This is a genomic window from Streptomyces sp. NPDC020742 (genome assembly GCF_040641675.1).
GTDB lineage: Bacteria > Actinomycetota > Actinomycetes > Streptomycetales > Streptomycetaceae > Streptomyces.
This window is the reverse complement of the sequence record NZ_JBFAEA010000003.1, coordinates 282,746-339,581: the sequence shown is the minus strand read 5'-3', so window position 1 is coordinate 339,581 and position 56,836 is coordinate 282,746. Positions and strand designations below refer to the sequence as shown.

Annotated in this window: 49 protein-coding genes and 1 pseudogene (2 of these 50 cut by a window edge); 21 read left to right on the top strand and 29 right to left on the bottom strand. The window is 71.5% G+C overall.

Translation table 11 applies throughout. The annotated features are described in order from the left end of the window. Both AB0G84_RS08955 and AB0G84_RS08950 read right to left on the bottom strand, forming a co-directional pair. On the bottom strand, positions 1 to 1,296 hold the 5' end (the start) of the coding sequence (locus tag AB0G84_RS08955) for an ATP-dependent RecD-like DNA helicase (protein ID WP_361317581.1). 1,452 nt of this gene lie to the left of the window's left edge; 1,296 of the gene's 2,748 nt are visible here — the first part of the coding sequence; its start codon is at positions 1,294 to 1,296; the stop codon falls past the left edge of the window. 722 nt (positions 1,297 to 2,018) lie between these two features. Continuing rightward, entirely contained in the window at positions 2,019 to 2,411 is a 393-nt protein-coding gene (locus AB0G84_RS08950; protein WP_361317579.1) for a hypothetical protein, read from the bottom strand. Positions 2,412 to 2,671: 260 nt separating this feature from the next. Here AB0G84_RS08950 and AB0G84_RS08945 point away from each other — a divergent pair, with 260 nt between their 5' ends. The 3 genes from AB0G84_RS08945 (at position 2,672) to AB0G84_RS08935 (ending at position 5,693) form a co-directional block, all read left to right on the top strand. Continuing rightward, on the top strand, positions 2,672 to 4,210 hold the full coding sequence (locus AB0G84_RS08945) for a UvrD-helicase domain-containing protein (RefSeq protein WP_361317576.1): 1,539 nt from the start codon (positions 2,672 to 2,674) through the stop codon (positions 4,208 to 4,210). A 49-nt stretch (positions 4,211 to 4,259) separates the two neighbouring features. Beyond that, on the top strand, positions 4,260 to 4,394 hold the full coding sequence (locus tag AB0G84_RS08940) for a hypothetical protein (RefSeq protein WP_361317574.1): 135 nt from the start codon (positions 4,260 to 4,262) through the stop codon (positions 4,392 to 4,394). Between the two features lie 1,062 nt (positions 4,395 to 5,456). Further along, on the top strand, positions 5,457 to 5,693 hold the full coding sequence (locus AB0G84_RS08935; protein ID WP_361317572.1) for a hypothetical protein: 237 nt from the start codon (positions 5,457 to 5,459) through the stop codon (positions 5,691 to 5,693). Positions 5,694 to 6,081: 388 nt separating this feature from the next. Here AB0G84_RS08935 and AB0G84_RS08930 read toward each other — a convergent pair whose 3' ends face one another. After that, entirely contained in the window at positions 6,082 to 6,882 is an 801-nt protein-coding gene (locus AB0G84_RS08930; RefSeq protein WP_361317570.1) for a maleylpyruvate isomerase family mycothiol-dependent enzyme, read from the bottom strand. 245 nt (positions 6,883 to 7,127) lie between these two features. Continuing rightward, on the bottom strand, positions 7,128 to 8,495 hold the full coding sequence (locus AB0G84_RS08925; RefSeq protein WP_361317568.1) for an NAD(P)/FAD-dependent oxidoreductase: 1,368 nt from the start codon (positions 8,493 to 8,495) through the stop codon (positions 7,128 to 7,130). A gap of 233 nt (positions 8,496 to 8,728) precedes the next feature. On the opposite strand from AB0G84_RS08925, the gene AB0G84_RS08920 reads away from it, so the two are divergent. The 7 genes from AB0G84_RS08920 (at position 8,729) to AB0G84_RS08890 (ending at position 16,064) form a co-directional block, all read left to right on the top strand. Continuing rightward, complete coding sequence (locus AB0G84_RS08920) at positions 8,729 to 9,490, top strand: SDR family oxidoreductase (RefSeq protein ID WP_361317566.1); 762 nt, start codon at positions 8,729 to 8,731, stop codon at positions 9,488 to 9,490. A gap of 196 nt (positions 9,491 to 9,686) precedes the next feature. Next, positions 9,687 to 10,766, top strand: coding sequence for an alpha/beta hydrolase (locus AB0G84_RS08915; RefSeq protein ID WP_361317857.1), 1,080 nt, complete (start codon positions 9,687 to 9,689; stop codon positions 10,764 to 10,766). 164 nt (positions 10,767 to 10,930) lie between these two features. Continuing rightward, positions 10,931 to 12,607 carry an FAD-dependent oxidoreductase gene (locus AB0G84_RS08910; RefSeq protein WP_361317855.1) on the top strand — a complete coding sequence of 559 codons (1,677 nt, stop codon included), beginning with the start codon at positions 10,931 to 10,933 and terminating at the stop codon, positions 12,605 to 12,607. Then, on the top strand, positions 12,604 to 14,061 hold the full coding sequence (locus AB0G84_RS08905) for an ATP-binding protein (protein ID WP_361317563.1): 1,458 nt from the start codon (positions 12,604 to 12,606) through the stop codon (positions 14,059 to 14,061). The genes AB0G84_RS08910 and AB0G84_RS08905 overlap by 4 nt, the downstream gene beginning before the upstream one ends. Next, the gene (locus AB0G84_RS08900) at positions 14,058 to 14,408 is read left to right on the top strand and encodes a UBP-type zinc finger domain-containing protein (RefSeq protein ID WP_361317560.1); all 351 of its coding nucleotides are present in this window, start codon (positions 14,058 to 14,060) and stop codon (positions 14,406 to 14,408) included. The genes AB0G84_RS08905 and AB0G84_RS08900 overlap by 4 nt, the downstream gene beginning before the upstream one ends. A 199-nt stretch (positions 14,409 to 14,607) precedes the next feature. Beyond that, the gene (locus AB0G84_RS08895; RefSeq protein WP_361317558.1) at positions 14,608 to 15,747 is read left to right on the top strand and encodes an inorganic phosphate transporter; all 1,140 of its coding nucleotides are present in this window, start codon (positions 14,608 to 14,610) and stop codon (positions 15,745 to 15,747) included. A gap of 77 nt (positions 15,748 to 15,824) precedes the next feature. Beyond that, positions 15,825 to 16,064: a hypothetical protein gene (locus tag AB0G84_RS08890; protein WP_361317556.1), complete on the top strand. Its 240-nt coding sequence runs from the start codon at positions 15,825 to 15,827 to the stop codon at positions 16,062 to 16,064. Between the two features lie 161 nt (positions 16,065 to 16,225). On the opposite strand, the gene AB0G84_RS08885 is transcribed toward AB0G84_RS08890, so the two are convergent. Next, a complete protein-coding gene (locus AB0G84_RS08885; RefSeq protein WP_361317553.1) occupies positions 16,226 to 16,687 on the bottom strand; it encodes a MarR family transcriptional regulator in 462 nt (153 codons plus the stop codon). A gap of 80 nt (positions 16,688 to 16,767) precedes the next feature. Between AB0G84_RS08885 and AB0G84_RS08880 the strand changes: the two genes are divergently transcribed. After that, the gene (locus AB0G84_RS08880) at positions 16,768 to 17,139 is read left to right on the top strand and encodes a VOC family protein (protein WP_361317550.1); all 372 of its coding nucleotides are present in this window, start codon (positions 16,768 to 16,770) and stop codon (positions 17,137 to 17,139) included. 1,127 nt (positions 17,140 to 18,266) lie between these two features. Here the strand turns inward: AB0G84_RS08880 and AB0G84_RS08875 are convergent. After that, the gene (locus AB0G84_RS08875) at positions 18,267 to 18,764 is read right to left on the bottom strand and encodes a DUF1003 domain-containing protein (protein ID WP_361317548.1); all 498 of its coding nucleotides are present in this window, start codon (positions 18,762 to 18,764) and stop codon (positions 18,267 to 18,269) included. Between the two features lie 136 nt (positions 18,765 to 18,900). After that, complete coding sequence (locus AB0G84_RS08870) at positions 18,901 to 19,572, bottom strand: TetR family transcriptional regulator (protein ID WP_361317546.1); 672 nt, start codon at positions 19,570 to 19,572, stop codon at positions 18,901 to 18,903. Between the two features lie 92 nt (positions 19,573 to 19,664). Here AB0G84_RS08870 and AB0G84_RS08865 point away from each other — a divergent pair, with 92 nt between their 5' ends. From AB0G84_RS08865 to AB0G84_RS08845, 5 genes are all read left to right on the top strand, one after another. After that, the gene (locus tag AB0G84_RS08865; RefSeq protein WP_361317543.1) at positions 19,665 to 21,101 is read left to right on the top strand and encodes an amidase; all 1,437 of its coding nucleotides are present in this window, start codon (positions 19,665 to 19,667) and stop codon (positions 21,099 to 21,101) included. Positions 21,102 to 21,328: 227 nt separating this feature from the next. Next, on the top strand, positions 21,329 to 22,123 hold the full coding sequence (locus AB0G84_RS08860) for an oxidoreductase (RefSeq protein WP_361317853.1): 795 nt from the start codon (positions 21,329 to 21,331) through the stop codon (positions 22,121 to 22,123). A gap of 235 nt (positions 22,124 to 22,358) precedes the next feature. Next, positions 22,359 to 22,520 carry a hypothetical protein gene (locus tag AB0G84_RS08855; RefSeq protein ID WP_361317541.1) on the top strand — a complete coding sequence of 54 codons (162 nt, stop codon included), beginning with the start codon at positions 22,359 to 22,361 and terminating at the stop codon, positions 22,518 to 22,520. 124 nt (positions 22,521 to 22,644) lie between these two features. Further along, positions 22,645 to 23,847 (top strand): cytochrome P450, encoded by a 1,203-nt coding sequence (locus tag AB0G84_RS08850; RefSeq protein ID WP_361317539.1) that lies wholly within the window; start codon positions 22,645 to 22,647, stop codon positions 23,845 to 23,847. A 234-nt stretch (positions 23,848 to 24,081) separates the two neighbouring features. Beyond that, the gene (locus AB0G84_RS08845; RefSeq protein WP_361317536.1) at positions 24,082 to 25,287 is read left to right on the top strand and encodes an aromatic ring-hydroxylating dioxygenase subunit alpha; all 1,206 of its coding nucleotides are present in this window, start codon (positions 24,082 to 24,084) and stop codon (positions 25,285 to 25,287) included. Positions 25,288 to 25,404: 117 nt separating this feature from the next. Here AB0G84_RS08845 and AB0G84_RS08840 read toward each other — a convergent pair. Continuing rightward, a pseudogene (locus AB0G84_RS08840) lies at positions 25,405 to 26,696 on the bottom strand (MFS transporter). A 68-nt stretch (positions 26,697 to 26,764) separates the two neighbouring features. Between AB0G84_RS08840 and AB0G84_RS08835 the strand changes: the two are divergent. Continuing rightward, positions 26,765 to 27,772, top strand: a complete 1,008-nt coding sequence (locus AB0G84_RS08835) for a helix-turn-helix domain-containing protein (protein ID WP_361317534.1) — start codon at positions 26,765 to 26,767, stop codon at positions 27,770 to 27,772. A 176-nt stretch (positions 27,773 to 27,948) separates the two neighbouring features. Here the strand turns inward: AB0G84_RS08835 and AB0G84_RS08830 are convergent, their stop codons facing one another. From AB0G84_RS08830 to AB0G84_RS08795, 8 genes are read right to left on the bottom strand one after another with little or no spacing between them, the layout of a single operon-like run. Continuing rightward, positions 27,949 to 29,277, bottom strand: coding sequence for a hypothetical protein (locus tag AB0G84_RS08830; protein ID WP_361317531.1), 1,329 nt, complete (start codon positions 29,275 to 29,277; stop codon positions 27,949 to 27,951). Between the two features lie 3 nt (positions 29,278 to 29,280). Next, entirely contained in the window at positions 29,281 to 29,838 is a 558-nt protein-coding gene (locus AB0G84_RS08825; RefSeq protein WP_361317529.1) for a phage tail protein, read from the bottom strand. Continuing rightward, positions 29,835 to 31,862 (bottom strand): putative baseplate assembly protein, encoded by a 2,028-nt coding sequence (locus tag AB0G84_RS08820; RefSeq protein ID WP_361317527.1) that lies wholly within the window; start codon positions 31,860 to 31,862, stop codon positions 29,835 to 29,837. Before AB0G84_RS08820 ends, AB0G84_RS08825 begins: the two co-directional genes overlap by 4 nt. After that, positions 31,862 to 32,293: a GPW/gp25 family protein gene (locus tag AB0G84_RS08815; protein ID WP_361317525.1), complete on the bottom strand. Its 432-nt coding sequence runs from the start codon at positions 32,291 to 32,293 to the stop codon at positions 31,862 to 31,864. Before AB0G84_RS08815 ends, AB0G84_RS08820 begins: the two co-directional genes overlap by 1 nt. A 47-nt stretch (positions 32,294 to 32,340) precedes the next feature. Next, positions 32,341 to 34,260, bottom strand: a complete 1,920-nt coding sequence (locus AB0G84_RS08810; protein WP_361317522.1) for a VgrG-related protein — start codon at positions 34,258 to 34,260, stop codon at positions 32,341 to 32,343. 28 nt (positions 34,261 to 34,288) lie between these two features. Next, the gene (locus AB0G84_RS08805) at positions 34,289 to 35,101 is read right to left on the bottom strand and encodes a LysM peptidoglycan-binding domain-containing protein (protein ID WP_361317520.1); all 813 of its coding nucleotides are present in this window, start codon (positions 35,099 to 35,101) and stop codon (positions 34,289 to 34,291) included. Continuing rightward, a complete protein-coding gene (locus AB0G84_RS08800) occupies positions 35,085 to 35,522 on the bottom strand; it encodes a phage tail protein (protein WP_085926543.1) in 438 nt (145 codons plus the stop codon). Before AB0G84_RS08800 ends, AB0G84_RS08805 begins: the two co-directional genes overlap by 17 nt. A gap of 57 nt (positions 35,523 to 35,579) precedes the next feature. Continuing rightward, the gene (locus tag AB0G84_RS08795; RefSeq protein WP_361317518.1) at positions 35,580 to 35,987 is read right to left on the bottom strand and encodes a hypothetical protein; all 408 of its coding nucleotides are present in this window, start codon (positions 35,985 to 35,987) and stop codon (positions 35,580 to 35,582) included. A 2,152-nt stretch (positions 35,988 to 38,139) separates the two neighbouring features. Here AB0G84_RS08795 and AB0G84_RS08790 point away from each other — a divergent pair. Then, positions 38,140 to 38,358, top strand: coding sequence for a hypothetical protein (locus AB0G84_RS08790; RefSeq protein ID WP_361317515.1), 219 nt, complete (start codon positions 38,140 to 38,142; stop codon positions 38,356 to 38,358). A gap of 806 nt (positions 38,359 to 39,164) precedes the next feature. Here AB0G84_RS08790 and AB0G84_RS08785 read toward each other — a convergent pair. The 6 genes from AB0G84_RS08785 to AB0G84_RS08760 all read right to left on the bottom strand — a co-directional run bounded on the left by AB0G84_RS08785 (position 39,165) and on the right by AB0G84_RS08760 (position 43,599). Beyond that, on the bottom strand, positions 39,165 to 39,323 hold the full coding sequence (locus AB0G84_RS08785; RefSeq protein WP_085927347.1) for a DUF6760 family protein: 159 nt from the start codon (positions 39,321 to 39,323) through the stop codon (positions 39,165 to 39,167). Continuing rightward, entirely contained in the window at positions 39,320 to 39,736 is a 417-nt protein-coding gene (locus AB0G84_RS08780; RefSeq protein ID WP_361317512.1) for a hypothetical protein, read from the bottom strand. The genes AB0G84_RS08785 and AB0G84_RS08780 overlap by 4 nt, the downstream gene beginning before the upstream one ends. Beyond that, positions 39,736 to 40,179: a phage tail protein gene (locus AB0G84_RS08775; RefSeq protein ID WP_361317510.1), complete on the bottom strand. Its 444-nt coding sequence runs from the start codon at positions 40,177 to 40,179 to the stop codon at positions 39,736 to 39,738. Before AB0G84_RS08775 ends, AB0G84_RS08780 begins: the two co-directional genes overlap by 1 nt. A gap of 191 nt (positions 40,180 to 40,370) precedes the next feature. Next, the gene (locus AB0G84_RS08770; RefSeq protein WP_361317508.1) at positions 40,371 to 41,951 is read right to left on the bottom strand and encodes a phage tail sheath subtilisin-like domain-containing protein; all 1,581 of its coding nucleotides are present in this window, start codon (positions 41,949 to 41,951) and stop codon (positions 40,371 to 40,373) included. A gap of 117 nt (positions 41,952 to 42,068) precedes the next feature. Continuing rightward, positions 42,069 to 42,278: a DUF4157 domain-containing protein gene (locus AB0G84_RS08765; protein WP_361317505.1), complete on the bottom strand. Its 210-nt coding sequence runs from the start codon at positions 42,276 to 42,278 to the stop codon at positions 42,069 to 42,071. A gap of 130 nt (positions 42,279 to 42,408) precedes the next feature. Then, a complete protein-coding gene (locus AB0G84_RS08760; protein WP_361317502.1) occupies positions 42,409 to 43,599 on the bottom strand; it encodes a hypothetical protein in 1,191 nt (396 codons plus the stop codon). Positions 43,600 to 43,962: 363 nt separating this feature from the next. Here AB0G84_RS08760 and AB0G84_RS08755 point away from each other — a divergent pair, with 363 nt between their 5' ends. Next, entirely contained in the window at positions 43,963 to 46,449 is a 2,487-nt protein-coding gene (locus AB0G84_RS08755) for a BTAD domain-containing putative transcriptional regulator (protein ID WP_361317500.1), read from the top strand. Between the two features lie 113 nt (positions 46,450 to 46,562). Then, positions 46,563 to 47,921, top strand: a complete 1,359-nt coding sequence (locus tag AB0G84_RS08750; protein WP_361317497.1) for a hydrogenase expression protein — start codon at positions 46,563 to 46,565, stop codon at positions 47,919 to 47,921. Between the two features lie 52 nt (positions 47,922 to 47,973). Here the strand turns inward: AB0G84_RS08750 and AB0G84_RS08745 are convergent, their stop codons facing one another. From AB0G84_RS08745 to AB0G84_RS08715, 7 genes are all read right to left on the bottom strand, one after another. Then, on the bottom strand, positions 47,974 to 50,184 hold the full coding sequence (locus AB0G84_RS08745) for an ATP-binding protein (protein WP_361317494.1): 2,211 nt from the start codon (positions 50,182 to 50,184) through the stop codon (positions 47,974 to 47,976). Continuing rightward, positions 50,181 to 50,840, bottom strand: coding sequence for a DUF4255 domain-containing protein (locus tag AB0G84_RS08740; protein WP_361317491.1), 660 nt, complete (start codon positions 50,838 to 50,840; stop codon positions 50,181 to 50,183). Before AB0G84_RS08740 ends, AB0G84_RS08745 begins: the two co-directional genes overlap by 4 nt. Before the next feature lie 210 nt (positions 50,841 to 51,050). After that, positions 51,051 to 51,752 (bottom strand): response regulator transcription factor, encoded by a 702-nt coding sequence (locus tag AB0G84_RS08735; RefSeq protein ID WP_361317489.1) that lies wholly within the window; start codon positions 51,750 to 51,752, stop codon positions 51,051 to 51,053. Positions 51,753 to 52,047: 295 nt separating this feature from the next. Then, entirely contained in the window at positions 52,048 to 52,662 is a 615-nt protein-coding gene (locus AB0G84_RS08730; protein ID WP_361317486.1) for an ATP/GTP-binding protein, read from the bottom strand. After that, positions 52,610 to 53,053: a DUF742 domain-containing protein gene (locus tag AB0G84_RS08725; RefSeq protein ID WP_361317851.1), complete on the bottom strand. Its 444-nt coding sequence runs from the start codon at positions 53,051 to 53,053 to the stop codon at positions 52,610 to 52,612. Before AB0G84_RS08725 ends, AB0G84_RS08730 begins: the two co-directional genes overlap by 53 nt. A gap of 51 nt (positions 53,054 to 53,104) precedes the next feature. Further along, entirely contained in the window at positions 53,105 to 53,581 is a 477-nt protein-coding gene (locus AB0G84_RS08720) for a roadblock/LC7 domain-containing protein (protein ID WP_361317483.1), read from the bottom strand. After that, entirely contained in the window at positions 53,562 to 56,111 is a 2,550-nt protein-coding gene (locus AB0G84_RS08715; RefSeq protein ID WP_361317481.1) for an ATP-binding protein, read from the bottom strand. The genes AB0G84_RS08720 and AB0G84_RS08715 overlap by 20 nt, the downstream gene beginning before the upstream one ends. A 438-nt stretch (positions 56,112 to 56,549) precedes the next feature. Between AB0G84_RS08715 and AB0G84_RS08710 the strand changes: the two genes are divergently transcribed. Continuing rightward, a protein-coding gene (locus AB0G84_RS08710; protein ID WP_361317478.1) for a substrate-binding domain-containing protein crosses the window boundary here: on the top strand, positions 56,550 to 56,836 show its start. 850 nt of this gene lie beyond the right edge of the window; the window shows 287 of its 1,137 coding nt (coding positions 1-287); its start codon is at positions 56,550 to 56,552; the stop codon falls past the right edge of the window.

The following is a 56,836-nucleotide window of genomic DNA, read 5'->3' as shown; positions in this document are numbered from 1 at the left end:
CGCGATCAGCTCGTCGAGGTCACCGAGGTCCTCCAGCTCAGCTGCCGGCGTATAGATCACACCGTGCTGCTCGACATTGCTCCTGACTCGCCTGGCCAGCAGTTCGTGAGGCCGAGTCCTGGCGTCCAGGCTCTCGGCAAGGTCCCCAAAGCGCGGGTTATGTCCGCGCGGTGATGTGCAGAACGGCATCGTGTCGAACGGCTTGCAACCCCAAGATACGCGCAGCCCGGAGAGTGCAGAACACTGGTCGACATGGAACTGTGCTTTGATGACAAGGTTGTTCATCCGCAGCATGAGGTACCGCAACAGACGAGAACCTGGCCGGTTGTTGCGGATGAGTGACCGCGCGCGGTCAAGGACAGGAAAGATTGCCGCATTTCGTTGAGTGCCGACTAGTGCCCAGGAGCGGAGCGAGCCGTAAGCAGCGTCGGTCATATCCATGAGATCAAGCAGACTTGATCGTGTTGATGTGAGGTACCGCATCAGGTTGCGGTACTCGGAATGCGACCTACTGACCTTTCCGTACGAGGCGTCGAAGAGGCGCGCGAAGTTGTCGAATTCACACGGTCGGATTGACACCTCCCATGAGCGGATCAGCGTGATCGGCATTTTCTTGCCGAGTACCTCGATCGTGTCGCTCGCCAGCTCCAGACTGGCCGCGTATTTGTCGGTGACGTCGATGTCGGTAAACCCAATGATGCGATCGAACTTGCTCGTCCGGTTGTGGGCGAGATGAAACGTGACCTCATAGTAGATACGGCCGGCGATGAAGAATGGTCGCGAGCTGTGAATGTAGTATCGCTCGCGACGTGGACTTGAGGAAAGCCTCGTTTTTCCCTGCTCGATGCAGGAAGCAATCTTCTCGTAGTACTCCCGCAACGAGGGGTCGAGGTCGATCGGGAACTGTTCGATGTTGGTCAGGATCGTTATCCCGAGCTGATCCTTTGCGAGGTCGCGGGTGCGGAGTAGGTACTCGTAGTACTTCAGCATCAATCGCTCGGAGGGGTCGCGATCCAGCGTGTAGTGCGAGACGCTGGCCTGGAGTACGCCATGGAATCTACTCAGGAGCCTGAACTTGGCGAGCGCCTTAACAGCATCCAGAGCTGGCCCGACCTGGTTGTAGTGAAACTCAGCCGAGCGATCATTAAGGTGCGCCCAGACAGCAAGGCCCTCGACAAGATTCCGGAGTTGGCCCAGCACGTTCTGCGAGAGGAAGCCTCGGTCGACTACTGGGTTGGCAAGGTTCTGGCAGATCACGTCGTCGGCGCTCTTCACTTGCTGTTCTACTGTTGCCATCGCTCCCGCTCTACTTCCCCGAAGGATCGTGCGTCACCTTCGATGGCGAGGCACGTAGTCCTGGCCGCCCCGCCCCGAGCCTTGCTGAAGTGCACCGGACGGTATCCGTGCAGGTGTTTCGTCCCCGCTGCCGAACAGTGGACGCCACCCCGGTGCACAACATCAGACGACAATAGAACCACTCAAGAGCCCACAAACGCCCCTCCTTTCAAGACTGCCCTGCTTGCCACACCGGCTCCTGTCCCGACCTGTACGTTCCCGAGACCAGAGGCGGCTCGCGCCATCCTGGCCGCCCATGTGAGGCCACAAGCGGCGAACAGATCCATCCGACTCACCGCTCACCCTCACCGAGTGCGCTATGAGGACTGGGGCACAGTCGCTATGCATCCGGCGACAGGCCCTTTCCTAGCCGCTTCGCCTCGCGGAGCCGAGATTCCTGTGGCCACGCCGACAGCCGTCCCAAGGAGACCTGCCGCCGAGGTGTGCGGGAGCGTCCGTGGGGGTTCGCGTGCCAGATCAGAGGGGATGTGTGTAGGGGGGCGGACGGGGGCGGTTGTTGGTGCGCTGGACAAAGACACAGGACAACGAGCGGCTTGAAGGCAAGGTTGAGCCGGCAGATTCACAGTCCAACGGCGACTACCGGAGTGCTACCGCGCGAGCTGGCTCAGCCGCAGGTCTCCGTCTCGACGGAAGCGATCTTGCGCGGTGATGCCGCCGGAGACTTAAGCCCTTCTGCGCTGGCCAGGAACGGCGACGTGCAGCTGTTGGAGACCGTGCAGAGCGGCATGGAACGCGGCCGCGATCTCGCGCGCCCTCTCCTCGGTCTCGATCGCCCACATGGAGATGTAGTCAGGTGCAATGTTGGCCTGCGTCACTGTGTCAGCGAGTACCAATGCTTCAGCCGCGGACCGCAGGACTATCACTGCCTCGTCCGGGATGGGGGGCTCGCTGCTGGCCATAGCGTCAAGCTCCACCTTCCAGCGTCGTCCTTGACGAGCGATGCATACAAAGATCACGTTGTTGATCTTGGCGCTTCGATAGGCCGTGTGGTGAGCTTCCGGTTCCGTGCAGTCGGGGATGAGTGCAGCTGGGAGAGGCGTTCCGGGCGTCGGCATGGTTATATCGTCGCAGGCACCCGCACTGCCTGCCAGGGTTTCTCTGCACCGACGGGGAGACATAACGCGCAGTCAGTAGCGTTCGTTGGTGGACAACTCCCAAGATTGTTGGCCGTGCTGCGGCGGTCCTGCCGGGCCGTGCTGTCCTGTGGCTGGGCGTGCAGACGATGCAGAGATTTCGTGATCCGCAGACGCGCATACTCTCCGCGTGTCACCGTTCGATTGCGCTATGAAGCCGTATCCACCCTTTGAGGAGCGCGATGCCCGCACCTACCCCTGAGCAGAGCGCGGCCGTAGATACCTTCCGGCGTGGGGACCACCTGGTCCTCCGGGCCGGAGCTGGAACCGGGAAGACGACGACGCTGGCGATGCTCGCGGCCAGCACGACCAAACCCGGCCGGTACATAGCGTTCAACAAGTCGATCGCGAATGATGCTGCGCGCAAGTTCCCCGGCAATGTGTGGTGCAAGACCGCCCACTCGCTGGCTTTCGCAGCCGTGGGCCGTAGATACGGATCTCGGTTGAACGCGCCCCGGGTGCCTGGCTGGAAGACCGGTGCCTCGCTTGGCATCGCCATCAACATGAGGGTCCGGATCGGCGAACGAAACGTCACCAACAAGGCGCTGTCCTACACCGTGTTGCGGACCGTCACCCGTTTTTGCCAGTCCGCGGACCGCACCATCAAGCGCCACCACGTTCCCCGGCTGCGAGGCGTCGAGGCTGAGGACCTGCACGCCCAGCTCGTGGACATCGTCTTACCGTACGCGGCCAAGGCATGGGACGACCTCCAGAACCCACAGGAAGGCGTTGTCCGCTTTGATCACGACCACTACCTGAAGATCTGGGCATTGACCGAGCCGAGGATCGAAGCGGATTTCCTGCTGCTGGACGAGGCCCAGGACACCAACCCGGTAGTCGAGCAGATCTTCAACGCCCAGCGGGAACACAGCCAGTTGGTGATGGTGGGTGACTCCGCCCAGGCTATCTACGGCTGGCGCGGGGCGCGGGACGTGATGAGCAACTTCGATGGCAGCCAGCTGGCTCTGTCCCAGTCGTTCCGCTTCGGCGCTGCGCTGGCCGAGGAAGCCAACCGATGGCTGCACATCGTCGACTCCCCGATTCGCCTGACCGGTACCCCGGCCATCAACACCCGGCTCGAACGGCTGGAGGAGCCGGACGCGATCTTGTGCCGGTCCAATGTCGGCGCGATGCTCGAAGTCATGCGCCAGCTGGAAGCTGGCCGCCGCGTCGCACTCGTCGGCGGCGGCGACGCACTGCGGGCCCTGGCCCGCGCCGCCCGCGACCTGAAGGCCGGCAAACGCACGACCCACCCCGAACTCATTCTCTTCGACACCTGGGGTGAACTGCAGGAGTACGCCGAATACGACCCGTCCGGACGCGACTTGCTGCCTCTAGTCGACCTGGTCGACGAGCACGGGGTGGACGTCATTCTGCAAGCGGTGGACCAGCTCGCGGCCGAGCAAGGAGCTGAGATCGTCGTCTCCACCGCCCACAAGGCCAAGGGCCGCGAATGGGCCTCCGTACGGATCGGAGAGGACTTCGAGGAACCGATCGACCCGGAAGAGACCGACGAGAACGGCGATCCGTTGCCTGGCGACATCGATAGCGCCGAGGCCCGCCTCGCCTACGTCGCCGTCACCCGTGCCCGGCACAGCCTCGACTTGGGCGGCCTGTCATGGATCAACCAGCATCCGGACGGCAACCCCGGCGGCAAACGCCCGCCCCAGGACCTCAAACCGTCCTCCGGATGGGACGCGCTGGGGCCTGCGTCGCGCTGAACCGGGATGGGAGGCGGGCCCGGTGGCGTTGTCAGTGTCCTCTGCCACCGTGGTAGCCAGCACGAAGGATCTGCTGGAGGTGCCCGCCATCAGCGGGTGTTGGCGGGCCGATGTCCTGGCCACCTCGCCGGACGGCTCCTGGCGGACGGCGTGGGAAGCGCAGCTGTCCCCCGATAACCACTGACGACATCAGGCAGCGCACCGAACGCTTCGCCGCCGACGGCGTTGCAGTGTGCTGTGTGGCCATCCGCCGACACTCGTGGCTGGGCGAAGGCCCCTCCGTCCGCACCAGGCCGCCCAAAGAAGAGCCGGGCTCGCAGTGGCAGGTCACCGAAGGTCTCGTACGCTTTGCAGTCGAAGCGTGCGATGACGAACGCGTGTGCCCTGGTGATGGGCACGGCATATGGAGTGAAGTCCAGGCATCCTTACGGGAGTTCGTGGCTTGGTCATTGTCCCAGCGTGTCCTTCCGTACCGCCTGTCCCGCCAGGCGTACCTTGCCGGCCACCCCTGGGCCCAGGTATGGACGGCTTCGCAATACGCGGCCGCGGCCGAGGAGTTCTCCCGTGCCGCAGAGCGTGACCAGTGGCTGAGCTCTCCCCGCGGGACGGTCCGTGTCATAGTTCCGCAGCGAGGAGATGCCGGGAACTTCGCACGGCAGGCTGCTCGCCTGCCTACCGGCACCCAGCCCCCCACAGACCGCCCTCGTACGCGTCGGGCTCGTGGCCCGGAACGTCACGCGGCGCGTCAGCGGGCTGCTGCCGTCTTGGCCCCATGCAGCGCGGCGGTAAAGATCGTGTTGACCGATCGTCAAAGGCGCGTTGATCGCCGTTCCCTAGGGTTTGTGGCGCATGGACCATCGATCGACGACGAGGTGGAGTGGGCATGTTGTTCCGCACGTGGGGCAAGGGAAACGCCGCTTCCTTATGCGCCGGGGCGAACACGTCCCGGCGGCGGGCCGCGGTCATGGCCGGGGTGCTCGCGAGCGTGTCCTTGATGGTGCTGGGGACGGCTTCCGCGGCGTCGCAGGTTTCGGGGGAGCCGACGACGGGCGCTGTGCAGGCGGCGCCGGCGACCGACGCGGTGCGGAACCACTGGCAGCCGTCGACGGACCGGGGCGCGGCCCCCGGGGCCACCGGGGCCCAGTCCGGCAAGGCCAACACCGACTTCTTGATCAGTGATGTGTCACCGGGGCGGTTCCGGGGCTGGCGATACGAGTCTCACGTTATGGGCGTCAACGTGACGTGGATGACTCCCTCGGGGCGGGATCCGTACGACGGCTGGGACTGGATCGAGATCCAGGACAGCAACGGCAAGCGCGTCACCTGGGACTGGGCCTGCGGTAACGCCCACTGCGGTGCGTACGGCTCGACCTTGATCGGCGCGAACCTGAAGGAGGGCATGGAGTACAAGGCCCTCTACTGGAGCGACGGGGGCCGGGTCGCCAAGGGGCGGCTGCAGGCCGAGTTCGCGTTCCGGGTCTGACAGGGGAGACCGGGCAGGGGGACCGGGCAGGGGGGACCGGGCAGGGTGACGGGAGGGGGGACGGGAGGGGACGGGAGGGGCTGAATGCGGGCCCGTGCGGCGACGGTTGGTCAGTGCCGGGGGTGTGGTCGTGGTGCTGGCCGGCACGCCAAACCTGGTCGGCAGGCTGGACCCGGCCGGCACGCTGGACCTGGTCGGCACGCTGGACCTGGCTCCCGGATTTACCTGGTCAAGCCGTCGGTGAAGCGCTGATGCGTCACACCCGGTTACGGGGAGCGGTCGCCGCCGTGCTACCTCGTGCTGGAGGATGCACTGCCGCCACTGCCGCCACTGCCGCCACTGCCGCCACTGCCGCCGCAACTGCGCCGGTGCGCCGCCACCACCGGCCTCAGAACTCGGAGTTGGCGAACCAGTGGGACAGCAGCTCCTCGTCGCCGATGGTCTCGACGGCGCCCGCGCCGCGGTCGAGGCGGCCGTACAGGAGGAGCAGCAGATCCGCGGCGGGCGCCTGGACCCGGGCGTCGGCGGGCCCGGCGGCTGCCTCGCCGGCTTGCGGTGCGAGGCCGAAGCCGTCGGGCCGCAGGCGGACCAGCCAGTCGGCATCCCGGTCCGTGCACCGGAAGCGGAGGGTCTCGCCGCTGCCGCGTAGGTGCGCCGTCTTGGGGGCGAAGGAGGCGGCGAACGGCAGATTGACCAGGAACTCGTCCACGCCGTCGGCCGCGAGCGCGGGATCGATCACCGGCCGGAGACCGACGGCACGCTCGGCGTCGGTGCGGTGCACCAGCGTCTCGAACAGCATCCGCCGCATCCAGAAGCGGACGTGCTGGTCGGCGCCCCAGGCCCACATCGGGGCGTCCGGGTCGGTCCCGGCGAAGGCACCGGCGGCCGTTGCGGCGCTCGCCGTCAGCCAGTCGGCCCAGCCGCTGTCGTCCGCGGGCAGCTGCAACTCCACCTCGCGGCTGCGCGGTGGCTCCTGGACCCGCCGGCTCAGCAGGAGCGAGAACAGCCGCTGCACCCGGCCGGTGTGAACGACCAGGTCCCGGAGCGTCCAGCCGGGGCAGCCGGGCACCGGGACCGACAGGTCCGCGCCGTCCAGTGCTGCCACCAACCGGGCGGTCTCCGTCGCGACGGCCTCGCGGTGCACGGCAGGGGTGACGGCTGCCCGGCCCGGCGTGTCCGACGTGTTCATGGGCGCTGCTCTTCCGCTCGCTGCGGCCCGGCGACCTGACGGCGGGCCTCTGCGCGCAGCCTGTCACAACCGGCCGAGGGCGGGACGAGCGGCCCCGGTGCGTGCGTGGCCCCGGTGCCGGCCGCGCTGCGGAATGACGCGAAGTCGCATGACGTGCTCGTAGGCGTCCTGGGGGGCGCGGGCCAGCTCCAGGCTGTGGTGGACTCCTCCGCGCGCGGGCCGCCGGCGGCTTGGGGCCTCCGGGATCAGGCCATCAGCGGCTGCCGCGCCTTCCGTGTCTTGCGGCCGAGCGCCTTCAGCGCGGCGGCGAAGACCTCCGAGAAGCTGGGGAACGGCTGGATGGTGTCGCGCAGCACATCGAGGGGGACGCGGGCGCGGATCGCCACGGTGGCCTGCTGCATCCACTCGCCGGCGTCGGGACCGAGCGCATGGGCGCCGGTCAGCACCTCACCGTCGCTGAGCAGCGTGAGAAAGCCGTTCGATTCGGCGTAGGCGTGGGTGTAGGTGGCGGTCTTGGCGATCTCGGTCAGCAGTGCGGTCGCGCTGAACCGAGCCTCGGTGGCGCCCACCGCAGCGGCTTGCGGGTCGGTGTAGGTGACGCGCGGGACCGCCTCGTAATGGGCCTCCCGGGGCTCGCCGAGGATGTTCGAGGCGACGACCTCGCCCTGGTACTCGCCGACGTGTGTCAGGGGCCAGATGCCGGTGATGTCGCCGACCGCCCACAGCCGTTCGCCGGCCCGCAGGTGTGCATCGACCGGGATCCCCCGGCCGTCCGCGGTGATGCCGACGGTCTCCAGTCCGATCCCCTCGACGCGCGGGCGGCGGCCGGTCGCGACGAGCAGGCGGTCGCCGCGCAGCTCCCGTCCGTCCTCCAGCCCCAGAACGAAGTCCGCGCCGTCCCGGTAGGCCTGGGTCGCCGGCGTGCCGAGGACGACGTCGATGCCCTCGCGGCGCAGGGCCGTGGCGAGGGCCTCGCCCAGCGGTGCCGGCTCGCGGGCGAGGACGTGTGCGGCGGCCTCCACGAGGACGACCTCGCCGCCGAAGCGACGTACCACCTGGGCCAGTTCCAGTCCGGCCGGTCCTCCGCCGAGGACGATCAGCCGCTCGGGCACCGCCTTCATACCGGTCGCCTCGCGGGTGCCCCAGACGCCTTCGAGCTCCCGCAGTCCGGGGACCGGCGGGACCACGGGGGCGGCGCCGTTCGCCAGCACGACGTGCTCGGCGGTGTACCGAACCCCGCCGACCTCCACCACCCCGGTGCCTGCCAGGCGGCCACGGCCGCGGAGCAGAGCGATCCCCTGGTCCGCCAGCCACTGCGCGGCTCCGGCGTCGGAGTAGCGGGACACCATGTAGTCCCGCCAGGCCAGGGCGGCCTGCACGTCGACCTCAGCGGTCCCCGCCGCCTCCCGCGCGCCCTGCACCGCCTCCCCCGGGCGCAGCAGCGTCTTCGACGGAATGCAGGCCCAGTAGGAGCACTCGCCGCCCACCAGGTCGCGCTCCACCACCGCGACGCGCAGGCCCCCGTCGGCGAGCGCCCCCGCGGTGTGTTCACCTGGAGCGCCGCCGCCGAGGACGATCACGTCGTAGTCATTGACCGTGCTGGTGCCGCTCATCGCATCCTCCGTTCGGACCCGTGTGCTGTTACCACCGTCGCTCTTCTCGTACGACGTCGCACCCGTGCGGCACGCCCCCCACACGTTGTCGGCCGGGACGGCTGAAGCGGCCGACAGGTGATCAGCGGACTGAAGCGCGACCATGGGGGAGGAGACCGATGTCCGGAGGTACGGATGACGGGCAGAGAACGGGCCCATGGCCGCTGCACGGTCCCGATCGGCGGTGGTGCGGCATGACCGCGACGCCCAGCGGCCCCGGGACCGCTGCTCGCCCCGATCTCGCCGGCCAGACCGTCGTGGTGATCGGCGCCAGCGCGGGCATCGGCCTCGAAACCGCCCGCCAGGTACGGGCAGCCGGCGGCAGCCTGGTCCTGGTCGGCCGCGATCCGGAACGGCTGCAACGCGCTGCACACGAACTTCATCCGCGCAGTACGGCGGCGTTCGACGCGACCGACGCCGACCGCCTCCAGCAGTTCTTCCAGGATCTGCCCGGACCTGTCGACCATGTGATGGTGACGGCCGGCAGCCCCGCCTACCGGCCCTTGTCGGACATGGATCTCGCCGCCGCCCGCGGGGAGTTCGCACAGCGGCTCACCCTGACACTCGGCGTCGCCCTGCACAGCCGCGACAAGGTACGCCCCGGCGGCACGCTGCTGTTCATGAGCGGCACCGGCGGCCGGCGCCCCGGTGTCGGCATGGCCATCGTGTCCGCCTTGACGGCCGCGCTGTCCGCCCTCACCGCCAATCTGGCGCTCGAACTGGCGCCGATCCGGGTGAACGTCATCGCCGCCGGCTTCGTCGACACGCCCCTGTCCGCCTCGCTGCTGGGCAATCAGCTGGAGGCCAGGCGCCAGGAGCTGCGTGCCACGCTTCCCATCCGACGGGTGGTCGGGCCGGCGGACGTGGCGGCGCTGGCGGTCCATCTGATGTGCAACGACGCCCTCACCGGCGGTACGTACGACATCGACGGCGGGCAGCAGCTCCTCCCGCACTGATGCCCCCCAGCAGGTCCGGGGACGACACCTCCAGCGCTGCCGGCCCCGGTCAGCGGTCGCGCGGCCTTCGGCCGATGGCCTGGCGTTCCCGTGATCGGCGAGGGGGCGGGTGCCGCACCGGGTAAAGCGAATTCGTGCATTCCACGGTGACGAGACCCGAGTGACGGCTGAGCACGGCGTCACGGGAAGTATGGAGATGATCAGCAGGCGAACCTTCGGGAAGGCCGTCGGCAGGGGAGTGGCGGTTTCGGCAGCGGCCCTTTCCCCGGCCTGCGCCACGGCCGTGTCCAGCGACGATACCCAGGCCCCGCCGGCGGCCGACCGCAGAACGGAACAATCGCCGAAGGGACCGGATTTCGGCCCACTGAAACAGATCAGGGCCGGCGTCCTGAATGTTGGATACGTCGAAGCAGGCCCGTCGCATGGCCCTGCGGCCGTTCTCCTGCACGGCTGGCCCTACGACATCCACAGCTACGTTACGGTCGCACCTTTGCTCGCCGCCAAGGGCTACCGGGTCATCGTTCCGTATCTGCGCGGCCACGGCACGACGCGCTTCCTGTCGAGCACGACGTTCCGGAACGCGCAGCAGTCGGTATTCGCGCTCGACATCATCGCTTTGATGGACGCCTTGGGGATCGACAAGGCGATCCTTGCCGGCTTCGACTGGGGATCGCGGACGGCGGACATCATCGCCGCCCTGTGGCCGGAACGGGTCAAGGGGCTGGTGTCCGTGAGCGGATACCTGATCACAAACCGTGCAGCCAACAAGGAGCCGTTGCCGCCGAAGCTGGAATGGGCGTGGTGGTATCAGTTCTACTTCGCCACCGAAAGAGGTCGGCTCGGCCTCGAACGGAACCGTCGCGCATTGGCACGGTTGATCTGGAAATTCAACTCTCCGACCTGGGGTTTCGATGCCGCCACCTTCGATCGCACCGCGGCGGCATTCGACAATCCGGATTACGTCGACATCGTGCTCCACAACTACCGCTGGCGGCTGAGCCTGGCCAACGGGGACCCGCGTGACGACGGTCTCGAACGGCGCCTCGCCGAGGGTCCTGTGATCACCGTGCCCACGATCACCCTTGACGGCCAGGACGATCCCTTCACGCCGCCGGGTGGCGGCGCGGCCTATCGCAACAAATTCAGTGGTCCCTATGCGCACCGGACGCTGAGGGGCATCGGCCACAATGTGCCCCAGGAGGCGCCCGAAGCCTTCGCCCGGGCCGTCGTGGACGTCGATAACTTCCGCACGGCCGAGCGGCGGCCATCGAAATGAGGGGTCGCCGCCCCGGGAGCCGTAGGCCGGGAGCCGCACTCCTGATCTTGCGTGGAAAACCGCGATAATCGCCCATAAAATGGTCACTGCTGGCGCGCTGGCGTGCCGGAGGACGGGCACCGGAAACCGGTGCGGAAGAGCGATCGACCGGGGACGGGATGTCCATGGAACAGGCCGCCGGTCCGGCCCGGACCGTGATCCTGACGGTGGACGACGACCCCGGCGTGTCGCGCGCTGTCGCCCGGGATCTGCGGCGTCGCTACGGCGAGTCGTACCGGATCGTGCGCGCGGAGTCCGGCGAGTCCGGCCTTGCCGCGCTGCGCGAGCTGAAGCTGCGCGGCGCGCCCGTCGCGGTGATCGTGGCCGACTACCGGATGCCGAAGATGAACGGCATCGAGTTCCTCGAGCAGGCCCTCGACATCCACCCCGGCGCCCGACGGGTCCTGCTGACCGCGTACGCGGACACCAACGCGGCCATCGACGCGATCAATGTCGTCGACCTCGACCACTACCTGCTCAAGCCCTGGGAGCCGCCCGAGGAGAAGCTCTACCCCGTCCTCGACGACCTCTTGTCGGCCTGGCGGGCCAGCGATCACCGGCCGGTGACCGTCACCAAGGTCGTCGGACACCGCTGGTCGGCGCGCTCCTCGGCCGTACGGGAGTTCCTGGCCCGCAACCAGGTGCCCTACCGCTGGTACGCGTCCGACGACCCCGAGGGCCGGCGGCTGCTGTGCGCCGCGGGCGAGGACGGCCTGCGGCTCCCGCTGGTGATCACTCCGGACGGCACGGCCCTGATCGAGCCTGAGGACCGGGAGCTCGCCACCCGGGTCGGCCTCGCGACGACCCCGGCGACCGACTTCTACGACCTCGTGATCATCGGCGGTGGACCGGCCGGTTTGGGTGCGGCGGTGTACGGGGCCTCCGAGGGCCTGCGGACCGTCCTCGTGGAACGCTCCGCGACCGGGGGCCAGGCGGGCCAGAGCTCGCGCATCGAGAACTACCTCGGCTTTCCGGACGGAGTGTCCGGGGCGCAGCTCACCGACCGGGCCCGGCGCCAGGCGGCGAAGTTCGGCGCCGAGATACTGACCGCGCGGGAGGTCACCGGACTGGAAGTCAACGGCGCCTCGCGCATCGTCCGCTTCTCGGACGGCTCCGCTGTCGCCGCGCACTCCGTGATCCTCGCGACCGGCGTGTCGTACCGACAACTGGAGGCACCTCACGTGTCCGAGTTGACCGGTTGCGGCGTGTTCTACGGCTCGGCCCTGACCGAAGCGGCCGCGTGCCAGGGCCATGACGTGTACATCGTCGGCGGCGCGAACTCCGCCGGCCAGGCCGCGATTTACCTGGCTCGGAGCGCGAAGTCGGTCACCGTACTGGTGCGCAAGCCGTCCTTGTCCACGTCGATGTCGCACTACCTCATCCAGCAGGTCGACGAGACGCCCACGATCTCCGTGCGCACCCACACGGTCGTCGACGCCGCGCACGGCGCGCGCCAACTGGAACAGATCACCCTGCGCGACACCGTGACCGGCCACACCGAACTCGTCGATGCCCAGTGGATGTTCGTCTTTATCGGCGCGGCCCCGCTGACCGACTGGCTGGAGGGCACGGTGCTCCGGGACTCCCGCGGGTTCATCCTGACCGGCCCCGATCTGACCACGGACGGGCGCCCGCCGGCCGACTGGGAGTTGGACCGGCCGCCGTACCACCTGGAGACGAACGTGCCGGGCGTGTTCGTGGCCGGGGACGCCCGTGCCGAGTCCGCCAAGCGGGTCGCTTCCGCAGTGGGCGAGGGAGCCATGGCGGTCATGCTCGCCCACCGCTACCTGGAGCAGTCATGAATGGTCGGCCGCTGTCGTGCAGCCAGGAGGAACTCGGCTCGCTGTTCCTGTTCGAGAAGCTGGCCCCGGACCAGCTCGCCCGGCTCTGCCGCGAAGGCCGGGTGGAGGAGTTCGCCCCCGGGCCCGTGTACGAGGAGGGCGACCCCGCCACGTGCTTCTACGTGCTGCTCGAAGGGACCCTGGTGCTCTCGCGCCGGGTGGGGGACTACGACGTGGAGACCAACCGGAGTTCCAGTCGCGGGGTGTACGCGGGAGCCTTCCAGGCTTACCTGGGAGACCGCCTGCGGCAGGTGTACAACAGCTCCCTGCGCGTCCTTGAGCCCACCCGTTTCTTCGTGCTGCCGGCCGAGACCTTCGCCGCGATCATGCGCGAGTGGTTCCCGATGGCCGTGCACCTGCTGGAAGGCCTCTTCTTCGGCGCCAAGAGCGCCCAGGAGGCCGTCGGTCAACGAGAACGGCTGCTGGCTCTCGGGTCGCTGACCGCCGGGCTGACCCATGAGCTGAACAACCCGGCCGCCGCGGCCGTGCGCGCCACGTCCGCGCTCCGCGAGCGGGTTGCCGGGATGCGCCACAAGCTCGGCATCATCGCGGCACGCCCGTACCGTCGCGACAGCCTGGAGACGCTCATCGACGTCCAGGAACGCACGGCCGAACGCGTCGCGAAGGCCACCAACCTGAGCCCGCTGGAAGCCTCGGACCGGGAGGATGCCCTCTCCGACTGGCTGGAGGACCACGGCATCGGGGACGGCTGGCAGCTCGCGCCGACCTTCGTCCAGGCCGGTCTGGACACCGACTGGCTGGAGCAGGTCGCCGCGGTCGTGGACAGCGACACCCTGGAAGGTGCCGTGCGGTGGCTCAACTACACCGTCGAAACCGAGCTGTTGATGAACGAGATCGAGGAGTCGACCAACCGCGTCTCCGCCCTCGTCGCCGCGGCCAAGCAGTACTCGCAGCTCGATCGGGCGCCCCACCAGGTCACCGACGTCCATGAACTCCTGGACAGCACCCTGCTGATGGTCTCCGGGAAGATCGGCCCCCACCTCACCGTCGTCAAGGACTACGACCGCAGCCTGCCGAAGATCCCGGCCTACCCCAGCGAGCTCAACCAGGTGTGGACGAACCTGATCGACAACGCCCTCTCGGCGATGAACAGTACGGACGCCGCCGGCACGTTGACCGTACGCACCGCCCGCGAGGGAGACCATCTGCTCGTCGAGTTCCGCGACACCGGCCCCGGAATCCCCCCGGAGATCCGTGACCGGGTCTTCGACCCCTTCTTCACCACCAAACCGGTGGGTGAAGGCACCGGACTCGGCCTGGACATCTCGTGGCGCATCGTCGTCAACAAGCACAACGGGGACCTGCGGTTCCAATCCGTCCCCGGTGACACCCGCTTCCAGGTACGCCTTCCCCTGGCCTCGGCCGACCCCCGTTCCCCACAGGAGCCGTCATGACTTCCCCCCACGGAATCGACCCCTCGGTCCCACCCAGCGGAACCGGATGCGCCGAGTGCGACGCCGGTGGCGGCTGGTGGTTCCACCTTCGACGCTGCGCACAGTGCGGCCACATCGGCTGTTGCGACGACTCGCCCGGCAAGCACGCGACGGCCCACGCCCGGGACACCCGGCACCCGATGATCCGCAGCTTCGAGCCGGGCGAAACCTGGTTCTACGACTACGACACCTCGGAGGCGTACGCCTCGGGCCCGCCCCTGGCTCCCCCGGAGAGCCACCCGGCCGATCAGCCCACCCCCGGCCCCGCGGGACGGGTCCCGCAGGACTGGGCCGACCGGCTGGGATAGCCGGGCCGCCACGTCCCGCAGACCGTTCGGTCCCTGTGCGTGGCTCTCTGCGCCGGCGACCGGACGCTCGCCAGTGGCCGGGCCGCGGCGTCGTGTTGGCGGCGATCAGGAGTGGCGCTTAGCGTGGAAGGGGACGGCGGTTCGCACACCGGGGCCGGTGGGTCTGCGCGGCCGGGCCGCCCGCGACGTGGAGGACCGGATGGAATCTGTCTCCTTCCTGCTCGTGGCCGTGATCCTGACGGCCTTGGCCTTCGACTTCACCAACGGGTTCCACGACACCGCCAACTCGATGGCCACCTCCATCGCCACCAGGGCGCTGCGCCCGCGAGTCGCCGTCGCCGTCGCGGGGGTGCTCAATCTGGCTGGGGCCTTCCTGTCCACCGAAGTGGCCAAGACGATCTCGGGTGGCATCGTCCAGGACAGCCAGGTGTCCCTGGTGATGATCTTCGCCGGGCTGATCGGGGCGATCCTGTGGAATCTGGTCACCTGGCTCCTGGGGCTGCCCTCCAGCTCGTCGCACGCGCTGTTCGGCGGGTTGATCGGCGCGGTGTGGGTGGGGGCCGGGGGGTCCGCGGTGCGCTTCGGCGCGATCATCGAGAAGATTGTGATCCCTGCGGTGGCCTCGCCGGTGGTGGCCTGTGCGGTGGCGCTGCTGGCCACCTACCTCGCCTACACGATCACCCGGAGGACCTCGCGCCGCGCCGTCGGGAAGGGCTTTCGCGCGGGCCAGATCGGGTCGGCTTCCTTGGTGGCTCTGGCCCACGGCACCAATGACGCGCAGAAGACGATGGGGGTCATCACCCTCGCGCTGATCTCGAGCGGGGTGCTCAGCCACGGCGCGGGGCCGCCCTGGTGGGTGGTGCTGAGTGCGGGCCTGGCGATCTCCCTGGGCACCTACGTGGGCGGCTGGCGGATCATCCGGACGATGGGCAAGGAGCTCACCGACATCCAGCCCCCGCAGGGGTTCGCCGCCGAGACCAGCGCGACCGCGGTGATCCTCGCCTCGTCGCACATGGGGTTCGCGCTGTCGACCACCCAGGTGTGCACCGGCAGCATCCTCGGCGCGGGGCTCGGCCGCAGACTGGCCCATGTGCGCTGGGGAGTCGCCGGGCGGATCGCGGTGTCCTGGCTGCTGACCCTGCCGGCCGCGGCCGCCGTGGGCGGCGTGGCGGCGTGGGTGGCCGGCCAGGGCACCGCGGGGGTGGTCCTGGTGGCGGGCGTCGCACTGGCCGCCGCGGCGGCCTTCTACGTGCTCTCGCGCCGCCGCCCGGTGAACCCGCAGAACGTCAACGAGCTGCCGGCATCCGCCTCGGAGTCCACCGTCCGGCCGGCCGCCTGAACCGCCCCGACCGGCCGGGCCGTCGTCGCGGAGAGCCGCCGAGCACGTCGCGGAGCGGGCAGAGGAAGGGGAACGGGATGGACATCGACTGGGGCGCGCTCACCGGCGTCTTCGGCGTCAGCCTCGGGGTCACGGTGGTGGTGGTCGTGATGTTCTCGCTCGGCCTGGCCGCCTGGGCCCGCACCGGACACGGAGCCCCCGCCCCCGACATGCCCCGGGGACGGCATCGGAAGGCGGCGATGGTCACGGCCGTGCTGTGCTTCGCCGCCTGCCTCGCGGTCGCGGCCTACGGCATCGACCTGATCGTCCCCGGCTGACCCCCCACCCCTGCCGCTGCGCGCGCCCGCAAAAGGACGGACGAAGGCGCACGTGCCCAGCCATCGGCAGCGCCCTCCTGCACAGCGGCAACGGGAGTGGTTCCCAGAAGCCGTAGAGCGGGCCGGACCGTCCGGAGCGGCGGGCCCGGTGGGGCGAGGGGCTATCCGTCCAGGGCTTCCGCGATGCCGTCGAGGTCGTGGAGGAGGGCGGCCAGGCGCGACTGCGGAATCGTCTCGATCATGCGCCGTTCCAGGGCGTAGACAGCGGACTGGGCAGCTTCCAGGCGTTGGCGGCCCTGTGCGGTGAGGTGAGTGGGGCGGGCGCGTCCGTGGTCGGCGGTGGCGGGCCGGGTGGTCAAGCCCGCATCCAACAGGCCACGCAGTACGACGTTCATGGATTGCCGTGTGACGAACGCGCGGCGGGCGAGCTCGGCGTTGGACATGCCGGGCTGAAGGGCGAGGAGTTCGAGGCAGGCGTACTGCGGCACCGTCAGGTCGTGCGCGCGCAGTGCCTTGTCCATCGCGTTGCGCAGCGCCGCGTGGGCGCGTTTGAGGCGGTACCCCACATGTGCGGTCACGTCCTGTGCGGGATGGGGGAGTTCCACCGGCTTCGCTTCTTCCATGTCAGGATTTTGACATAGGGGTGCGCCGGGCGTACGGTCGGGTATGTCAAAGTCCTGACATTAACAACCGAGGAGACTCCATGACTGTCACCGTCGACGGCCCTGACTTCGTCGCTCTGCAGGTGCGTGATGTCGAAGCGGCGGCCGCCTTCTGTGAAAAGCACCTCGGACTGCGCCGGGCGCCGGTCTCGCCTCCCGGCGCCGTGGTGTTCGAAACCACGCCGACCCCGTTCGCCGTCCGCGAGCTGCTGCCGGGCGTGCATCTCGACGGTGTCGCACAGCCCGGCATAGGGGTGGCCCTGTGGTTCCGAACCAGCGACGCCCGGGCGCTGCATGACCAACTCGCAGCTGCGGGGGTGGCGATCCTCAGCCCGATCAAGGACAGCCCCTTCGGCCCCACGTTCACCTTCGCCGGTCCCGAGGGCTACGCCCTGACGGCGCACGGGGGCTGACCTCCGCACGGGGGCTGACCTCACCGCCGTCTCGCTCGCCCGGGCCGGCCCCTTCTCGCGTGCGGCGGGCATCGGGGCGAGGGTGGGCATCTGAGCAAGAACGCTGCCCGGCGCGGTCTGTTCGCCCTTGAAGGCCGGTCCGCCCGGCCTGCAAAGGTGAAGCGGTGCAGGGTGGTCGAACCGAACTGAGTCTGTTGCGTTCGGGGCGGGGTGGCGGAATGCGGAGAGCGATCAGTGGCCACCTTGCGCACGCGTAAAATCTCAATTTACATGAATATTCACCCTCTCTGCGTTTGATTCCGATTCGTTGCGGCGTACCGTGGAATGTGGTCCTACTGGAGAAGGCTGGACCGTAAGCAGAGATCCAAGGAGGCGCACAATGAGCTTCCGCATACTCCCCTTCAGGCGTCGACACGGCTGCTGTGGCTGGGATGACGACTACGGTGGGCGTGGCTATGGACGCGGCGGCGGCTACGGTCGTGGACGCGGCTATGGCGGTGGACGCGGCTTTGGCGGCGGATACGGATTCGGATTCGGATTCGGTCGAGGAGGCCGTTTCTAACAACTTCACACGACAACTTCGAGGTCGGTTCCCGCTCGCGGGGGCTGGCCTCGCGAGTTGCCGGGGGGGCAGGGCTTCCGATGGCGTGGATGGCCCCATGTCCGCTTCGGTTGTGGCCGGATGTGACATCGGGGCGCACGGCCATCGGTGCGGCGAAACGACGTCGGGGAACGTGCCCGCATCGCCTTGAACGGGCCGCTGGCGGCAGTGACGCGCTGAGCCCACGCAGGACCGTCGGGTTCCGCAGGGCCAGGTCGCGTCAAGTGGCCTTTGTCGGCGCCGCGACTCCCCTGATTTTGCCGAGTTTTACCTGACTTTACCGGGCTTTATAAAAGCAAGTGCTGCGCGAGGCACCTCTGTCCACGCGCAGCACACTTCCGGGTCTTCCCTGCCGGTGTATTGAGTATTCTCCTCGAATACCTGCATGGCAATACACAATGCGCGAAACCTGCTGCGCGGTGCGTGATGTCGCGTGGCAACTCGCAGCGGGCGGCCACCGGTCAGGGGTCCGCCGCTGCGATTTCGGGGGTGCGCGGGCGCTGCCGTATGCGCGCCCGCGCCGACTTCAGTCCGGGGGGCGTCCCATTTCGCTGTTCATCTTGTCCCGGCTGGTCGCCAGGAGTTGTTGCGTCTGCCGTTCGATCTCTTCGGGATCCAGTCCCAGGGCGCGTCCCAGGTTCGTCGACCAGACCTCCGAGCGCACGCTGGCTTCGAAGTTGAGGTCGGCGCGGATGGTGTCCCGAGCGGCCTGACGGTTCTGGCTGACCATGACAAACGTCGACAGGAAGATCGCCTCAAGGCTGACGATCATGGTGAGCAGCCCGAACGGGAAGGGATCGAAGACCGCGGACTGCCCGAAGATCCCCTCGTTGATCATGATCCAGCCGGCGAACCACACCATGTGCACATAGACGAAGACCATCGATCCCGCGAAGGCGGTGATCGTGTCCGCGAGGTGGTCCTGCACACCGCGCCCGTGGGCGAAGAGCTCCTGCTCATGTGGGAGGCGGATGACGGGGTGCGGCCCTTGACCGCCCGCCTGACCGCCGCGAGGCGACGTCATGCCGTCATAGTGCATGCGCCGCAGACGTCGGCAAGGGAAGCGCGCGCCCCTCGGCGCGTTGACGCACCCGGGCCGGTGGATCGAAGATCCGCTCGCTCCTGCCCACCACGCGCCGGGCCTTGCGGCCACGGCTCCTTCAGGAGGGCCGTGCCGGCGGGGCCTGGCCGTCGTGCTCCCGGTGCGGCTGTTGCGCGAGTGCGGTCCAGGAGCGCAGGAGCAGGTCGAAGGCGTCGACCACGACGTCGTCCGGGATGCCGTCGGGGGTCAGCAGGCGCTGGATGAGCAGGCCGTCCTCCAGGGCGTGGACGATCAGGCCGAGGAACGCGGGGTCTGCCGGTGCTTCGACGCCGCGGGCGGCGAACGCCTGCTCCAGGCCGGAGGCGTGGGCGTCGCGGGCGAGGAGTTCACGTTCGGCGAGCGGTGGGCGCAGTGCGTCGTTCCGCAGCGTGTGCAGGACGAGTTCCATGCGCAGGGCAAGCCATGCGGGCAGGTGCTCGGCGCGGTCGCGGTTCCAGGCCCGGAGCTTGTCGAGGGCATCGGTGAAGGAGGTCGCGCCCTGGGTGAGGGTGCGGACTTCCGCCATTTCGCGGCGGGTGCGGTGCTGGAGCAACTCAGCGACGAGGGCGTTCTTGTCCTCGAAGTTCCCGTAGAAGGCGCCGCGGCTGTAGCCGGCGCGTTCGGCGATCTGCTCGACGGAGGTGCCGTTGACGCCGCGTTCGGTGAACAGCTCGGCGGCGGCGTCCAACAGGCGGTCGCGGGTCTGCTGTCGGCTCTCTTCGCGGGTCAGGCGCTTGCGTTCGGAGGTCACTGCGGCATCTTACGGCGCGCCGCCGCTGCAATATTCACTTCTGTATCCAGATACATATCTGTATCTTCGTCGCTGAACGAAGGGAGGGCCCGATGGGGGCGAGTGAACTGTGGGCGCTGGAGGCGTCGGAGCTGGCGAAGCTGGTGGCGTCGGGGGAGGCGTCCGCGGCGGAGGCCGTGGAGGCGCATCTGGAGCGGATCGCCGCGGTGAACCCGCGGGTGAACGCGGTGACCCGGCTGCTGGAGGACGGCGCCCGGCAGGCGGCACGGGAGACCGACCGGCGCCGGGCCGCGGGCGAGCGGCTGGGCCCGTTGGCCGGGGTGCCGTTCACGGTGAAGGAGAACATCCATGTCGCCGGCTCGGCGACCACGCACGGCGTGCCGTACTTCCGCGACTGGGTGGCACCGTCGGACGCACCCCCGGTGCGGCGGTTGCGGGCGGCCGGGGCGATTCCGATCGGACGCACCAACATGCCCGACCTGGCGCTCGCCGGACTGCACACGGTCAGCCAGCTGTTCGGGGACACCCTCAACCCGTGGGACCCACGGCGTACCCCCGGCGGGACCAGTGGCGGTGACGCCGTCGCGGTGGCGACCGGCATGGCGCCGCTGGGTCTGGGCAACGACTCCGGCGGTTCGGTGCGCAACCCGGCGACGTTCAACGGCGTCGCGGGGCTGAAGCCGAGCTACGGGCGGTTCCCGGCCGACCACCGGATGAGCGATCAGGAGCCCGTCCTGGGCCACCAACTCTTCCCCGTGGACGGGCCGTTGGCGCGATCGGTGGCGGACCTGCGGGCGGCGTACGAGGTGCTGGCGGGCACGGACCCGCAGGACCCGCGGGCGGTCCCGGCGCCGCTGTACGGGCCGCGGCCGGACGCGCCGGTCCGGGTCGGCGTGGTGATCGACCCCGGTGGCCACGGCGATGTCCACCCGGACGTGCGCGCGGCGATCGAGGCGGCGGCGGCCGCCCTGGAGGATGCCGGGCACCCCGTCGAGGAGGTGGAGGTGCCGCGGCTGCAGGACGCGCTCGACGGCTACGGTGCACTCCTGCGGACCGAGTTCTCCCTGGCCTGGCCCGTACTGCGGCGGCTGCTCACCGACGACAGCGCCCGCCATATCGAGTTGGACACCCAACGCCACCCGGCCGTCGGCCTGGAGGAGTACGTCCGGCAGGCCGGCGTGCGCCTCGGCGTCCAACGCGCCTGGGCCCAGTTCTTCGCGCACTGCCCGCTCCTGCTCGGACCGGTGTCCACACAGCCGGTACCCGGGCCCGTGGTGCCGCGGACCCTGGAGGAGCGCGACGCGCTCTTCACGCCGATGCGGCTGCTGACCGCGACGACCTATGTGGGAGTGCCGGCCGTGGCCGTGCCCACCGGACTCGCGGGCGGGCTGCCGCAGGGCGTCCAGGTCATGGCGGGGGCGTACCGCGAGGACCTGTGCCTGGACGCGGCGCAGCAGATCGAGGACCGCCTGGGCGTCCTCACCCCACTCGATCCGCGTAGCCACCGCGTCGAGCGGGGCGAAGGGTAACGACCGGGAGGCTCCCGGCCTGCCTGCCGGGAGCCGGTGCCTGGCTCTCCCCGCGCAGCCCCGCGTAGCACCGCGCAGGCAAGAACAGCCAGGGCGGTGCTGGCGGGGATCCTCGGCGACGGCAGCGTGGCGCCGGCGCCGCTGCGAACCGAGGGTCGATACTCGCTCAATGTGCCTGTTCGGGTGCATTGAGCACGGTGGGAAGCGTGACGCAGGAGGAGATTCCGGTGGAGCTGAACCTCACGGACAAGGTCGCCGTTGTCACTGGCGGCAGCAAGGGCATCGGCCTGGCCGTCACCGAGGCGCTCGGCCGTGAGGGCGCTCGCGTGGTGGTGGGCAGCCGCACGGAAACAACGGAGCTGGCTGCCCTGCGCGAGCGGTACGACGTCGCCTTCCACTCCGTCGACCTGGCCGACGCCGACGGTGCCGACACGCTGGTCCAGGAGGCGGTGGACCGGCACGGCCGGATCGACGTGCTGGTCAACAACGTCGGTGCCACCAGCCCACGTTCCGGCTTCCTCGACGTCGATGACGCAGCCTGGCTGCAGGCCCTCACCATGACGTTCCTGAGTGCGGTGCGCACCAGTCGGGCGTCGTTGCCGCACTTGCTGGCCCACGGTGAGGGGGCGATCGTCAACATCAGCTCACTCAACGCCCGACTGCCCTTCCCCATGGTGGTGGACTATTCAGCGGCCAAAGCCGCCCTGAGCAATCTCACCAAAGCCCTGTCGGAGGAGTTCGCTCCCCGTGGCGTCCGGGTCAACGCCGTCGCTCCCGGCCCCGTACGCACCCCGTTCTGGACCGCCCCCGGCGCCTTCGCCGACACCGTCGCGGCCGGTGCGGGCGGCACGGCGCAGGAGGCCCTGGACCAGGTCGTACCCCAGCAGATGGGCATCTCCACCGGACGCATCACCGAACCCCAGGAGGTGGCCGACCTCGTCGTCTTCCTGGCCTCCCCGCGCGCCGGCAACATCACCGGTGCCGAATGCGTCATCGACGGCGGCCAGCTCAAGACCACCTGACACGGGCGTGCGCGAAGCGGGCCGGTGGGCGGGCCGGTTGTCACGAGGGGGGCACTCCCGTGTGGCTCGCAGCGAAAGCGACGACAGCGTTGAAGCTGCCCTCGCCACTTGGGCAGAGGGCTACCCCAGGAGTTTCTCGCGGGGGAGCCTGCAGACCCCGGCTACGGCGGGGCTTCCTCGCGCGCCCCTGTTCACGCCCTCCCGCACCGCCCCCTGCCTGGCCATGATGCTGCCCATGCCCGACCCGCACTGCTCCAACTGCTGCCCCGTCAAACCGCCCAAACCCGAGGTGCCCGCCCCGTGGCCGCTGGGGGCGCTGCTCTGGCTCGGCATCATCCTCGGGGTGGCCGGTGGCGGATACCTCCTCGTGATGTGGGCGATGTCCAGCGCCTTCTGATCGCACAGCGGGAAGCTCGCCGTACCCCCGGACCCCTCCGCAGCGTGGTTAGTGGCTCCGGTGCCGGGGATGGTCTTCCCGTACCCAGTCGTCCCGAGGCGCGTCACGACGGACAGGAGGCCGGATGACAACGGAACCGGTGGGGACGGTTGATCTGGCGGCAATGGGGGAGGACTTCGTCCGCGATCCCTATGAGGTGTACGCGCGGCTACGCGAGCGGGGACCGGTGCATCGCGTACGTCTCCCGGAGGGCACGGTCGTCTGGCTGGTCGTCGGCTACGACGAGGTGCGTGCGGCGCTCAGCGACCCCCGGCTGTCGAAGGAGTGGCGGCACGCCTCGCCGGCGCAGCCGATGCAGCCGGTGTCCAGCGGTGTGTCGATGCTGCGCTCCAACGCGCCGCAGCACACCCGGCTGCGCGGCTTGGTGGCCCGGGCCTTCACCGCACGCCGGGTGGCGTCCCTCGCGCCGCGCGTGCAGGAGCTGACCGACGAGCTCCTGGAGAGGATGCTCGCCGCCCCCGACGGCCGCGCCGATCTCGTGGACGCGCTGGCCTTCCCACTGCCGATCACCGTGATCTGCGAGCTTTTGGGTGTGCCCTTCCTGGAGCGGGACACCTTCCGTACCTGGACCGACATCCTGATGGTGGGCGCCTCCACGCCGGAGACAGGAGAGGCCCTGGCGGCCATGACCGGCTATCTCGACGGGCTGGTGGAGACCAAACGCGCCTGCCCCGGGGATGACCTGCTGAGCGATCTGATCGCGGTGAGCGACGAGGGCGGCGACCGGCTCAGCCACGACGAACTCCTGGGCATGGCGCAGCTGTTACTGATCGCCGGCTATGAGACCACCGGCAATCTCATCTCCAACGGTGTCCTGGCGCTGCTCACCCACCCGGACCAGCTCGCCGCGCTGCGCGCCGATCTGTCCCTCATCGACGGCGCGGTGGAGGAGATGCTGCGCTACGACGGGCCGCTGGAGACCTCCACCTTCCGCTTCACCCTCGCCCCGACCGATATCGCGGGCACGGTGATCCCCGGTGGTGGCGAAGTCGTGCTCCCCGTGATCGCCGACGCGGGACGCGACTCCGTCCGCTTCGCCGATCCGGACCGCTTCGACATCACCCGCGACGCCCGCGGCCATGTGGCCTTCGGCCACGGCATCCACTTCTGCCTCGGTGCCCCGCTCGCCCGCCTGGAGGCCCGAACCGCGGTGCGCACCCTCTTGGCACGCTGTCCGGAGCTGGAGCTGGACGCCCACCCGGCCGATCTGCGCTGGCGGCTCGGCGCGTTGCTCCGCGGTCCCCGACACTTGCCGGTCCGCTGGTAGTCGGTACTGCCCGTGGCCAGTCGTACGAGCACCGCCCGGGTCTGCGGGCGACACCGGGAGGGAACTGCTGAGGCGCCCAAACGGCCTAGTCCTCCTCCGGGGCGAGCCTGATTGTCGCCGTACCGGGGGAAACGCACAAGGTGATCGCGGAGAACTGGTACGGCGTGCTTCCCACCGGACACCCCGAAGTTCTCCCCGTTCCGCATCACTGACCTGCGTGCGAGGGAGAAACGTATGACGAAGGCTCAGCCCGCAAGCGACGGGACGATTTCGGCCAGGTCGGCCGGCGGCCAGGGCCACCTGGGCGCATTCCGTTCCGGGGCGACGGCCGATCTTCGGCGTACCGGAATCCATCCGAATTTCTGGTACCCGGTCGCGGTATCCGGAAGCGTGCCGAAGAACAAGACATGCGCCGCCGTGTTCGCGGGGGAGCGGATCGTCCTCTATCGCGGCGCGAGCGGCACGGTCTTCGCACTGGAGGACCGGTGTGCCCACCGCCAGGTGCCGCTGAGCATGGGCGTTGTGGAGGGCGAGACGCTGCGCTGCTGCTACCACGCCTGGGCCTACCGCGGGAACGGCCGGATCTCGCAGATCCCGTATCTGCCCAAGGGCGCCGAACGGCCGCCGCGCGGGGTGCGCTCCTATCCGGTCCGTGAAATGTACGGCCTGGTGTTCGTCTTTCCGGGCGATCCGGAGAAGGCGGCCACGACCCCGCTGCCCGAGCTGCCGCAATACGCTTCGGCCAAGCACAAGACCATGACGTTCTCGCGCACCGTGCAGTGCCACTACTCGTTCATGCACGAGAATCTGCTGGACATGAACCACCAGTTCCTGCACCGGGGGGTTCTCGGAAAGATTCATCCCAAGCTGCTCGGGTACGACACCGGTCCGGAATTCGTGGAGGCCCGGTACCTGTTCGTTTCCGGCGGTGGGAAGAAGGACCGCGGCGCCGGTCTGCTGTCCGGCGAGGGCTTCGGTGGCGGCGATTCGCCCGACGTCATCACCGTCCGCACCCAGTACCCCTATCAGACGCTCCAAGCGGTCCCCGAGAACGCCGAACTCCCGGCCTTCTCCCTCTGGGCGGCGTATGTCCCCAAGGACGCGGAGCAGCGCACCCACCACGCCTTCGGCCTGCTCATGATTGCGAAGCCGCCGATTCCTGGGGCCCTTCACCTCGCCTGGCCGTTCATCCGGCGCTTCACCGAGCGGGTGTTCGCCGAGGACCGGATGGCGGTCGAGGCCGAGCAGCGTGCCTGGGACGAGCAGGGCGAGGACTGGAACCAGGAGGTCTTCCCGCTGATCCTCGACGTCCGTGACGTGTTGCGCACCAATGGCGTACCCATCCGCCCCGAATCCGCCCTGTGCGGCGCCGCAGCGCTCTGCGACGGCTCGCCGCTGGCCGCCGCGGCGTCGCACACCGAAACGAACCAGCCGGGCTGACCGGACGGGGCAGGGGAAGGGAAGGGGGCCGGCGCGCTGGGGAGCACCGCCCGCACCACGGAGGACGCGCGCGACCGGCCCCTTGCGGGAGGGAACCTCCACTGTGCAGACCGGACTTCACGGGGAGGGTGTTCGGCGCGGCGCTGGTTCTACGGCGGCGGGTTCCGGCAGGGCGACCGGATACGTACCGGGGACGGCCGGGGCCGGCTGTGGTTCCTCGTGCCGGCCCAGGGCCGCGAGGGTCAGGGTCACGGTGGCCGACACGGCCGCCAGCACCGTCATCGCCACGGCCGGGGAGGTCAGTTGGGCCGTCATGCCCGCGAGGGCCGCGCTGACGCCCTGCACCGCGGACATGCCGACGAAGTGCAGGCCGAGGGCTTGGCCCGCGAGGTCGTCGGGGGTGCGGGACATCAGGCGTTCCTGCAGGACCAGGCCCGCGCCGAAGCCGACGGAGGCGACGGCGGCGGCCACGGCCGACAGCGCCACTCCCGGCCGTAGGACGAAGAACAGGTAGGGAACCGCCAGCAGCAGGCGCAGCGGCGTCGCGAGACGGGGGCGCACCGCCGGCGGCACCAGGCGGCCCACTGCCACGTCGCCCAGGAACATGCCCACCGCCCCGCACGCGAACAGCGTGCCGGCGGCTCCAGGGGCGTACGAGACGTAGAGCGATTCGCAGCCGACCACCAGGCCGTTGGGGATCCACAGGCCCAGGTACGTCAGCCGGCGCGGGCGCGAGGACCACAGGAGGGCGTTGGTGCGCCAGGTCGCCGCGACGGACGGGCGGCCGGAGGAGCGATGGGGTTCCCCCTGCTCGAGCGAAGCCGAGAGCTTGGGGGAGGGCGGGTCGTGAGGCCCAGGCGGGTGCCGAGGGCCGACAGCACGTACAGCGCCGCCGCCAGGAGCAGGCACGTCCTCGGGAGCAGGAGCGTCAGCAGCGCGCCGCCCGTCGCGAAACCGGCCACCTGCATCAGGCCCCAGAGCATGTTGAACACCGAACGGCCCAGGACATAGCCGTCCTTCGACAGGATGTCGTTCAACAGCCCCGAGCGCACTCCCCCGCCCAGGGACGCGCTTAGTCCCTGCGCCAGGACGACGGCGAAGACCGCCGCGACCGGCAGACCGGGCAGCGCCAGCACCGCCGTACCGGCCGCGAAGACCAGGGCGAGGCCGGAGAGGACCGCGCGCGGGGGCAGGCGGTCGGCGCCCGAGAGCAGGAACGCGGCCCCCACCAACTGCGCCAGTTGCGGGCCGAACATGCTCACCGCCGACAGGAGCGGGGAGCCGGTGGCCCGGAAGACCAGCGTGCCGAGGGCCAGGCCGCCGATCGTCTGGGCCGCGGCGAAAGCGGCGAAGGAGAACAGGAACGGGGTGAACTCCGGGGTGCGGAACAGGGTTCGGTAGCTGCGCATGCACCGGAGTCTCGGAGCGGACCGGGGACCGTGTTTACTGTTTCGCCGACACGCGAAAGGTCGTACGCATGGGCTTATGGCAGATCGACACCGACACCCTCGCCCGCAGCCGATTCGTGCTCTCGCCGTTCGCCGAGACCTTCGCGAGCCTGAAGCTGCTGCACGTGGGGACCGGTGCCCATCCCGGCGAGACGGCCTGGCTGCGCGCGCACCTGCCCGGCTACCGCGCGCGCCTCGCGGCCGACCCGGTGACCGCGCTGCTCGTGCGGGCGGCGCTCGGCACGTCCTGGATCGCCGACTTCGTCTGCCCCACCTCGTGCGAGGGGGAGGGCTTCGAGGAGACCGTGTCCCGGGTGCGGGCGGCCGGGGCCGGGGAGGCGCGGAGCAACCTCCGGGTGTCCCTCCGGGGGCCGCTCCCCACCGCGCTGGAGCGGGACGACCTGCCCGAGCGGGCGACCGCGCTCCTGACGTACGTCTGGGAGGAGACCGTACGGCCGTACTGGGAGCGTCGGCGGCGCGTCCTGGAGGCCGACGTGGTCGCGCGGACCGCGCGGGTGAGCCAGGGCGGCTGGGCGGCCGTGCTGGACGAGCTGCGGCCGGGGACGCGGTGGCTGGGGGAGAGCCGTTTCCAGGTCAACCTGAACACGTATCCGCCGCGGGAGATCGCCGCCGGGGCGGAGCTGCTGTTCATGCCGGTGACGCCCCGGACCGGGTGGGTGTCGTGGGAGGCAGGGGAGCGGTACGCCGTCGTCTACCCGTGTCTCGGGGTGCTCGCCGAGGACCACGACCGGCGGCCCGTCCCGGCCGGGCTCGGGGCGCTCATCGGGACTGCGCGAGCCGGATTGCTGGTGTTGCTCGGGACTCCCATGAGTACGACCCAGCTGGTCGCCGTGACCGGGCAGGGGCTGGGGTCGGTGGGGCGGCATCTGCGGGTGCTGCTGGACGCGGGGCTGGTGCGGCGACGGAGGGCCGGGCGGTCGGTGCTGTACGTGCGGACGGCGGCCGGGGAGGTGCTCGTGGAGGCGTCCGGGACCGGTAGCGGTTTCCGGGAGCCGGAACCGGGGATCCACCGGTGACCTGATCGCAGATGCGTGGGCGGCAGGCGGGTGTCCGGCGGCCCGCATCGCCGACTCAGGGCACGGGCGAGCGCGGTGCGGTGCGCCCGGCGCGCAGTGGGCTGCGCGCCGGGCGCACGTCGTTCGGGGGCTTGTCCGGGGGCGGGCGACGTTTCAGCCGTCCCGGTCCCCGGTGGCTATCCCGCCGAGCGGCCGAAGAACTCCAGCTCGGAGATGGCCACTTGCTTGTCGTCCGCGGTGCCGTAGGCGGAGTGCAGCACCAGCCGTACCTTCACCGCGTTCCGTACCGCCACATCGATCTTCTGTACCCCGCCGTCGTTGATCCGGCGGTGCCCGGTGTACTGCTTGCCCGCGGAGTCGGTCACGATCAGGTCGAAATCGCGCGGACGGGCCGGGTCGGCGGCCTGCGGGGTGCGTGGGGTGGAGCCGGGGGTGATCAGAAGGTTGAGCAGGTCGGTGGGCTGACCGAATCCGGCCTCCAGGTACTGGCCGTTGGAGTTGCCCGCATAGCCCGTCCCCCACCAGGTGTTGGAGTAGCCGTCGAACGCGAGCCGCACATCGTGGCTGGGGCCGGAGTGCGAGGCGTTCCAGGTGGTGGCGGGGATGGGGACGCGCTTGGCGAAGTGGTCCTGAATGGCCCGCGCGGCCGGCGGGCCCCCGATGATTCCCCCGACCACGACGCCCACGACCACCGCCGCCACCACCGCCCGGGCGATCCACCGGCCGCGGTTGCGGTGCAGCCGCGGACGCTCCCCGGCGTACGGGCCTTCGGCGGCCTCGGCCGCGGTGTCGGTCAGCAGGACGGCGCAGCTCCGGCAGAAGTGGCGGCCCGGCGCGTTGAGCGTGCCACAGCTCCGGCACGGTGCGCCGTCCTCGGGCTCCGGGGCCGCGTGCGGGGTACGGACACGGGGCCGGGCCGCCTCGGGACGGCCGGGCAGCACACCGCCGGGCGCCGCGGGGGGCGGGGTGGGGGAGTCGCCCGGTACGGGGACCAGGAGGGCGCGGATGCCGGTTTCGGAGACACCCCCTTGGCCGGCCGGCCGGGGGGTGGGCGAGGTGGTCCGGCCGTCCTGGCCGTCCGGGCCGGGGTGGGAACGGCCCGGGCCCTCGTGGTGCGGGGCGGTCGACGGGAGTGGCGCGGTGGTCTCCGCGGAGGTGTCCTGCTTCGGGGCGTCCTGCTTCGGGACGGCGGCCGAGCGGGGGCCGTCGCCGGTGGCGGGCGCGGGAGTTGAGGCAGGCCCGGTCGGGGGTGTGGCAGGAGCGCCGGCGTCGGAGGGGGCAGGGCGGTCCGGGGCGCTCGGGCCGGCGGCGGGGGCCGGGGCGTCCGTGGCGGGGGAGGCGGGAGTCGGGTCGGCCGCGGCGGGCCTACGCTCCGGCTCTGCCGTGGGCGAGGGCGACGCGGGCCGGTCCCAGCGCAGGAAGGCACCGCAGGAGTCGCAGAAGGACTGGTCCTTCTTGGAGGCGGGCGAGCCGCAGTCGGGGCAGATGGTGTGGTCCGTGGGCATGGGTCAGGTTCCTTCAGGGGTGGGCAGGTGGGTCACCTCGGCCGTGAAGGGGAGGTGCGCGGGACGGGCCGCTGCGACGACGGCGTGCAGACGGTGCGGGTCGGTGGCGGCGGGGTCGTGGACCCGCAGGGTCACCCGCAGGCCGGGGTCCGGTGAGCCGGGGAAGGCACCGAGTGGGCGCGCGGACCAGGTCGCGCCGCCGCTCTCGGTGATCTCCGGGCGTACGCCGAAGGCGAGGTGGACGGCGTCCGACAGGCCGCGCCGGGTGCCGCGCACACGGTGCAGCGCGACGGCCGTGGCCACCGCGCGGCGGCGGGTGGCCAGCGGTTCCGTCCCGTCGAGTTCGGTGCCGACCCAGGTGGTCAGCCAGTCGACGAAGTCCTCGGGCGCGAGGGCGGGCGTGAAGTAGCTCTCCAGGCAGTCCAGGACGTTGAAGAGCGGGGCCAGCACGACATCGAGGCCCTCGACGAAGCGCTGGGCGAAGTCGTCGTCGGCGTAGACGGCGGGGAGCTGTCCGCCCAGTGGGTGCGGGGAGGCCATCCCCGCGGGGGTGCCCCTCATCGTGCCTCGATCACGCGGACGCGGTGGTCGAAGGGGAACAGCAGGGCGGAGGAGCCGAGTTCGATGCGGTCGGTGGCCTCACCGCGCCGGCCAGTGAGCGGGTCGGCGGGGTGCAGGAGGACCTCGTCGACGAGTTCCACACCCGGTACCCGCTGGAGGGCCGCGAAGATCTCACCGGCGCGCAGCGGGCGGCCGAAGGGCCAGCCGTCGCCGTGGGCTCCGCCGGTCAGCGGGTCGAGGTAGGCGTAGAGCGCGTCCAGGGCCTCGGCCCGTACCCGGTCGGCCCGCGCCGCACGGAAGGAGTGCAGTGTCGCGACGACCGTGACGCCCTGGTAGAAGGGCGGGCCGACCGCGAGGCGGGTGCCCAGCGGGCGGCGCTCGTCGAGGAACTGCGTGACCCGGCCGAGGAGTTCCTCGCCGGGGACCAGCTGTTCGAAGCGGAGCCGGCCGCCGCGGTCGGGGACGGCCTGGGGGACGACCAGGACCCGGACGGCGTTCTCGCCGGTCCGGCCGGTGCCGCCGGCCTGGCCGGTCCCGCCGGCACCGGAGCCCGACGCGCTCGCGGCGCCCGTCGAGCGCTCGGCGGGATCGACCGCGAGGCAGGCGATCCGGGCGGCCTCCGGGGCCGCGCGCCGCGCCAGTTCCTCGTAGTCGCGGGCGGTCACGGCCCGCTCCTGGGCGCGCAGCGCGATCGGCGCGCGGACCTTCGCCTCCTGCACGGTCTCGCCGTCCACCCCGCCGCGCGCCGCCTCCCGGTTCTCCACCCGCGCCACGTACGGGATCGAGCTGCGCAGGGTCTGGATCGCGCCGCGGGCCACATTGCCCGACCGGCCGCCGCCGGTGCGGTAGTACGGGACCCGGATCACCGAGCCCTTGGCCGGTACGGACCCGAACTGCCGTATCGAGCCGTCAGGTTGGCGCACCGAAGGCCCGAAGGCGATCTCGCCGGTCGCCTCGTCCAGCGTGAGGTGCCGGTCGTCCGGGCCGGAGGCCGCGAAGTCGGAGACGACCTGCCACTCCTGCCAGCCGTCCCCGTCGGAGACCTCCAGCCGCAGCGGCGGGCGGTCGGCGACGACGGGCGCGTGCGCCAGGCGCATCCGCTGGCCGGGCACGCCCGCGGACTCGCCCAGCATCTCGTCCTTCACCACGTCGGCGTGCGCGACCTTCGTGGTGCCCCCGATGGTGAACGCGGCGGCGGCCCGTACGGTCGGCGAGGCGCTGTAGAACGGCTGGCCGGGCGCGGCCTCGACGACCCGGCAGCGCAGCCAGGCGGCATCCGTCCGGCCGATGCGGGAGCCGGTGTGCCCGGCCGGGATGTGCAGGACGACCTCGCCGGGCCGGTTGAGGCCGCCGGTGGAGTCCTCCTCGACCTCGCACTCCGTCCACCCGTCGGTGGTCCAGGCCTCCCAGCGCAGCGGCGGCTGGCGGGGGTCGACGCCGACGCCGTCCACCCGGCTGTCCAGCTGCAGTACGGCCGCGCAGCGCGGCACCGCCGCCGACAGCCCGAACAACAGGGTGTCGCCGGGCTGCGGGGCGGCCGCGAAGACGGCCACATCGCGGCCGCCGAAGATGTCCTGCCCGCAGTCCTCGGGGGTGGTCCCGGCCTCCTGCCGCAGTACGGCGGCCAGTTCGCAGGGCACGACGGTCAGGTCTTCCTCGGTGGCGAAGGCCACCGCCTCCTCGGTCTCGGTCCGGCCGGTGGCCACCTCCGTCCCGGCCGGCAGCACGACCGGCTCGGGCTGCGGGGCGGAGAGCCAGAAGGTGACGTCGGCGCGGGCGGCGGAGGGCGGGAAGAGGGTGACGCCCAGCAGGTCGAGGAAGGCCAGGTGGTTCTTCTCCGGGACCCGGTTGAGCCGGTAGACGATCTGGTCGGCCATATGGGCGACGGCCTCGATGAGGGTCACCCCCGGGTCCGAGACGTTGTGGTCGGTCCACTCGGGGCAGCGCTGCTGGATGTAGCGCTTGGCGTCGTCGACGAACTGCTGAAAGCGACGGTCGTCGAGATGGGGTGCGGGCAGGGCCATCAGGCTTCGCTTTCGGTGGACGCGGTGGAGGGGGATTCCGTGGACGGGATCACGTAGAAGGGGAAGACCAGGCTGCGCGGGTTGTTGGTGCCGCGCACGCTGTAGCGCACGTCGATGAACAGCACGGACGGATCGTCGGGCGCCGGGCTGACCTCGACGTCCTGTACCTCGATACGCGGCTCCCACCGGTCGAGTGAGGACCGCACCTCGTAGCGGATGCGCCCGGCCGTCGCCTCGTTGACCGGTGCGAAGACCATGTCGTGGACGGCGCAGCCGAACTCCGGACGCATCGGACGCTCGCCGGGCGCGGTGGCGAGGACGAGCCGGATCGACTCCTCGATCTCACGCTCGCGGCGGGCCAGCGCGATGCCGCCGCCCGGGTCCGTACGCAGCGGAAAGGTCCAGCCCGCGCCGACGAACTGTTCACTCATGTCCGGTGACCCCCTTGAGACGCATGTCCCTCAACTTCCTCAAGCCCCTAGAAAGGAATGCCGTTGCGCAGGACGGCCGGTGCGCTCAGCGCGACCGTGGCCGGCGAGCTGATGGCCGCCGCGGCGCCTGCGTTGACGGCCACCGCGCCGGCCGCGCTGACGGCTACCGCGCCGACCGAGTTGACGGCCACCGCGCCGGCCGACTTGAGGCTGATGGCGCCGGTCGCGTTGATGTCCGCCGCGGCGCCCGCCATGACGCCGAACTTCGCGCCGGCCTTGATGTCGACCGCCCCGCCGGCGCTCATCGTCAGCGACCCTCCCGCGGTGAGCGACAGGTTGCCGCCCGCCTTGATGCTCACGTTCCGGGTCCCGGTGATGGAGACGGAGCCGTCGCTGCGGATCGTGACCTGGGTGCGCGTCTCGTCCATGTGGACGGTGAGCTTGCCGTTTCCGGTCTGCAGCCTGATGCCGCTCTTCATGCGGGACTTGGCGTCGACGAGTTCGACGGTGTGACCGCTGCGCGAGGCGAGGGAGCGCCAGTTGACCCGGCCGCTGGTCGGGTCCACCGGCTGCAGCCCGTCCGTGTTGGGCGTCGGCTTGTCGATGCCGTTGTACAGCCCGGCCAGGACGTACGGATGCTCCAGCGAGCCCCGGTCGAAGGCGACGAGCACCTCGTCGCCCACCTCGGGCAGTATCAGACCGCCGCCGCGTACGCCGCCCAGCTGCGCGATCCGGCACCAGTCGCTCTCGTACGTGTCCGACAACCAGGGGAAGCGCAGCCTGACCCGGCTCAGCCGCAACGGGTCCTTGACATTGCTGACCAGCGCCATGGCCACGCCCGGCATCGGCGGCGCCGCTTCCGCGCCGCCGGAGGCGAGCCCGTACAGCGACCGGAACTGCCGCCCGGAGACGGTCAGCCAGGTGGTGAACGGCCGCCCGGACTCGAAGACATGACGGACGCCGGTCGCCGTGTACTTCCCCTCGAAGGGGAAGCCGGCGCCCTTGAGCGCCACCGGCTGGCCCGGCTTTAGATCCGGATTGCCGGTGACCGCCACCTCCAGCTCCGCGAAGGAGCCCGCCACATCGTCGGCGAGGGCCCGCGCGGCATGGGTGACCTGGGCCTGGGTGGTGAACGGGGTGTCTGTGGCGGTCAGTTCGGCCTTCCCGAACGGTTTGCTGAGCGCGGAGGGCGCGATGTCCGCAACGATGTCCTTGCTCGTCGTGGCCGGGGACTGCGCGGACAGTGCACGCTTGGCCCGCATGTCCCAGCCGCGCGCGCCGGCCTTGTCGACCTGCCCGGCGGCGGTGACGGCGATCCGGCTGTGCATGGCGTTGTGGCCGAACTCCAGGACGTACGGGCTCTGCGCGGCCGGTGTGCTGTCGGCGGGCGCGGACGAGGCCGGGGTGAGCTTGCCGAACTGCAGCTTGCCCTTCGGGTCGAAGGAGAGGTGGGCGTCGTTCTCCTGGGCGAGGCGGGTGAGGAAGTCCCAGTCGGTGACATTGGGCTGGGTGGCCAGCTCGTAGACGGTGCGGGTGGGCTCCACCTTGCCCAGGGAGAGCTGGTTGAGACCGGCGAGACGGCGCACGATGTCGCTCGCGGTCATATTGGGGTAGCCCGCGACCCGGCGGTTGCGCAGCAGCCGGTGCCCCGGGTCGTAGCCCCGTACGACCAGGTACTTGCCGCTGGCGTCCGCGTCCACCTCGAGCGCGGTGACCTCGCCGGTCAGCATGGGCGTGCCGCGCTGCCCGTCCGTGAAGGGCGACAGCACCGCCTTCGCACCGACCTTGATCTGCGGAAAGGTCTTCAGGATGTCCGATCCCGCGTCACTGAAGGTGAGCTGGAAGGCGGACGGCACATTCACGCTCGCGTCCACCCAGCCTTCGATGAGGAGGGCGGCGAGCTTGTCGGGCAGCGTCGTGCCGCCGATCTCGGCGTGCAGGACGCTGGTGTACGTCTTCTCACTCATCGGGTCTCACTCATCGGATGCTCGCTGGTCATCGGGCGGCCTGGTGGGGTGCGGAACGGCCTTCGGGGCGGCTTTCGGGCCGGTCGGTGGGGAGGCTTTCGGGAGGGTCCTCGTCCGCGGCGGGCAGCAGCAACTCCGTGCCCGGCCGCAGTCGCATCGGGTCGTCGATCCCGTTCGCCTCCGCGATCAGCCGCCAGCGCGTCGCGTCCCCGTACTCCCGCCAGGCCAGCGAGGCGAGCGAGTCACCCGCGACCGTGCGGTGGATACGGCGGGCGGAGAGCGCGCCGGAGGTGGGGTTCTGCCCCTTGGTGGGCATGGCCACCTCGGTGAGGGACAGCGTGCAGGTGGCGCGGATCGGTTCGCCGGTGGGGTTGAAGAGGGTGTACGTGGCGCTGACATTCGTCACGTACGCCACGAACTGCACCGTGTTGAACGACCCCCAGGAGAACCGTACCCAAGGTGGCGAAGGGCGCTTGGAGTTGACGCTCTGTGCCGTCACCTCGCAGCAGGACAGCAGCAGTTCGACCTGCTTCTGCACCTTTCCGGAGTTCGGGGTGCCGGAGGAGTCCAGGAACACCTCCAGCTGGAGCGTCGCGGGCCGGGTCCCGGTGAACTTGGGCGGTGCGCCCCGCATGTAGGCGACCGCGGTCTGGGTGTGCCACTCCGCCTCCCGCCCGAGTTGCAACTGGGTCGGATTGAACTGGAACTCCACCTCGCCGATGCGGCCGCCGATGGAGCCGCCGAGGTCGGTGGGGGGCTGGTGGATCGCCAGGGCGGCCCGTACCAGGCTCGCGCCCGCCTTCCCGCCGGTGGGTGCGGCCACCTCAGGCACCTCCCGCATCGGTGAAACCGTGGTGCGCGATCTCCAGCGTCTCGGTCGCCACGCCGGGGCTGGCCGGGTCCAGGCTCGGCCCCTGCCAGCGCACGGGCAGCACCTCCACCAGTCCCCACTGCGCGACGATCGAACCGTCGGCGCGCAGCGCGGCGATCTGCGCGGTGGGCCTGCTGATGCCGGTGGCGAGGGACGAGATCCAGGCGGCCACACGGGCAGTGTCGGCGGTGAGGGGGCGGGTGAGACGGATCGTGGAGAACGTCACGCGGGTGGGCAGCTGCCAGACGAAGCCGTTGTTGCCGCCCTCCTGCCGCTGCTCCACCTCCACCTCGGAGGCCAGGCCGTCGCAGCCGTTGAACAGGCCGAGGTCCTGGCCGTCGATGGTCAGCTTGAAGAAGACGGTGGAGCCGGGGTCCTGGGCCTGGGGCATGGTGGGTGGTCTTTCGGGTGGGGTGGAGGTGGGTGGGGTTGCAGGGCCGGGCGGGGGTCAGCGGCCGTGGTCGCGCAGTCGGCCGATGCGCTCGCGGTCGCCGCGCAGCTCGGCACGGAGGAGCCGGGAGAGGGGGGCTACCAGCCGGCGGGCCAGGGCGTCGAGGGCGGCGGGGTCGGTGGGGTCTGGGGAGGTGGGAGTGGTGGACGAGGCGGACGAGGCGGGGGAAGTGCTCGTGGTGCTGGGGGCGGCGGTGGAGGAGCTGGGGGTGCGCTGGATCGGGCGGTGGGTTGCTGCCGGCGTGGGGCCGGCGGGCGTGGCTGACGGCGAACGGGTGGGTGGGGCGGCCGACACGAGGGGTTGGGCGGGCGTCGCCTTGGCCGGAGCGGGGGCCGGAGCCGTGGGCGGGGCCGGGTGCGGGGCCGGGGCGCCGGGGGCGGTGGGCGCACGCTGCACCATGGGCATACCGGGGACGGCAGGTGCGGTGCGGACCGTACGGGACGGAGCGAGCGAGGGGTTCAGTGTCCGTGCCGGTGCCGGTGCTGGTGCCGGTTTCCGCAGGGGGACGGCGGGGACCCCCGTCGTGCGTCGGGGCGCCGGTGCCGCTGTGCCCGCCGGGCCCTCCGTATGCGCGGGGCCTGCAGTGCCTGGAGTGCCTGCAGTTCCTGGAGTGCGCGCCACGGTGCGTAGCGGGACGGCCGGTGCGGCGGTCTGCGCGGTTGAGTGCTGTACCGGTGCGGGGGCGACGGGTGTCGTCTGCCCGGTTGAGCGCTGCACTGCTGCGGGGGCATCGGCCGCCGCCTGCTGGCCGTTGGGCCGCTGCCGGGTAAGGGAGTCCAGGGCACGTGCCGATGCGAGCGGCGCCCGTCGGGTGGCGGGGGGAGCGTTGAGGGGAGCGCCGAGAGGCGAACGGGGGGCGGTGGCGGTCGGCACGTGGCTCGTCGTCGGCCCATGGGGTTGCCGTGGGTGGGATTCCGACGGGTGGGATTGCGGCGTACGGGGTTCCGGCGTGCGGGGTTCCGGCGTGTGGCTCTCTGAGGTACGGGTCTCCGATGGGCGGGCGACCTTCAACGGCGCCGCGGTGGTGGGGTGTTCGGCGGCCCTCGCGGAACGCTGCACCGGGGACGGGGACGGGGACGGGGACGGGGACGGGGACGGGGACGGGGACGGGGACGGGGGCAGGGACGGGGCAGAGGTCGGGTTCGAGGCCGGGGCCGGGGCTGGGGCCGGGTTCGAGGTCGGGTTCGAGGCCGGGTTCAGGCTCGGGGACGGGGACGCCGCCGATGTCTGGACCCGTGCGGGTGCAGGTACAGGTGCGGTTGCGGGCCTGGGCGTCGGCGACGGTACTGGTGTCGGCACCGACGTCGGTGCCGACGCCGACGTCGCGGTGGGTGCAGGCGCCGGTGCAGCGTCCTGGCGACGGACCGCGGTGGACTCGGCCGGCGCGCCGATCAGCGGCTTCCGCTGGACCGCGGGCCGAGAGGGCCGTGCCGGGCCCGGCGTACGGTCGCGGTCGGCCGGAGGCCGCACCGGCTGTGCGTCGGCCGCACCATCCCTGACCGGGTTACCGGTGTCCGCGCCCGAGAGCAGCGGAGCGCCAAGTCCCAGGCGCTGAGCAGTTGTTCCTGCGGTCCGCTGCACCACGGGCCGGTGGGCACCTTGTCCGCCTGCTCGCTGGACCGGCCGAGGCGGGTGGCCGCCGTTGTTCGCGGCCGGACCCGGAGCCGTGCTGGCGGACGGCCCCGTGGTCGGGCTCGGAGCCGTGCTCGGGGCTGGGCTCACGGCAGAGGCAGAGGCAGAGGCAGAGGCAGGGGCAGGGGCCGAGTGATGGCCGGTATCGGCGGTGTCCGCCCGCGCGGATGTACGTCCGGGCTTGTGGGGAGGCGTGTTCGCGGATGTGTTCGCGGACGTGTGGGCGGACGTCTTCTCGGGAGAGGACGTGTCCCCGATCGGACGTGGGCGCGGGGCGGGGCTCGGGCTTGGCGCCGTGCCTGGCGCCTGCGGGATCGAGTCGCCGCGCGGCGTCGGGCCGGCGCCGGGTGCGGCGTCCGTGGTCGGGGCGGGCTCCGGCGCGCCGCTCTGCTGCGGCGCGATCGGCCGGCGAGGGCCAGCAGCCCGCCGCTGTATGGCGCGTTGGGGGGCGTCGGGGCGTACGGCGGAAGCGGCCGGTGCGGCAGCCCCGCCCGCCGGTGCGGCGGCAGGGGCGTCGGACGAGGAGGGAACGACAGGGGCCGTCGGCGCCGGATCCGTGGTGCCCGTTGGCGCAGGTGCTTCGGTGCGCTGCAAAGGCGTGTGGGCGGGGGACAAGGGAGCGTTGGGGGAGGGGGCGGTGCCGCTGCCGCCCGTACGCGACGGGGCGGCGCTCCGCAGCCGGCGCGGCGGCATCGCGACCCTGCCCGCCGAGGTGAGCGGGGACCGCGCGCCGACGGGCTTCCGTACGGGCATCGCCACAGGCATGGCCGGGGAGAGGCCAGCAGACCCCTCCCCACGCGACGCCGAACGAGCGGCCTCAGCTCCGCCACCGGACACGGCCCCGCCACCGGGCGTGACGTCGCCACCGGGCACGACCGAGTTACCACCCGCAGCGCCCGCCCCGTCGGCAACCCCGGAGGCCGGCTTGGCCACCGCCGACCTGGACCGTCCACCCGGCCGGGCGCCCGACGACGTGCCGGACGGCCCGGCAGCCGGCCCGGCGGACGGCAGGGCAGCACCCGGCGTGCCGGACGGCCCGGCCGCCGAGGCGACCGGAGGCGTACCCGGCGCCCTGACCGACGGTGCGCCCGGCGCGTCGTGCCGCGGGTTCGCGGGCGACCTCCCGCTCCCCGAGACCGGTTGACGAGGGGAGCCCGTGGCGGTCGTCGGAGTGGTACGCGGTGTGCTCGGCGATGCCGCCCGCTGTACGGCGGCCCCACCCGGGGGCTCCGTACGGGCAGCACTTCGGCTCTCGGCGCGTGCCGTACCTCGCTTCTCGGTACCTGCCGCACCTCGTGCCTCGGTACGCGCCCCACCCCGGGAGCTCGTAGGTGCCGCACCCCCGGGCCCGGCCTGCGGCCCGGGACCGTCCCCGATGCCCTGTCCGGTGCCCGCACCCGGGCCCGTACCGCCTCCCAAGGGCGCCCGCTGCACAGCACGCGCGCTCGCGCCTCGACCCGCGCCCGCACCGGGGCCCGCGCCCGGGCCGCGACCCGCACTCGTCTTCGGCGCAGCGGCGAACGCGGAGCCCACCCCCGCCCCTGCGCCCTCGGTAGCCGGCTCGTCCCCCTGCCCCGCGACCGGAAGCCGCAGAACAGGGAGCCCGAGGTCGGCGGGGCGGCCGGTGACCGGCACCAGCGCATCGCGCAGCACACCACCGGGTGCCGTGGCACGGACGTCATGCCCCAGCTCCCCTCCGAAGGAGGGATTGCGGTGCGCGCTCAGCGACGCGGCGAAGCCGGGCTCCGCGACGGGGCGGGGCGCCGCCAGGACCCGCTGGATGGGGGGCACGGCGGACCAGCCGGCACCGCCGCCACCGCCCGCGCTCCCGGCAGAGGCATCCGCCGTCGCGCCGGCCTCAGGCCCCGGTGCACGCTGCGTGCCCTGTGCACGTTCCGTGTCCTGGGCACCCCGCGACCCCCGCCGCCACCTGAACAACCCCATCCTCCGTCACTGCTTCCCTTCAGCCCGCTCCACCAGGGCGGCGATCTGTGACACGTACGCGCGCCGATCGGCGTGCTCGAGGTCGAGGATGTCGTCGATGCCCCAGTGGAAGTGGTAGGCGAGATAGGCGACTTCCTCCTCGATACGCCCGGTCGCGTACGTCACGATTCCCCCAGGCGGCTCCCGGCCAGCTCCACTTCGAAGGGCTCCTCGCAGTGCGGGCAGGACACCGCGGCGCGCGTGTGCCCCTCCGCATTGATCTGCCGGTAGAAGTCCTGCAGAAAGGCCAGGTCGGAGGCGAACATGTTCTCCACCGTCCCGTCGTGCACGGACGCGAGCGTCCCGAGCCGGGTGATGACCCGGCCCAGCAGCACGACCGACAGATACGCCGGGTTCTCGCGCACCCGCACGTCCCGCAGCGGGATCAGTTCGTCCCGTGCCGTCGCGAGCCGCATCGCACCGTTGCGGTGAACGGTCCCGGACTCGTCCACGAATCCGCGCGGCAACTCGAACTCGAATTCCGTACGCAAAGGCTCGCGTTGCTGCTGCTGCGCCCCCGCCGGACCGTCGCGCCGCATTATTCGATGACCAGCTCTTCGAAGACGATGGTGACCTGCTCGGTCAGCGCGGCGGCGTCGCCCGCCTTGACCCCGCTGGTCTCGACCTTGCTGCACCAGGCATTGCGCATGTTGTAACGCTTCACCGGGTTGTTCTGGTAGTCCATCATCATGATCGTGGCGTTCTTACGGGCCGAGCCCATGTCGCCCGCGATGGACTTGTTGATCCACTCGGTGAACGCGCCGCTCTGCGTCATACCGCGGGTCACCGTGCATTCGCCGGCCTTCTTCGTGCCGGGCATCTTCTTCACGACGGGCTTGCCGTCCGCCGAGACCTGCTGGTATTCGATGACGTCCTGCTCCATGGTCAGGCCGCTGACCTCCTGCAGGTATTCGACCATCACGCCGTCGATCTGCAGGCCGAAATTGTGTGAGGTGAGGGCGTCACCGGGCTGAAGGGACAAGGTGGTTCACTCCTGTGATGGGAAGGAAAAACGTGACGGGCGAGGGGTCGACCGCGGTCGGCGGAGGCCCGGTCGACCGAGTCCGGTACGACGGGGACCTGGTCGACGGAGACCTGGTCGACGGAGGCCGAGGAACAGGGGGACAGGGGCCGGCGGCCACGACTGGGCCGGCCTGGGTCGCGCTACCGCTGCTACTCCTCCAACTCCCCGCCGCCGCCCGAGAACTGGGCCAGCCGGAAGACCACGAACTCGGCGGGCTTGACCGGCGCGATGCCGATCTCGCACACGACCCGCCCGAGGTCGACGGACTCGACGGGGTTGGTCTCCGCGTCACACTTCACATAGAAGGCGTCCTCGGGCCGCTGCCCGAACAGGGCGCCCGAGCGCCACTCGTTCACCAGGAACGCCGAGATGTTGCGCCGGATACGGGCCCACAGCGCCTCGTCGTTCGGCTCGAACACCACCCACTGGGTGCCGATGAGAATCGACTCCTCCAGGTAGTTGAAGTAGCGCCGCACGTTCAGGTAGCGCCAGGCCGGGTCGGAGGCCATGGTGCGCGCGCCCCACACCCGGATGCCGCGCCCGGGGAAGGCCCGGATGCAGTTCACGCCGACCGGGTTGAGCAGGTCCTGCTCGCCGCGGGTGATCTGCAGCTCCAAGTCGACCGCCCCGCGGACGATCTCGTTGGCCGGGGCCTTGTGGACGCCGCGCTCGGAGTCGTTACGGGCCCACACGCCGGCCATGTGCCCGGACGGCGGGATGGTGCGGGTCTGCCCGGAGGCCGGGTCGAAGGCCTTGATCCACGGGTAGTAGAGCGCGGCGTAGCGGGAGTCGTAGCCCGCGATCTCCTGGCGCCACTTGCGGATGTCGCGTGCGTTGAGCGCCGGCGGCGGGTCCAGGACCGCCATCCGGTCGCCCATCAGCTCGCAGTGCGCGATCAGGCCCAGCTGGACGGCCTTGACCTGCTCCAGGTCGATCAGGCCCTGCTGGTAGGCGGCCATCAGGTCGGGCACGGCGACCATGTTGACCTCGTCGAGCGCCTCCAGGCCACCGAAGCCGGTGCGGTCGGCGGAGTCGCCGATGAACTGGCCGGAGGCGAGCCGCTCGACCGTGCCGTTCCCGGCGGGGGCCGCGGGCGCCGCCGGGGCGGGCGGAGCCAGCGTGACCTGCTGGGCGTCCGGCTTGGTCAACTGCGCGGCCGGCGCGGCCTCTTCGACGACGATCGCCTTGGACCGCTGCTTGACCTGCGTGACGACGTAGTTCCGCGAGCTCTTCTTCGCACTGACGTCGAAGCTCTCGACGACCTTGTCGCCGTCCTTGACGACCAGCTTGAACCGGTCGGCGCCGCCCTCGCCCTCGACGTCCTGCACCTCGACGGTGAGCGCCCCGCCGGCCGTGGAACCGGCCGTGATCGCCGAGACCTTGAAGGACCCGAGCGCGGTCGGCTCCCCGGCCGTCAGCGCCCTGGGCGCCTCGGGGGCCGCGGCGGTCTGCGACTCCCCGTTGCCGGTCCCGCCGACCCGCACGACGTACGCGGCCGTCCCGCCGTTGTTGAAGAACCCGTACACGGAGTGCGCGAGGTAGTACCCGTCCGTGAACTCACCGAAGGCGGCCACGTACTGGGACCAGTTCGTCACCAGCGTCGGCTCGTTGAGCGGACCGGTGGGAGCGAGGCCTACGAAGGCCGCCACCGACGTCCCGACCCCTTCAATGGGCCGCGATCCGCTGGCGACTTCCTCGACGTAGACGCCGGGGGACAGGTAGGTGGGCATGTTGTGTTACTCCCTGGATATGCGAACTGCTCTGCTCGGTTGTTCCTCGTGCTGAGCGAGGGCGAGGAAGAGTGCGGGGGCGGCAGCTGAACGGCGGTGAGCGTCGGGGGGCCTCGCCTATTCGTGAGCGAGCAAGCGGCGGCCCGCCGCGCAGGACGTACCGCGGCGGCCGCGCTGGAGGACGAGGTGCGAACCGGCGGGGTCCGCGTGGGCGTTGACGGACCCGGCCGACTGCTGGGCAGTGGTGTCGGGGGACGTCGTACGGCCGGCGCGCGCCGCCCTGGAGCGGGCGCTCACCGAGCCGGACTGCCGATCCTGTGCCCGCACGATGTTCCTCCCCCGCTCACCACTACTGACTGCCGTTTCTGCTCCCTACGCTGTCAACCTTTGCCGACGGGCCGGCCCGGCTGTAGGGACGAACGGGCGCCATCGGGGGCAGAGCGGGCTGCCCGTTCGGTCATGCGGGCGGCGCCGACCGCGCCGCGTAGGCCCGGTTCTTGCCGCCGATGATGGCGTCGAAGGACTGGTCGGTCCCGGCCGGGCCGTACAGCTCGAAGTAGCCGAGCGACTTGCCCTGTTGCAGCGCACTGGTGCGATCGGCGGCCGTCTCGTAGGTGAGGCTGTCGGGACCGTCGCGCAGGAGGACGGCGGCGAAGTGGTTCGCCCAGCCGTCCGCGGCCGCCCCGGTCAGGTCGACGAAGTGGTTCTCGCCGACGGCCGGTGCGTCCCGCCGCACGCTGAGGCCACCGTTCGGCGGGGTACCGATGAGCTGCGCCGCCGCTGCCTTGCAGTCATTGGGGAGGGTGATGAGCAGCTCGTGCACCGTGGCCTCCTGGTCCTCGACGGCGGGGAGCCCGGCGAGGAAGTCGGAGGTCAGGCTCGGCATGATGACGGCGAGGTCGGCCAGCCCCTCCCGGCCGGGGCGCTCCGGGTAGGGGAACCGGGCGGCGACCCAGCCACCTCCCATCGTGGCCACCGCTAGCTTCATGGCCTCGGACCGCAGGCCGTCGACCGTGGAGCTGCGCGGTTCGGCCCGCGACCGGAGCGCCGTCACGATGCGCTGGGTGAGCGCGACGAGCTGCTTGACCTCCGGGGGGTCGGTCAGCGAGCGCAGGTATGCCGCGCGCTTGTCGTTGCGCTGTTCCGCGGTGTCCCCGGCCACGGGCTCGTGTGCGGCCCCCTGCGGGTGCCGGCCCGCGGCCCGTACGGCGGCCGCGGCCAGGTCCGCGTCCTTGTACACGGGCAGCACCCGGTACAGGGTGCGCTCACCGACCTGCACCGCCGCCCCGCGCTCCAGGGTGATCGGCACCTGGTCCTGGGCGTTGAGGCGGTGCGCGGCGTCGGCGATCATGTCGGCGTCGGCGTACGCCTCGTGCCGGCCCCGGAGGGCGATGCCGCCGTGGGCGGAGACCTTGTCGAAGCCGTGGGCGGCCGCTCCCTCCGCGTACCGCTGGAGGTGCTGTGGACCTCGTGCGTGCTCCGGCGCCGGGGACAGCGCACGGGCGACCGCCGCATTGCCCGCCGTCCGTTGGAGGGTGCGCAGCGCATCCGCCCGGTGGGTGGGCAGGGCCGAGGCGGGGGTGCGGGGGCGCCCGGGCGTGCGAGGCGCTGATTCCCCTTCCGCGGCCCGGCGTTCATGTGCGTGCACGGTGGCTCCGTTCCGGCGGCCGGTGGTTCGTCGATGTCGTGTGCGTGGTGCGACCTGAGTGGTCCCCACCGCCGATTTTCGGCCGCAGCGGGGATCGCTTCCAGAGGCGGAAGGGGAGCCGAAGGGGCAAGGTGGTTGCCCTATCGGACACCGGTGGGCGTTGGCGGGTACCGGTGAAGCGCCGGCGAGCACCGGCAAGAGGCCCCGGTGGTCGGAGGAAACGGGGGATCGGCCGTTGGGCCAAGATCAGACATTTTCCGGACTGACCTGTCCGAGCGCTGGGTTAGTTTGGTAATGCCGGCGCATTCGTGCTGGTCCAAGGGGTGACGTGGCAGGGCGACAGGGGCAGGGAGCGAGCTGGTAGTGCGCGGCGACGCGGACGAGAGGGACGAGACAGCGGGCGCCGGGGAGGAGAGCGGTGCGGACCGCGCCGACCGGTTGCGGTTTCAAGTGCTCGGCCCCGTGCGGGTCTGGCGGGGGGACCGTCCGCTGCATCTCGGTCCGCCGCAGCAGCGCGCCATGCTGGCGGTGCTGCTGCTGCACGCGGGCCGGCCGGTATCCGTACCGCAGTTGGTGTCCGCGCTGTGGGGCGAGGAGCCGCCGCCGCGGGCGGTGGGCGCCCTGCGGACCTACGCCTCACGGCTGCGCGGCCTGCTGGAGCCGGACCGCAAGCCGCGCGAGCACGCCCGCCTGCTGGTGTCGGCGGGTGGCGGCTACGCCCTACGGGTCCCCGACGCGGCGCTGGACGCCGCCGGGTTCGAGGAACGGCTCGTCACGGCGCGCCGGTTGCGGGGAGCGGGCGACACCCCGGGCGCGTACGAGCAGTTGAGGGGTGCACTGGCCCTCCCGGAGGGCGCGGCGCTGGCCGGATTGCCGGGGCCGTACGCCGAGCGGCAGCGCGACCGGCTCACCGAACTGTGCGTCACCGCTCAGGAGGAGCTCTTCGCGTGTGTGGTGGAGCTGGGCGGGCACACCGGGGCGATGGGCGACTGGATCGCCGGACTGCGCGCCTTCGCCGCCGAGCACCCGCTGCGTGAACGCGCCCAGGCCCTGCTGATGCTGGCCCTGCACCGGGAGGGCCGCCAGGCGGAGGCCCTCGCGGTGTACGCGGCCACCCGCCGTACCCTCGACGCCGAACTCGGCGCCGAGCCGGGCAACGAACTCCGGTCGCTGTACGTGGAGTTGTGCGAGGAGTCGCGCGGCCCGGGCTCCGGCACCGGTCCCGGTCCCGGTCCCAGGAGTGGTGCCAGCGCCAGGAGTGGTCCGGGTGCCAGGTGTGGTCCCAGTGCCGGCACTGCCGAAGACCGGGACCGTACTGACCGTGACCACACCTGCGGCCGTCATGACCGTTGGCCGCACCCGACCCACTCCACCGGGAACCTCTCGCTCATCGGCCCACCACCCCCGGTTCCGGCTCAGCTCCCGTCGGACATCGCCGACTTCGTGGGGCGGGCGGAGGTCACCGCACAGCTGACCTCGGCGCTGCGCGGGGCGGGCGGTGGACGGGCACCGGTGGTGGCCACGCTCAGCGGACTCGGCGGCGTCGGCAAGACGGCGCTGGCCGTGCATGTCGCGCACGCCGTGCGGTCCCACTTCCCCGACGGGCAGCTCTATGTGGACCTCCAGGGCACCGGCCTGGCGCCGGCCGACAGCAGCGCCGTGCTGACGCACTTCCTGCGCGCCCTCGGCGTCGCGGAGAGCGCCGTACCGGACGGGCTGGAGCAGAAGGCCGCCCTGTACCGCTCGCTGATCGCCGACCGCGAGGTCCTGGTGCTCCTCGACAACGCCCGCGACAGCGCACAGGTGCGGCCGCTGCTGCCCGGGGCACCGGGGTGCGCGGTGCTGGTCACCAGCCGTGCGCGGACGCTCGCGCTGTCCGGTGCGCACCGCGTCGACGTAGCGGTGCTGGATGAGGAAGAGGCGCTGGGGCTGCTCGGGGCGATCGTGGGGCCGCGGCGGGTGGCCGCCGAGCCGGCCGCCGCGCGCGAACTGGTCGCCGCCTGCGGCGGGTTGCCGCTCGCCGTGCGGATCGCCGCCGCCCGCCTGGCGTCCCGGCCGGGCCGGGCCATGGCCGACCTCGTGGCCCGGCTGAGCGATGAGCGGCGGCTGGACGAGCTGCGGGTGGGCGACCTGGGGGTGGAGGCGACCTTCCGGGTCGGCTACGAGGCGCTCGGGCCCGGCCTGGCCCACGCCTTCCGGACCGTCGCCCTCTGCGACCTGCCGACGTTCTGCCGGGCCGCCGCGGCCGCGCTGCTGGACACCACCGCCGACGAGGCGGAGGCGGCGGTCGAAGCGCTGGTCGATGCCGGGCTGGTCGAGCTGCACGGCGACGACCACTACCGCTATCACGATCTGGTCTGGCTCTTCGCGCGCAGGCTCGGCGAGCGCCATGACAGCCCGGGGGAGCGGGCGGCGGCGCAGCACCGCTACTTCGGCTTCGTACTGGCCACCGTGCTGACCGCGGTGCGACTGATCAGGCCGCACGGCGTCCTGCCCGCTCAGCCGGAGCGCCCGGGCTTCCCGGGCCGCGCGCTCGCCGATCCCGCCGCCGCGCGCGAGTGGCTGTACACCGCGCACCCCCGGCTGTACGCGGTCGTGGAGCGGGCCCTGGACCGGACGCCCGGTCTGCTGGGCCCCGCCGTGGACCTGCTCACCGTGTGGTCGCACCTGCTCAGCGGCACCACGCGCCACGGCGACCTCGAACCGCTCGTCCGCCGCGCCGTGGACAGCGCCCGGCGGCACGGCGACGATGTGGCCACGGCGCGCGCACTGCGCCTGCTCAGATCCGCCCACCAGGGCATCGGTGCGGCGGACGACCGCAGCGCGGGCTACTGGAAGGCCTGCGGCTGACCCCTTCGGCCGCGTCGACCGCCCGTGGGGAGCCGTAAGGACATCGGGTTCTGCCCCCGGCTCTGCCCTTCTGCACGCTGACGCGGCCCCGTCAGAGCCGGTTGACTGTCCCGGTGAGCATGTGGACTTCACTGGAACCGGCCGCGATCACCGTCGACCCCGGGTCCGTCGCGAGGGTAAGGCTGCGGGTACGCAACACGGGCGACACCGTGGAGGAGTACCGGCTGCGCCCTGCCGGCACCACCGCGGGCTGGACGCGGGTGGAGCCGGACGTGCTGCGGCTGTATCCCGGGGCCGAGGGCACCGCGCAGGTCGAATTCGCGCCCCCGCGCACGCCGGACGCGGTGGCCGGCCCGACGCCCTTCGGCATCCGCGTGGAGCCGGCCGAGCACCCCGAGATCCGGGATGTCGCCGAGGGACAGGTCACGGTGGGGCCGTTCTCCGAACTCCGCTCCGAGCTGGTGCCGTTGACCGTGCGCGGCCGGTGGCGCGCCAAGGCGTCGGTCGCCGTGGACAACCTCGGCAACCAGCCGCTGACCGTCTCCCTCTCCGGCCGCGAGAACGGTGACGCCCTCACCGTCGAGCCCGATCCGACATCGATCCAGGTGGCACCGGGCCGCGCCGGCTTCGTGGATCTCAACATCCGCCCCGGAGCGGTGAGCTGGGTCGGCGGGACCACCAAGCACCCCTTCACGGTCTCCCTGCTGCGGGCCGGCACCCCGGAGCCGACCGAACTGCGCGGCACCTACCTCCAGCCGTCCGTGTTTCCGCGCTGGGTGATGGCGGTGGGTTCGCTGCTGCTGGCGGCGTTGGTGGCCTTCGTGGCGCTGTGGCTCACTGCCGAGCCCAAGGTGGTCAGCAGCGCGCGGGAGAAGGCCAGCCAGTCCCACAAGCTCCCGGAGAAGCAGCCGAAGCCCCCGCCGCCCCCCTCCAAGCCCCCGGAGCAGAAGCCCGAGGAGAAGCCCGAGGAGAAGCCCGACGACAAGCCCGCCGATAACGGAGGCGGGGAGCCGCAGGCCCCGCCGGCGCAGACCATCCGGTCCAACGCCAACGGCGGCTGGTACCTCCAGGCCAACGGGGGCAGCCAGGTGGACGGCACACAGATCGGCCAGAGCCCCCAGTGGACGGGTGACCAGTTCGGCCGCAACCAGTGGTGGATCATCCACCACTACGCCGAGGACAACACGGTCGCCCTGGAGTCGGCCAGCGCCCCGGGCAGCATCGCCCAGCTGAAGCCGGACACCAACGAGGTCGAGCTCTGGAAGGCCGACCCGGAGCAGCTGAAGTCGGGCCAGCTGCCGCCGCACCAGAAGTGGCGGCTGGCGGACGCGGGCGACGGCCGCACTCGCATCATCAACATGCGCAACCAGGAGTGCCTGACCGATCTGCAGAACGACAAGGGCTCGCTGTCCTGGAAGTGCACCGACGGGCCTTACGCCCCGCAGGACTGGAAGATCGCCGAGGGGCCGTGACACGGACCGGGGCCGGCGGGTAGCCCCGCCGGCCCCGGCCGCGTTCGGACGGTCAGTCCCACAACGGCGACGCGTCCGGCACCAACCGCCCCATCTTGCGGTACTCGCGCCGCGCCCCGGCCCGTACGTCCGCCGCCGTCACCGGCCCGCCGCGCCCCGCCGCGAGATAGCCCGCGGTCACCGCGGCCGAGCGGATCGCCCCGCCGGACAGCTCGAACTCCTCGGCGCAGGCGTCGAGGCCGAGGTCGTCCGCGCAGGGGGTGGCCGCCAGACAGGAGCGCCACAGCGCGATCCGCTGCCCGGCGTCCGGGAACGGGAAGTCGACCACCAGATCCAGCCGGCGGGTGAACGCGTCGTCGATGTTGGCGCGCAGGTTGGTGGTCAGCACGGCGACCCCGTCGAACGCCTCCAGCCGCTGCAGCAGATAGGCGCTCTCCAGGTTCGCGTAACGGTCGTGCGAGCTCTTGACCTCCGAGCGCTTGCCGAAGACGGCGTCGGCCTCGTCGAAGAGCAGCACGGCGTCCGTGCGGTCGGCCTCGGTGAAGATCCGCTCCAGGTTCTTCTCCGTCTCCCCGACGTACTTGTCCACCACCGCCGACAGCTCCACCACATAGAGGTCCAGGCCCAGTTCACCGGCCACCACCTCGGCGGAGAGCGTCTTCCCGGTCCCGGAATCCCCGGCGAACAGCGCCACCACACCCCTGCCGCGCCCACCGCCGGTGCGCAGCCGCCACTCGCCCAGCACCTTCTCCCGATGCCGGGCCCGCTGCACCAACTCGTGCAGCAGGGTGAGCGGTTCGGGTGGCAGCACGAGCCCGTCGAAGCCGACGGCGGGCCGGACGCGCCGGGCGTGCCGGTCCAGCAGCGGCGCGGACTGCTGGCGCGCGCTGTGCTGGATGTGGGCGGCGGTCACCGGCGTCCCGTCGAAGGCGGCGAGGGCGGTGGCCGCACGGGCCGCCCGGCGGATCTGCGCGGCGCCCAGCCGGTATGGCGCAACGGCCGGGCCGAGGTCGACGTCAGTGTCCACCGAGCCGAGTGCGCTGCTCCAGACCTCACCCGCAGCCGCCCCGTCGTCCGGAGCGTCCAGCCCGAACAGCCCGGAATCCGGGGCCCAGCCCGGGTCGTACGGCTCGCTCCCGAAGAAGACCACCGGTACGTCCCCGCCGGCCAGCGCCCTGATGAGGGTGTGCGACCGTTCCGGCAGCGGCCCCACCACGACCGCGGCCCGCCGTAGCCGTGCCTCCCGCAGCAGCGCGCCCGCCAGCGTCGCACCGTCACCGTGGTGACCGTCCGGCCGGTACCGCAGCACGGGCAGGCCGGCGCTCCGCAGCCCGTCGGTCACCGGCTCGGCGGCGGTACCGGGTCGGCGCTCCCGCAGGTGGACGGCGAGCGGCCGCTGCCTCGCGAGCCCGGCGAGCCGCCCGGCGAACGTCGGGTCTCCGGTCCGGTCTCCGATCCGGTCCCCGGTCGGGGCACCGCTTGCCCCGAGACCCGCGTCCCGCTCTCCTCCCGGCAGCAACTCCACCTCGGCGCCGCTGAGTTCGGGGTCCAGCCCGTCGTCGCCCAGCAGATGGGCCACCACCCGCTCCGGCACCCGCAGCGCCCGCCCCGGTAGCGGCCGGTCCTCGTCCTCGATGACCAGCAGCCCACCGGACAGCAGCGGCGCGCCGGGGTGGAAGCGGGCGCGGGCCACGGGGTCGTACGGGCCGGTGCCCGCGAGGTCCAGCGCCAGCGCGACCGTGGCACGGCGACGCCCGACGTCGTCGTTGAGGTAGCCGTACAGCGGCTCGAAGCCGCGGTCCACATCGGGCGCCAGCGCGGCCAGCAGGATGTGCAGGTCCAGGGCCGACAGCCCGAACCGCCCGGCGAGCGCGCCCGAACGGTCCCCGGGCCCCCACGGACCCGCCGTCCCGCCGGCCGGTTCGCCCGCATCCGCCGGACCGGTACCCGCCTCGCCCGTGGTCGCCTCGCCCGTGCTCCCCGCCGGCGGTTGCGCGGCCAGTCGTCGGGCGATCTCCGGGGTCACATACAGCCCGCGCAGCGGGTCCGAGGCCGTCGGATCGTCGGCGCTGCGCCGCTCCACCAGAGCGGCCACCCGCTCGCGCAGCCCCGTCAGCCGGGCGAGCAGCCCGGCACCGGCGCCTTCACCGTCGTATTCACCCCGGTATTCGCCCCCATATTCGCCCCCGTATTCACCGACGTTCTCATCGGCGCTTTCCCCCGCGCCGTCACCGGCGCCTTCCGCCACCGTCGCGCCCCTCATCGTTCCCCCTCGCTGCCGTTGGCGGCCGGCGAGGCACCCGGAGCGGACCGGAGCATCCGGGGCTGGGAGTCGCCGGGGACGCCGTCGAGGCCACGGACGACCGTGACCGCGCCCTCGGTGACCGGCGGTGCCACCTCGTACGAGGGCGAGACCGGGAAGGGCAGGGTGATCACCACGTCCAGGGACGGCTTGAGCTCGCCGCCGAGCGCGGACCAGATGTCGGCGATCGAGCGGGACTCGGGGGGCGGCACGGCAACCGTGAGCGGGATGCTCACCTCCAGTCCGCGGAGCGCCTGCGGCAGTGCGGCCGCCGGCAGGATCTCGTGCGAGAGCAGGCACCCCAGCGCGGCCGACAGCAGTCGGTGCTCGTCCTCCGGGCGGGTGGTCCAGGCCGTGACCAGGTAGGACAGCCGGAACCAGCGCCGCGGCTGACGCCTGCGCACGACCATGCCAGCGGCGTCCCGTTCCGCGATCGCCCCGCGCTCGCGGCGGGCGACCTCCTCGCGGATGTCGTAGAGATACGCGTTGAGCGTGGGCGCGTTGCGCCGCGCCGCCCAGTCGCGGGTCGGCGCCTCGAAGGCGACGTCCCCGGCACCGTCCGGCAGGACCCCGCCGCGCAGCACACTGCGCATCGCCTCATCTACCTCGTGAATCACGCCAGTTCCCCTGCCCGTTCCGCTGCTCGTTCCGCCGCCTGTTCCGCCACCCGGTGCCCCACAGCCCGTACGTCCTCCGCCAACTCCGTCACCACGTCACCCTCTGCTGTCGCACCCGCACCCGCACCTGCCGCCGCATCCACACACCTCTCCGCATCCGCGCCGTTCTCCTGCTCCGCACCGCTCTCCGTGCCTGCTTCCGCTCCCACCTCAGATGTAGCCCTCTCGCAGCGCGTAAGCGACGGCGTGCGCGCGGTTGTGCAACTGCAGCCGGGTCATCAGGGCGTGCAGGATGTTCTTGACGGTGCGTTCGGAGTACGCGAGTTTCTCCGAGATCTGCCGGGTGTCCAGCCCCTCGGCGACCAGCCGCAGCACATCGACCTCACGCGGCGCCATACCGAACGTCGGCGCGTACCCCACGGAGGCCGATGCCGCCACCGACCGCCGCAGCTGCCCCACCTGTGTGAGCAGCGTGCTGATCAGGTCCGGCGGCAGGTCGCCCTCGTCGCGCGCCGCGCTCTGCACCGCCCGCAACAGCCGGTGCGGGGTGGCCTGATGGCGCCACAGGATGGCCCGTACGCCGTACTCCACCGCCGTCATCAGCTCAGGCTCGCGCAGATCCCGGGCGATCAGCACCACACGCTGCTCGCCACCCCGTACGAGCCGCCTCAGTTCGGCCGCGGCGACCTCGTCGAACCGGTCGATCGGCATGATCGCCACGGTCCCGACCGGCTCCCCGCCGTCCTCTTTCCCTCTCCCGCGCTCCGCCTGATCCGTCCGCTGGCTGGCTCCCGCTCCGCCCTGGTGTTGGACGATCTCGACGGTGGGCTGATGCTGTAGGTGACTGACGACCCCGGCCCGACTGAGCGGGTCGGAGGCGTGCACCGTCACCGTGACGCGTGTATCCGGCACTGATGTCCCTCGTCTCGCCCCCGTTTTACCGACTGCCGCAGAATCCACGAAGGCAATCAACAAACGCTTACCGGGCAATCAACGCCGGAGGTGGACCCTGTTGTTGGGCAGGCGCACCGAGGGCGGCCGGGTCGGCGCAGCCGGCCGGATGGCCGGGGCGCCCGGGTGAGGCACGGCGGGGGAGACCCTCCCCGGGAGGGCAGCGCCGGCCCGGCCGTTGCCGGTCCGGCCCGTATCCGGCCCCGCCCGTTGCCGGCCCGGGCGGATCGGGGCCGGTCGGAAGGAGCCGGTGGGGTCAGCCCGCCGCGGTGTGTTCCGCGCGGGACAGGGCGACTTCGAGCACGACCAGCAGCGCGTCCCGGACCGAGCCGGTGCTGCGGGCGTCGAAGACGACCAGCGGGATGTGGTCGGAGACGTCCAGCGCCCACCGCACCTCGTCGAGGTTGTGGTGGACCTCGCCGTCGAACGCGTTGACCGCGACGGCAAACGGTATGCCCTTGTGCTCGAAGTAGTCCACCGCGGCGTAACAGTCGTCCAGGCGGCGGGTGTCCACGATCACCAGACCGCCGAGCGCGCCCTCGACCACGTCGTCCCACATGAACCCGAACCGGTCCTGGCCCGGGGTGCCGAACAGGTAGAGCTTCAGCGTCGGGTCGATGGTGATGCAGCCGAAGTCCATGGCGACCGTGGTCGTGGTCTTGCCGGGGGTGTGGGTGAGGTCGTCCACACCCGCCGCGACCTCTGTGATGGCGGCCTCCGTGGTCAGCGGCCGGATCTCGGAGATCGAGCCCACGGCGGTGGTCTTGCCGACCCCGAAGCCGCCGGCGATGACCAACTTGACCGGCAGCGGCGGCTGTTCAACCGATGTCACGGAGTGTGTCCCGTGAGTCGGGGACGGCTCGGAGACCATCGATCACCCTTCGCAGTACGGAAATGTCCTGGGTAGTCCTGGCGTCCGGGACGTGGACCGCCAGGTGTCCGGCGGTGCACAGATCCTCCGCCAGCACCCGGACCACATTGAGGTGGAGGCGCAGCCGAGCGGCGAGTTCCGCCACCGACTGCGGCCGTCGGCAGGCGGCGACGATGTCGCGCTGTTCGAAGGCGAGCGAGCCCAGGGTGGCGAGCCCGGACGACGTCGCCACGACCTGGGTCTCGACCGGGAGCGGAGGGCCGGACCCGCCCCCCGCCACCCGGCCGGCGGTCAGCAGGAAGGGCCGGATCGCGGGCGCGCGGCCGGCTGGCTCCGACGGACCGGCGGCGTGGTCCGCTGCCTCGTTCGGTCCCGGTTCACCAGCGGCCATCATGATCCTCTTCTCACTGCCTGCACCCTGCCTCCGCGGAGTGGGACGGGGTCAGCGGGCCGGTGTGGCGCCGGCGTTCTTCTTCAGCTCCAGCACCAGCTGGGGGGTGAGCGCGCTGCCGGCCCGGTTGGCGAAGAGGGTCATCTCGTAGGCGATGTTGCCCAGCTTCGCCTCCTTGGAGGCCACCACGCCGAGGACGGCACCGCAGCCGATGGCCGACACCAGCACATGACCGCCCTCCAGGTCGATGATGACCTTGTTGAGGCCGCCCAGGCCGTAGTTGCCGGACGCACCGGAGGCCAGACTGGTGATGCCCGACACGATGGCGGCGAGCCGCTCGGAGTCGGCCTGTTCGCGCAGCTGCGAGACGGCGATCAGCAGGCCGTCGGAGGAGACCGCGATGGCGTCGACGACACCGGCGGTCTGGGTGGCGAACCGGTCGAGCAGCCAGGTGAAGTCCGCCGCCGCGGCCGTCAGATCGGTGGCTTCCTCCCGCTCGGAACTGCTCTTACCTGTCGGTGTCGTCACTGACCGACTCCTTCCGGGGTTGCTGGTGCTGCGAGGGCTCTGGGTCCCTCAGGGCAGGGGCACTCTCTTGCTCTGCCCTGCGTACTGCGGCCTCGAATGCGTCGAGTTCCGAACGGACCGCGTCGGCGTCGACGGGCTGGCGCACGGCCTGGGCCGCACGGTCGACCGCAGGGGCGGTCCGCTCGAGCGTCGCGCCCCGTACCCGCCGGCGCAGCGGGCGTCCGGGCTGTGCCGGGGGCGGCTCGCTCGCGGGGGCGCTCTGCTCCGCGTCCGTGCGCGGGGGGAGGCGCCGGGGGAGCTCGCCGTGCGGTGAGGGGACGGCCGGTCGCCGTCCGGGCGCGGTGGCGGGGCGCCGCACCGGCAGGGGCGGGGCGGAGGCTCGTACGGACTCGGACTCGGACTCGGACTCGGACCCGGGCTCGGGCGTGGGCTCTTGCCCGGGCGCTGCCGGGTGCTCCGACGCGGCCCCGGGCTCGACCTTGGCCCCGGTATCGACCGGGATCTCGGGTTTGACCAGGTCCACGGCCGGGGCGGCGGCGGGGTGCACGGCCAGCAGCAGCGCGGACGGGAGCCAGACGGTGCCGGTGACCCCACCGCCCGGCGTACGGCTCAGGGTGACCCGGATGCCCGAGCGCCGGGCGAGGCTGCCGACCACGAACAGGCCGAGGACCTTGGTCGGTACCAGGTCGAGCCGTTCCCGGCGGACCAGGCGGGAGTTCTCCTCGTCGAGGCGTTCGGTGCTCATGCCGAGGCCGTGGTCGATGATCTCGATCAGGGCGCCGCCGTCCGCGGTGACATCGGTACCGGGCCGGACGACCACCTCGACGGGGGTGTCGGACGGGGAGAACGAGACCGCGTTCTCCAGCAGTTCGGCGAGCATCAGCGTCAGGTCGTCGACGATGCCGGGCTCGACGGTGACCTCCGTCTCGGCCCGCAGGGAGACCCGCTGGTACCCCTCGATCTGGCCGAGTCCGGCCCGGATGACGTCGGCCAGCGGCGTCGGCCGGGCCTCCACCTCGGGGTCCCGGATCCCGGCGAGCAGCATCAGGCTGTCGGCGTTGCGCTGGAGGCGTACCGCGATGTGGTCGATGCGGTACATCCGCTCCAGGACGTCGGGGTCGGACTCCTCGCGCTCCACGGCGTCGATCAGCATCAGCTGGCGTGAGGTGAGGTTGCTGACGCGGCGTCCGACGTTGCCGAACATCTCGGCGACGTTGCGCCGGCTGAGCACCTGCCGCTCCAGCAGCGCCGCGGCGGTGACCTGCACCTGGTTGAACGCCTCGGCCAGGTGGCCGATCTCGTCGTGGACCGGGACGGGGATCGGCCGCGGCTGCAGCGGGGTGCCCTCCGCCGACTCCTCGTCCTCGACCTTGCCGAGCTCCTCGCCGGCCACGTCGACCACCTGCTGGGCGGCGCCGGTCAGGGCCGCCAGCGGACGCACGACCGAGCGCCGGACCAGGACGGAGAAGGTCAGCCAGGAGGTGAAGCCGAGCAGGGCCAGGCCGAGCATCGCCAGCGCGTTCTCCAGGGCGCTCCGGGAGAGGTCGTCGGCCTGGGCGGCGATCTGGTCGGTCAGCGAGCGGGTGATGTCGAGGCGGGCCGCGGCCTGCCGGGTGCCGGCGGCCATCGCCTTGCGCAGCTGGTCCGGGCTCTGGCCCTGCAGGGAGCCGGGATCGATCTGCAGCTCCGCGAACTGCGCCTCGATGCCGTTCTCCTCGGCGTCCCGCTCGATCCCGCTCAGGCGCAGCACCTGGTCCGGGTCGGCGAGCCGGCCGAACCGCTCGACCTGTTCGTCGTAGATCGTGTGGGCGCCGACCGCGCGGGTGTACTCGGTGAGCGCGTTGGCATCCCGGGTCTGGGCCGAGAACACCCCGCTCTCGAAGGCCGCGTGGGCGGCGTCGGCGCGCAGCACCGTGTCGAGGAGGTGGGTGACCGAGGACGAGGAGGTGCCGGCGAAGCGGTCTAGGCCGATGCCGTCGATCAGGTAGCCGACCGCGGCGGCGTACGCCGGGTCGATGCTGGCGGCCGGAACAGAACCCCGTTCGACCTTGTCCCGCAGCACGGCGAGGTTCCCGATGTACTCGAGGGCCCGCGCCTCTTCCTTGGGCAGGCCCGCCCCGAACGCCTTGCGCACGGTACCGACCTGCGCATCGGTCTCCCGCTGCGTCTGACGGTAGGCGGCGGTCGAGGGCAGGGCGGTGCCGGGCCGGGCGGACTCCTGCTCCACCGACAGCAGCAGCGCCTGCCGGTGTTCGGCCTGAACGCCGTTGATCAGCCTGGTGACCTGCTCGCTGTCGCGCACCAGCTCCGCGGTCCGGCTGGCGTCGAGGGCCTTCTCGCCCTGGGTGTTGACGCCGATGGCCAGCAGCACGCCGACGACCGCGACGGGGGCGATCACCAGGACGTTGAGCTTCCGCCGGAACGGCCACCGGTCCAGGACGGCGCCCGCCCGCTGACGGAGCCGCGGCCCGCGCGGTGAACGCCGCGGCGGGTCCAGTGCAGGTGACGGTTCCACTGTGTCGACAGACACCCAGGCCTCCTTACGACGTGCTCCTGAGCGGTGACCGAGGTGGTGTTGTTGCCGACCGCCAACGATGGAGGAATGCGACGCTCGCGAAGTTCGCCCCCAATGCGAGCGAAAGGTTTGCGCCACATGCCCAACCGGCCGTGAACACTACCGCTTGTGCACGCGCATGCAACACGTGACCACCAATGGTCAATCGGTATTCAACTCTTTTTCAGTGTTTGGTCCGTTACTGCCCTTGCGGTGGACGCTGCCGGCCGCCACCGCGAGGGGCCGGTGCCCGCAGGGGGCGGGGCGCGGACCGGCTTGTTCCGTACCGGACCCCGGATGCCGGCCCGGTGGGGCGGCGCCCGCCGAAGCCGGCTGTGGGCCGGAGCGCCGCCACCCGTAACCTGTCTCCCCCCACCCCAAGCCGTATCCTCATCCCGCTCTGCGAGGAGACCCGTGCACCCCACCCGCAAGGCGGCCGTGACCGCCGCCGCACTCCTGGTCATGGCCACCGCCGGCTGCGATTCCGGCACCGGCGCCACCGCCTCCCGCGGCGGCTCCTCCAAGCCCGGATGCCCCACCGTCCTCGACCGGGCCGAGCGGGCCGTGAAGAAGGCCGAGGGCGTCAACGCCCCCTGGAAGGGCCCTACCACCGGGCCCCGTGCCGCCCACGACAAGACCATCGTCTATATCGCCCAAACCCTGACCAACCCGGGCGTCGCCGGAGTGGGTCAGGGGGTCCA

Bases quoted from the DNA above. Each gene is read 5' to 3' on its own strand.
- AB0G84_RS08950 (WP_361317579.1), bottom strand. From the start codon at position 2,411: ATGCCGACGCCCGGAACGCCTCTCCCAGCTGCACTCATCCCCGACTGC.
- AB0G84_RS08945 (WP_361317576.1), top strand. From the start codon at position 2,672: ATGCCCGCACCTACCCCTGAGCAGAGCGCGGCCGTAGATACCTTCCGG.
- AB0G84_RS08935 (WP_361317572.1), top strand. From the start codon at position 5,457: ATGACTCCCTCGGGGCGGGATCCGTACGACGGCTGGGACTGGATCGAG.
- AB0G84_RS08930 (WP_361317570.1), bottom strand. From the start codon at position 6,882: ATGAACACGTCGGACACGCCGGGCCGGGCAGCCGTCACCCCTGCCGTG.
- AB0G84_RS08925 (WP_361317568.1), bottom strand. From the start codon at position 8,495: ATGAGCGGCACCAGCACGGTCAATGACTACGACGTGATCGTCCTCGGC.
- AB0G84_RS08920 (WP_361317566.1), top strand. From the start codon at position 8,729: ATGACCGCGACGCCCAGCGGCCCCGGGACCGCTGCTCGCCCCGATCTC.
- AB0G84_RS08915 (WP_361317857.1), top strand. From the start codon at position 9,687: ATGATCAGCAGGCGAACCTTCGGGAAGGCCGTCGGCAGGGGAGTGGCG.
- AB0G84_RS08910 (WP_361317855.1), top strand. From the start codon at position 10,931: ATGGAACAGGCCGCCGGTCCGGCCCGGACCGTGATCCTGACGGTGGAC.
- AB0G84_RS08905 (WP_361317563.1), top strand. From the start codon at position 12,604: ATGAATGGTCGGCCGCTGTCGTGCAGCCAGGAGGAACTCGGCTCGCTG.
- AB0G84_RS08900 (WP_361317560.1), top strand. From the start codon at position 14,058: ATGACTTCCCCCCACGGAATCGACCCCTCGGTCCCACCCAGCGGAACC.
- AB0G84_RS08895 (WP_361317558.1), top strand. From the start codon at position 14,608: ATGGAATCTGTCTCCTTCCTGCTCGTGGCCGTGATCCTGACGGCCTTG.
- AB0G84_RS08890 (WP_361317556.1), top strand. From the start codon at position 15,825: ATGGACATCGACTGGGGCGCGCTCACCGGCGTCTTCGGCGTCAGCCTC.
- AB0G84_RS08885 (WP_361317553.1), bottom strand. From the start codon at position 16,687: ATGGAAGAAGCGAAGCCGGTGGAACTCCCCCATCCCGCACAGGACGTG.
- AB0G84_RS08880 (WP_361317550.1), top strand. From the start codon at position 16,768: ATGACTGTCACCGTCGACGGCCCTGACTTCGTCGCTCTGCAGGTGCGT.
- AB0G84_RS08875 (WP_361317548.1), bottom strand. From the start codon at position 18,764: ATGACGTCGCCTCGCGGCGGTCAGGCGGGCGGTCAAGGGCCGCACCCC.
- AB0G84_RS08865 (WP_361317543.1), top strand. From the start codon at position 19,665: ATGGGGGCGAGTGAACTGTGGGCGCTGGAGGCGTCGGAGCTGGCGAAG.
- AB0G84_RS08855 (WP_361317541.1), top strand. From the start codon at position 22,359: ATGCCCGACCCGCACTGCTCCAACTGCTGCCCCGTCAAACCGCCCAAA.
- AB0G84_RS08850 (WP_361317539.1), top strand. From the start codon at position 22,645: ATGACAACGGAACCGGTGGGGACGGTTGATCTGGCGGCAATGGGGGAG.
- AB0G84_RS08845 (WP_361317536.1), top strand. From the start codon at position 24,082: ATGACGAAGGCTCAGCCCGCAAGCGACGGGACGATTTCGGCCAGGTCG.
- AB0G84_RS08835 (WP_361317534.1), top strand. From the start codon at position 26,765: ATGGGCTTATGGCAGATCGACACCGACACCCTCGCCCGCAGCCGATTC.
- AB0G84_RS08830 (WP_361317531.1), bottom strand. From the start codon at position 29,277: ATGCCCACGGACCACACCATCTGCCCCGACTGCGGCTCGCCCGCCTCC.
- AB0G84_RS08825 (WP_361317529.1), bottom strand. From the start codon at position 29,838: ATGAGGGGCACCCCCGCGGGGATGGCCTCCCCGCACCCACTGGGCGGA.
- AB0G84_RS08820 (WP_361317527.1), bottom strand. From the start codon at position 31,862: ATGGCCCTGCCCGCACCCCATCTCGACGACCGTCGCTTTCAGCAGTTC.
- AB0G84_RS08815 (WP_361317525.1), bottom strand. From the start codon at position 32,293: ATGAGTGAACAGTTCGTCGGCGCGGGCTGGACCTTTCCGCTGCGTACG.
- AB0G84_RS08810 (WP_361317522.1), bottom strand. From the start codon at position 34,260: ATGAGTGAGAAGACGTACACCAGCGTCCTGCACGCCGAGATCGGCGGC.
- AB0G84_RS08805 (WP_361317520.1), bottom strand. From the start codon at position 35,101: ATGCGGGAGGTGCCTGAGGTGGCCGCACCCACCGGCGGGAAGGCGGGC.
- AB0G84_RS08800 (WP_085926543.1), bottom strand. From the start codon at position 35,522: ATGCCCCAGGCCCAGGACCCCGGCTCCACCGTCTTCTTCAAGCTGACC.
- AB0G84_RS08795 (WP_361317518.1), bottom strand. From the start codon at position 35,987: ATGCCCATGGTGCAGCGTGCGCCCACCGCCCCCGGCGCCCCGGCCCCG.
- AB0G84_RS08780 (WP_361317512.1), bottom strand. From the start codon at position 39,736: ATGCGGCGCGACGGTCCGGCGGGGGCGCAGCAGCAGCAACGCGAGCCT.
- AB0G84_RS08770 (WP_361317508.1), bottom strand. From the start codon at position 41,951: ATGCCCACCTACCTGTCCCCCGGCGTCTACGTCGAGGAAGTCGCCAGC.
- AB0G84_RS08745 (WP_361317494.1), bottom strand. From the start codon at position 50,184: ATGAGGGGCGCGACGGTGGCGGAAGGCGCCGGTGACGGCGCGGGGGAA.
- AB0G84_RS08730 (WP_361317486.1), bottom strand. From the start codon at position 52,662: ATGGTCTCCGAGCCGTCCCCGACTCACGGGACACACTCCGTGACATCG.
- AB0G84_RS08725 (WP_361317851.1), bottom strand. From the start codon at position 53,053: ATGGCCGCTGGTGAACCGGGACCGAACGAGGCAGCGGACCACGCCGCC.